Genomic DNA, 57,671 nt, shown 5'->3' on the forward strand with positions numbered 1-57,671 from the left:
CATTAGCTCAGTTGGTAGAGCATCTGACTTTTAATCAGAGGGTCGAAGGTTCGAATCCTTCATGGCTCACCATTTTCGCGGAAGTAGTTCAGTGGTAGAATACAACCTTGCCAAGGTTGGGGTCGCGGGTTCGAATCCCGTCTTCCGCTTTATTACTAAGGGGCCTTAGCTCAGCTGGGAGAGCGCCTGCCTTGCACGCAGGAGGTCAGCGGTTCGATCCCGCTAGGCTCCATCTAAACACAAAAAAGCTTACATCATATGATGTAAGCTTTTTTGTGTTTAAAAAGACAACTTTTATATTTATCGTTTAAAATGAAGAAAACGTAAAAATAAGGGATGGGGGATAATTATGAAAGTTGTTATTGCATCTGATTCATATAAAGAAAGCCTAAAAGCTATAGAAGTATGTGAAGCTATTGAAAGAGGTTTTAGAGCAATTTTTCCTAATGCAAAGTATGTGAAAATACCAATTGGAGATGGAGGAGAAGGGACGGTTGAATCGCTTGTTGATGCTACAGGGGGGAGAATTATATCAATTAGTGTGACAGGACCGCTTAGAGAAAGTGTGCAAGCTTTTTATGGCGTGTCTAAAGATAAAAAGACAGCGTTTATTGAAATGGCAGCAGCATCAGGATTACAGCACGTTCCAGTTGAAAAGCGAAACCCACTTATTACAACGACAAAAGGAACAGGAGAACTTATATTACATGCGCTAAATCAAGGGGCGGAGTACATAATTTTAGGACTTGGAGGAAGTGCTACAAATGATGGTGGGGCAGGCATGTTAGCAGCTTTAGGAGTAAGATTTATAAATGATAAGGGTGAAGTAATAGATCCATCTGGAGGTACGTTACATTCGATTGTTGCTATTGATTTTTCACAAATGGACCCACGCTTAAAGAGGGTAAAGATAGAAGCGGCATGTGATGTGGATAATCCATTAGTCGGAATGCAGGGAGCATCTTTCGTATTTGGGAGACAAAAGGGTGCGAATATAGAGATGATGAAAGAGCTAGATGAGAATTTAAAACATTATGCGAATATCCTTAAAAGATATGTATCTTCTGATGTATCTGAAATACCTGGTGCAGGGGCAGCAGGAGGAATGGGGGCGGCTGTTATTTCAGTGCTAAAGGGAGACTTGCGAAGGGGCATTGAAATTGTATTGGATTATACAAATTTCGATAAACATATAGAAGATGCAGATCTCATTATAACTGGTGAAGGTAGAATAGATGAACAAACTGCATATGGGAAGGCTCCTGTTGGTGTTGCGGGGCGTGCGAAACGTTTTTCTGTGCCTGTAATTGCCATTGGAGGGTCTGTATCATCTGATTATTCAGCCGTGTACGAGAAAGGAATAGATGCGGTATTTAGTATTACAACGAGACCGATGACACTAGAAGAAGCATATAGAGTAGCAGAAGAAAATATTGAAATGACAACGAAGAATATTGCAACAGTATGGAAAATAGCGTCAGAAAAACACTTCTAAATGTAGGGGTGTTTTTTTATTATTATTTAATAATAGTGATTGTGATTGTTTCATTAAGTTAACTTTATACATAGAATAGTCTTGAAATTTGATTTTGAACGTGAATATAAGTGAATAATTTGTATATCCATACAGAAAAATGTCGAGTTGAGTCAGACTATATAAAAGATTTAAAATATTTAGTGAAGGCACAGAAGGGGGATACTATCTATGAAAAAAGAAATCTCAGTTATTGGAGTTCCAATGGATTTAGGGCAGATGCGTCGTGGCGTTGATATGGGACCGAGCGCAATCCGTTATGCAGGGGTAATTGAAAGAATTGAAGAAATTGGATATGACGTTAAAGATATGGGAGATATACGTATAGAGAGAGAAAAAGAGATAGATGAAAATACAAAATTAAGAAACCTTACACAAGTTGCAACTGTATGTAATGAATTAGCAAGTAAGGTGGATCATATTATAGAAGAAGGTCGTTTTCCACTTGTATTAGGTGGTGACCATAGTATTGCTATCGGTACATTAGCTGGTGTAGCAAAACATTATAAAAACTTAGGTGTTATTTGGTATGATGCACACGGTGATTTAAATACAGAGGAAACTTCACCATCTGGAAATATTCACGGTATGTCACTTGCAGCAAGTTTAGGTTATGGACATTCTTCACTTGTAGATTTATATGGAGCATATCCAAAGGTGAAAAAAGAGAATGTCGTAATTATCGGTGCGCGTGCATTGGATGAAGGAGAAAAAGATTTCATTCGCAATGAAGGTATTAAAGTGTTCTCAATGCATGAAATTGATCGTATGGGGATGACGGCTGTTATGGAAGAAACAATCGCATATTTATCTCATACTGATGGTGTACACTTATCATTAGATTTAGATGGTCTTGATCCTCATGATGCACCAGGTGTTGGGACGCCTGTAATTGGTGGTCTATCTTATCGTGAAAGTCACTTGGCGATGGAAATGTTAGCAGAAGCGGATATTATCACATCTGCTGAATTTGTTGAGGTAAATACGATTTTAGATGAGAGAAATAGAACGGCAACAACAGCAGTTGCTTTAATGGGTTCTTTATTCGGTGAAAAACTAAAATAAATGTAAGAAAAGCAACTGAGAAGTTGCTTTTTTTATTTGAAAATAGGCGTATAATAATGATTTATATTATACTGTAAGATAAAAATGTTTGACATCTTACCAATTTGAGCTAAAGGGGGTTGTTTGTAATTGTCGTTTGTTTCATGTATGGTATAATTAACTAGTTGTTGGAAATACATACAGATAGAGCATAAAACAATATTTCAATATATGGATAGAATTGCTCGTAAGTAGGAGGAAGGGATAGCATGCCTTTTGAAGATACGACCATTTTGAAATATCTTAGTACGGCATTAGATATTGCCATTGTATGGTTTATTATATATAAGCTGATTCTCATAATCCGAGGGACGAAAGCTGTTCAACTTTTAAAAGGGATTACAGTTATCATTGTCGTTAAGATGATTAGTATTTTCCTTGAATTGCATACGTTATCTTGGCTAACTGAACAAGTATTAACATGGGGATTTTTAGCCGTTATTATTATCTTTCAGCCAGAATTGCGAAGAGCACTTGAGCAGCTAGGGCGCGGGAGTTTATTTTCGCGTGTTGGACCGCATGAGGATGATGAACCTGAAATGGTTGCAACAGCGATAGCAAAAGCAACCGAATATATGGGGAAACGTAGAATAGGTGCATTAATTACTTTGTCAAAAGAGACCGGTATGGGTGATTATGTGGAAACGGGTATTCCGCTGAATGCAAACGTATCATCGGAATTACTTATTAATATTTTTATTCCAAATACACCTCTTCATGACGGAGCGGTAATTATGCAAGGAAGTACAATTAAAGCAGCAGCATGCTATCTTCCATTATCAGAAAGTCCGTTTATTTCTAAAGAATTAGGAACTAGGCATCGTGCTGCAATGGGAGTTAGTGAAGTTACTGATAGTATTACAGTAGTTGTGTCTGAAGAAACTGGTCAAATTTCTTTAACGAAAAATGGTAAGTTGCATCGTGATTTGAAGACAGAACAGCTGAAGGATATGTTATTAGCTGAATTTAGTGGGAACGAAAAAACGACTTCTTCGTCTTTATGGAATTGGAGGAGAAAGCGTCATGGATAAGTTAATGGAGAATCATTGGTTTTTAAAAGGGATCTCATTACTATTGGCGTGTATGCTTTTTATGTCAGCGACGTTAACTGAGAAAAATACGACATCAGGTATATTACCTTTTGCAAATGATACGAAAGAAACATTAACTAATTATGAGATTAATCTTAAGTATGATGAGGAGAAATATATTGTAAGTGGTATTCCAGCAGAGGGCGTTAAGGTGAAGTTAGAAGGCCCAAAAGCATCAGTTGCTACAGCAAAAGCAAAAAAACAATTTGACATACCAATTGATTTGCGAGATAGTCCAAAAGGAACTTATGAGATTTCTTTAAAAACGAACGGGCTTCCAGACGATGTGAAAGGAACAGTTCAGCCATCAACAATTAAAGTTACTCTTCATGAAAAGGCGAGAAAATATGTTCATGTAGATTTGAAATTATCAAATGAGGATCAAATGCCAGCGGGGGCTACTCTCGAAAAATCAAGCATTAAACCGGATACTGTTGAGGTAGTTGGGACGAAAGAAGAAATTGAAAGCATTTCATCTGCCAAAGCGTATGTTGATTTAAAAGGTGTTAATAAAACTGTTACAAAAACGCCCGAAGTTACATTATACAATAAAGAAGGAAAACGTTTAAATGTAAGAACAAGTCCATCTAAAATTAGTGTAACATTGAATGTGGCAACGCAAACTACAGCCAATAATACTGAAAAAACTGTTCCTGTAACGTATACGAAGAAGGGGAGTTTAGCAGAAGGATTGGCAGTTACAAATATCAGTGTCGAGCCGAGAGAAGTAACAATAGCTGGTCCAAAAGATATTTTGGATAATATACAATCGCTAGAGGGGGTCGAAGTAGATCTTAGTCAATTGACAGAGTCTACAACATTCGATGCCTCTGTTTTATTACCCAAGGGTGTAACCAGTGCAAAACCGAATCAAGTGAAGGTTTCGGTGGGAGTGCAAAAAACAAAACAAACGAAAACAAAAACGATTGATGGCATCCCAATCCAAAAAAATGGACTTTCTAAAGATGTTACGGCTCAGCTAATTTCGCCGCAAGATGGAAAGATAAGTGTTGATATTTCAGGAGAAGCAAGTATAGTAGATAAAATAACAGCTGCCCAAATAACAGCGGTAATTAATTTGCAAAATGTATCTTCAGGGACGAAAGATATTTCTATTCAAGTGAGTGGACCTGGTAATATTTCAATAGAGCCAAAACAAAAAAGTGCTAAAGTTACTATTGTAAAGAAAGAAAAACCAGATAAAGAAGTACAAGGTAACGGTCAACAACCGGATTCAAACACCAATCAAGAAAATCAAAATGAGAAGCCAAAAAATCCTGAATCCAATCAAGAAAAAGAAACGGAACAGGAAAATAATCAAAACCAAAATCAAGATAAAGATAAAGAAACTAGTCAAGAACCAACGGTAGATAACCATAATCAAAAAGAGCAAGAAAAAGGAGCGAATCATAATGGGTAAATATTTTGGTACAGATGGAGTACGTGGAGTTGCAAATAAGGAGTTAACACCTGAATTAGCTTTCAAAATTGGGCGTTTTGGTGGTTATGTATTAACAAAAGATACAGATCGTCCAAAAGTAATTATCGGTCGTGATACACGTGTATCTGGCCATATGTTAGAAGGAGCTTTAGTAGCAGGTCTATTATCAACTGGAGCAGAAGTAATGCGCCTTGGCGTTATTTCTACACCGGGCGTTGCTTATTTAACAAAAGCACTAGATGCACAAGCAGGTGTTATGATTTCTGCATCTCATAATCCAGTACAAGATAATGGTATTAAATTCTTTGGTTCAGACGGCTTTAAATTAACAGATGAGCAAGAAGCTGAGATTGAAGCTTTATTAGACAAAGAAGTTGATGAACTACCACGTCCGACAGGTACTAATCTTGGACAAGTGAGCGATTACTTTGAAGGTGGACAAAAATATTTACAGTACATTAAACAAACTGTTGAAGAAGATTTCTCTGGCCTACATATCGCTTTAGATTGTGCACATGGTGCAACTTCTTCTCTAGCTCCATACTTATTTGCAGACCTAGAAGCTGATATTTCAACAATGGGAACTTCTCCAAACGGTATGAATATTAACGAGGGTGTAGGATCTACACATCCAGAAGGCTTAGCTGAATTGGTAAAAGAAAAAGGTGCGGATATTGGACTTGCTTTTGATGGCGATGGCGACCGTTTAATTGCTGTAGACGAAAAAGGAAACATCGTTGACGGTGATCAAATTATGTTTATTTGTGCGAAGTACATGAAAGAAACTGGTCAATTAAAACATAATACAGTTGTTTCAACTGTTATGAGTAACTTAGGTTTCTACAAAGCACTTGAAGCAAACAATATTACAAGTGATAAAACAGCAGTTGGTGACCGCTATGTAATGGAAGAGATGAAACGCGGTGGTTACAACTTAGGTGGAGAACAATCAGGCCATATTATCTTACTTGATTACATTACAACTGGTGACGGAATGTTAAGTGCACTTCAACTTGTAAACATCATGAAAATGACGAAAAAACCATTATCTGAGCTTGCAGGAGAAATGACGAAATTCCCACAATTGCTAGTAAACGTTCGTGTAACAGATAAAAAATTAGCATTAGAAAATGAAAAAATTAAAGAAATTATTCGTGTTGTAGAGGAAGAAATGAACGGTGATGGCCGTATTCTTGTTCGTCCATCTGGAACAGAGCCACTTATTCGTGTAATGGCAGAAGCACCAACACAAGAAGTTTGTGATGCATATGTACATCGCATTGTAGAAGTTGTGAAAGCCGAAGTTGGCGCTGAGTAATTAGCTGAATTTATATGAAAAAGGAGCACAAAAAGTGCTCCTTTTTCATATGTTTTATAGACGATGAAAAAAATTTCATTGACGGTTTATCCATGTTTGTTATAAGATGGTCTTGTTCTTTTTCTCAAAGGAAATATTGTAAATTATAAAAGCGCCAGAACTACAAATAGTGTAGTTGACGAGGTGGGGTTTATCGAGATTTCGGCGGATGACTCCCGGTTGTTCATCACAACCGCAAACTTTTACTTAAATCATTAAGGTGACTTAGTGGACAAAGGTGAAAGTGTGATGAGAGAAGAGGAACGGATGAAAACTAGCTGTATAAGTATATACGGACTTAAACCCAATCGAGAGGAAGGTGAAAGCCGTTACAAGCTTACAGGGCTAGCAATATGTAATCCGTTTTTTTAGTATAAATAAAAATGGTATCGGACTATGTCGTTACATGTTCGCAGAGCAGTGTAAGCATTTGTAACGGCGACTAAACATGTGTGGAATCGTAGGATTTATTGGAGAGCAAGATGCAAAGGAAATTTTATTAAAAGGTTTAGAAAAGCTAGAATATCGTGGATATGATTCAGCAGGTATTGCAGTACAAGCAGAGAACGGTGTTGTTGTATACAAAGAAAAAGGCCGTATCGCAAAACTTCGTGAAATCGTAGATGAGAACGTAGCAGCAAGCGTAGGTATCGGACACACACGCTGGGCTACACACGGTGTTCCAAGTAAAGTAAACGCGCATCCGCATCAAAGTACATCAAAACGCTTTACACTAGTTCATAACGGTGTAATTGAAAACTATGAATTAGTGAAAAAGGAATATTTACAAGATGTAACGTTCGTAAGTGAAACAGATACAGAGATTATCGTACAGCTTATGGAACAACAAGTGAGCACAGGATTAAGTGTAGAAGAAGCGTTCCGTAATACGCTATCTCTTTTACATGGCTCTTATGCAATCGGATTACTTGATGCTGAAAATCCAAACATGATTTATGTTGCTAAAAACAAAAGCCCGCTATTAGTAGGTGTTGGTGACAACTTTAATGTTGTGGCGAGCGACGCTATGGCGATGTTACAAGTTACAGATCAATTTATTGAGTTAATGGATAAAGAAATCGTAATCGTAACGAAAGAAAGTATTACAATTAAAAATTTACAAGGTGAAACGATTGAACGTGCACCGTTTACAGCGGAATTAGATGCAAGTGATATTGAAAAAGGAACATACCCTCATTTCATGCTTAAAGAAATCGATGAGCAACCACTTGTAATCCGTAATATAATTCAAAAGTATCAAGATGAAAATGGCGAGATTGAATTAAATCAAGACATTCGCAATGCGATTTTAGATAGCGATCGTATTTACATCATTGCATGTGGAACGAGCTATCATGCAGGTCTTGTTGGAAAACAATTTATCGAGAAGTTTGCAAAAATGCCAGTTGAAGTGCATGTAGCAAGTGAATTCTCTTATAACATGCCATTATTAACAGAAAGACCATTCTTCATTTACATTTCACAAAGTGGTGAAACTGCTGATAGCCGTGCAGTACTTGTACAAACAAATGAAATGGGTCATAAAGCATTAACAATTACAAACGTGCCTGGTTCTACTCTTTCTCGTGAAGCTGATTATACACTTCCGTTATATGCTGGACCAGAAATTGCAGTTGCATCAACGAAAGCTTACACAGCACAGCTTGCAGTACTTTCAATTTTAGCAGCTGATATTGCTAAAGCAAAAGGTGAAGTTCTTGATTTCGATTTAACACACGAACTAGGACTTGTAGCAAATGCAATGATAGAACTTTGTGATCAAAAAGAAGAAATGGACGCATTAGCAAAACAATTTTTAGCGACAACGCGTAACTGTTTCTTCATCGGACGTAGCGTAGACTTCTACGTAGGATTAGAAGGTGCGTTAAAACTAAAAGAAATCTCTTACATCCAAGCAGAAGGATTCGCTGGAGGAGAGTTAAAACACGGTACAATCGCTTTAATCGAAAATGGTACACCAGTTATCGCACTTGCTACACAAGAGCACGTAAACCTTGGAATTCGCGGCAACGTGAAAGAGGTAGTAGCACGCGGAGCTAACCCATGTATCATCTCAATGAAAGGCTTAGAAATGGAAGGAGACAGCTTCGTATTACCAGCTGTACACGAAGCACTAGCACCGCTAGTAGCAGTTATTCCATTACAACTTATTTCATACTACGCAGCACTTCACCGCGAGTGTGACGTTGATAAGCCACGTAACTTAGCTAAGTCTGTTACTGTTGAGTAGGAGATTGGTAGGTTAATAAATATAGTTGTAGCTTTAAAATAAATTTACAAATTTGCACCCCTTTAGATATTTTATCTAAAGGGGTGTTTTTGTGTCGAAAAATAACATCTAGAATTGGTAAGTGGATAGAACCCTATAGATTAAAGTTTTACTTTATCGAATTCACTTTTATTTATCTGAATTTTCCGTTATTATTTTAAGTATTCATGAACAATTTCTTTTATTACGACAAAAAGAGACGAGAGATTTATGGACATTTCAGGGGGGATATTGATGAAAACGATTAAAAAAACATATCTAAGTATAGAAGAGATTATTTCATTACCAACCTTATCAAGTACAAACATAAGTGATGATGGTAAAAACGTAGCATTTGTAAAGAAGACGGCTGATTGGAAAGACAATACATATAGGAATCATGTATGGATATATGAAAAAGATAAGAAGCAGAGTTACCCATTATCAAATGGGGATATAGATAGTACACACCCATTATGGTCTCCAGATGCTAAGTGTATCGCATATCTTAGTCCAGTTGGTGATGGGAAAAATCAGATATTTGTTAAGTCGCTAGATGGTTATAGCGAGGTTCAAATTACTGATGAGCAGGAAGGAATTAGTACATTCAAATGGGATCCTGCTGGCAAAGGTTTTTATTATGTTGCACAGTCAAAAGAATGTGAGGAAATAAAGAAACGTAAGGAATTATATGGAGATTTCGATCATGTAAGTAAGGAACACCAGAATAATTGTTTATATTACATTGAAATAGAAAAGGTGATACAAAGTGATACAGATGAACATGAGAACAGAGTTGTTTATCGATTAACTGATGGTAAGGATTTTCATATCCATGAATTTGATATTTCAAATGATGGTAAAAAGGTTGTATTTATGGCGACACCAAGCTCAAATATGGCAGATTATATAAATGGAGATCTATACATACTCCATATTAAACCTGGAGAGCTACAAAAGCTGAATGTGGATAAATTGTTGGGAGGGAGTGTTTGCTTTTCTCCAGAGGGCAGCAAAATTTGTTACTCAGCAAGCATAAGAGAGAGATTACTATAGAAACTATATACAAGATAGTACGTTAGAGATATATGATATTCATAATGGAGAGCTAATTCAACCTTTAACAGATTTTGATAGTACGGTTATGCCATTACAGTGGACAGCTAAAGGGATTTTAATTAGATGGCAGAATAAAACGAATTATCTTATTGGGTTGCTAGCTGAAGATGGAACTGTGGAAATATTAAGCGAAAAAGTAGATGGCTTTATAATGGATGCTTCTATAACAAAGGATGGAAAATATATATCCTACAATAAGGCAATAACAAATGAAGCCTTTGAAATCTATTTAGACGATAAAAAAATAACGGATGAAAATAGCTTTTTCAAAGGGAAACTTAGAAGTAACAGGGAAATCATCTCATGGAAAAGTAGCGATAGTCTTGAAATAGAAGGTGTTTTATCAACGCCAGTAGAGTTTGATACTAATAAAAAATATCCTTTATTAGTAGTAATTCACGGCGGTCCGGCTTGGGCGTCTTTTCCGATATTTTCAGACTGCTTCAATGAGAAATATCCGATTGAACAGTTTATTGAAAAAGGCTTTATCGTTTTAGAACCAAATTACAGAGGAAGTTCAGGTTATGGTAATGAATTTTTAAAAGCTAACTATAGAAAACAGGGGATTGCTGACTACGATGATGTTATATCTGGAGTGGATGAACTAGTAGAAAAAGGGATGGTAGACAAGGATAGAGTAGGAGTTATGGGATGGAGCAACGGTGGATATGTATCAGCTTTCTGTTCTACATTTAGTAGTCGATTTAAAGCTATTTCAGTTGGCGGTGGAATCACTAACTGGAGTACCCATTATGTAAATACAGATATACCTTATTTTATTAGAATGTATTTAGGAAATACTCCATGGAATGATCCAGAGATATATACGAAGACATCACCTATGACGTATATTGAATCAGCTTGTACGCCTACCTTAATTCAGCATGGAGAAAAGGATGCAAGAATTCCAATTACAAATGCATATGATCTATATCAAGGATTAATGGATATGGAAGTGGATACAGAATTAATTATATTTAAAGGAATGGCATATAGTCCTAATCAGCCGGGAATGAATGTAGCTATTATGAAGCAGAATTTGATGTGGTTTTCACACTATATTCTTGGAGAAAGTATGGAGGGTTTTAGAACTTTATAATGGATGTTTGTACAAGACATAAGGCTGAAACGGTCTTCATCTTGAGATGATTTATTATAAAATATATACTTAAACTAATATCTGTACACACATCAGGGAGGACTAATATGACAGGAAATAAAAATGACTTACTAGTAGAAAAACGTCAAGAGTTATTGAAAGTATTGCAAGCTCGTTTTGAGAAAAATATGAACCGCCATGAAGGTCTTGAATGGGCTAAGGTTGAAGCTAAGATAGAAGCTAATGCTGAAAAATTATGGTCACTTAACGAAATGGAAGTAACTGGCGGTGAGCCGGATGTTGTCGGTTATGATGAAGAAAAGGACGAATATACTTTCTATGATTGTTCAAAGGAGAGTCCTAAAGGGCGCAGAAGTCTTTGTTATGATCTTGAAGCGTTAGAATCAAGAAAAAAACATAAACCAGAAAATAATGTTATTGATGTTGCAAATGCTATGGGCATTGAACTATTAACGGAAGAACAATATCGGGAAATGCAACAACTTGGGGATTTTGACATGAAATCATCAAGTTGGGTACAAACACCTTCAGATATTCGAGAACTCGGTGGTGCTCTATTTTGCGATTATCGCTTCGGACATGTTTTCGTGTACCACAATGGAGCAGACTCTTACTATGCTGCCAGAGGTTTTCGTGGCTCGTTAAAAGTTTAAATTAGGATAAATAAGAAAAAGAGCCTATACTCAGGCTCTTTTTCTTATTTATATTTTAAAAGTAAACTGTTACTACGCAGTTTTACTTAATTTATATGTTCCGTGGTTATTTTTACGGAAAAGTTTAGGGAAAACATAGCCATCTAATCCAATACGTCCAGCGTTTTGCCCTGCAACTAAAATGAACATAGTTAAAATAAGCAGATTTGGGTTTACACTAACAGTTCCGCTTAATAAAAATGAAAGATTCATTATGATTCCGAAAAATGCAGCTGTTTTTGTTAATCCGCCTAAAATTAAACCTAGACCTACTAAAATTTCTCCCCATTGAACTAAAAAGCTAAATAGGTCTGCGTTTGGAAGAACAAAATTTTGAAGAAAATCTGCCCACCAACTTTGTACTGCAGGATGGTCACCTGATGCTTGAGCGATAGCGCCCTTTAGAAAACCACTTGCATCAAAAGATTGTCCGAAAACTTTACCTATCCCAGCAGCGAGCCATGCATATCCTATGTAAAATCGTAAAAATAATAATATGAAAGCAGCACGTTTATCAGTTCTTAAAAAATTGATAACCATTGAAATCCCTCCAATATTCTATTTACATGTTTATTATATATCCATTGTGAAAAAATTCACAATGGATAAAGTGTGAACAAAAATGGTGTTTTTATAAAATGAAAAAGGCATATAACAATCATATGTTATATGCCTTTTCTATTATATATTTATTAATTTATTTAGGTAATGTAAATTTAGCTTTTTTACCTTGTGAAATATCTTTAGCTTCTTTATTTCTCATAGGTCCTAACTCAATCTCAAAGCTTTTGTCTTTCCAAATCTTTTCATACTGCTCTTGATCTAAAATATATACTTGTAGTAACTCTCCAGATGTTCCTGTTTTGACTGAAGCATTATAGTCATAATTTAATAGCATACCTTCATTAATCGTATATTGTGTACCATCATTCACTCTCAATGTAGAGCTTATAGGAGACAGTGAAACGTCTTGAGCATCTTTGTTATCAAGCTTGAATTTTACTGTTAACAGAACAAGACCGTTTTTAAAATTTGCAAAGCGTGGAGCTTCGACGGAATTTGGTGTGAATTGAGTGAATTGGTATCCGTCTAATGTAACATTAACAGCGCCTAATTCTTGATTGTTATTAATACTTGATTTCTCTTTTAACATTTTTTTATCGCCCATGTTATTAGCTGTAGCTTTATCTTGGTAGAAAGTATTATCTGTTGCAACTTTTTCAGCACCCTGTTTGTTTAAACTTAATGAAAAGCTTCCAGGATTTCCGATTGGAGCATCAAATTTTCCTTTATTAGCTTGTGCAGTTGGGACTGTGACTGAGACTGTTGAGAGACTTGAAATTTTCGCTAGATCATCTTTTCCGAATGGATAAGCGATATAACCAGAAATAGTTTCTCCTGCTTTTACTAAGTAATCATTCGTTGGAGCAAGTTTAGTTGGGAGCTGATCTTCTTTTGGAATTAAATCTTTATAGTTACTATATGCTTTCTGCGCGCCAGTAAATGACATGTCCAATGCTGGCATATAATAAATATCTTTAGCTGAACTATTTTTTACGCTGTAGTTCACAAGAATAACTCCGCCTTCTGTTTGACGATTAAACGGAATATCGAAGTTTGTATGGAATCCATTTAATTCAACTAATGTGTAACTATTCATTGATACTGAAACATCTTCAGCTTTATAGACTTGTGGTTCTTTATTTTCAAAAAGAACTTTTGTTTTACCACCTGTTTCTTTTTCCATATAGGAAATCAGCTTAGAGTAGTCGCTTGATCCAGTAGCTGTATTTTCAGGCTTTTTATCTTCAGTTTTTTTATCTTCGGATTTTTTTTCAGTAGGTTTACTTTCTTTCGTTGTATCTGTTTTTTCCGTTTTGCTTTCTTTTGTTGCATTCTCTTTTTGTTCTTTATTTGTCGTATCGCTTTGACCACAGCCGGTTATTACAAAAGCTGCTACGATTACTGCAGAAAATAAAGAAAGTAATTTTTTTGACATATTTCTTCCCCCTATTTGTTTAAAACTAAATTCTCACATTAGCCCCACGTTTTATTATAAGAAGGTTAGTTAATATTTACCAGTATTTTCTGATTATTTCCATTATTTATTATATTATAATATAATAAATTCGATATAAGTTTGGAATGGAATATTGGTTTTTATTTTTTTATCATTTGAAATAGTACATCATATTGATATGATAGAAACAGAGATATATGGAAAGGAGACAAGGACTCGATATGTGGATGAACTTGTAATGATTAGAAATTGGATAGATGAATTTTTCTCTCATAAGTGAGGGTTTATTTAGCTATTTGTAAATCATGCAAGGACTGCATAGTTGGCTTGTACATCCCTTTTGTAAGGACAGAGGTCTAGGTGGGGAAATTTATATCTCTTATATAAAATATGCGTCCTTTAAACTTGGAGGAGTATATGATGAACCAATTAAAAAATAAAGTAGCAGTTGTCACAGGCGTAAGTCGTCTAGACGGTATAGGAGCAGCGATTTGTAAAGAATTAGCTGAGGCAGGATACGATATATTTTTTACGTATTGGACGGATTATGATAAAGAGATGCCTTGGGGCGTTGATAAAAATGAACAAATACAATTAAAAGAAGAGCTATTACAAAAAGGTGTTAGAGTATTGAGCATGGAGTTAGATTTAACTCGGAATGATGCACCGAAAGAGCTTTTAAATAAAGTTACTGAACAATTAGGGTACCCTCATATATTAATTAATAATGCAGCATATTCTACGAATAATGATTTCTCTACGTTGACTGCTGAAGAATTAGATAAGCATTATATGGTTAATATTCGTGCGACTACATTGCTCAGTAGTCAATTTGCCCGAGGATTTGATAAGAAATCTGGTGGTAGAATTGTTAATATGACTTCGGGGCAATTTCAAGGTCCTATGGCAGGAGAACTAGCTTATGCGACAACGAAGGGAGCTATTGATGCTCTTACTAGTACGTTGTCAGCAGAAGTAGCTCAATTAGGAATAACAGTGAATGCAATTAATCCAGGACCAACCGATACAGGATGGATGACTGAAGAGATAAAACAAGGGTTAAAGCCGATGTTTCCTTTTGGCAGAATTGGTGAGCCAAAAGATGCAGCTAGACTCATTAAATTTTTAGTAAGTGAAGAAGCTGAGTGGATTACGGGGCAAGTTATTCATTCAGAAGGCGGATTTAAAAGATAAAAAGAAGGTATCTCACCCTGGTGAGATACCTTCTTTTTTAATCTTTCTTCAGTCTTCGTGCAACCCCATTACCTAAAGACTGTAATCCTTGAACGAGGATAATTAGAATAAAGACGGTTGCATACATTACTTCAGGTTCATAGCGTAAATGTCCGAAGCGATATGCTAAGTCCCCTAGCCCGCCAGCACCTACAAGACCAGCCATTGCTGTTGCGCCGATTAAGCCAATCGTTGCAATTGTTAATCCAAGTACAAGGGAGGGACGAGCTTCTTTAACCATGACGTGCCAAATGATTTTTATAGTAGAGACTCCCATCGCTTGATAGGCCTCAATGACACCGCGATCTACTTCTAGTAAAGCTGTCTCCATTAAACGTGCGATATAGGGAGCTGTGAAGACGACAAGTGGTACGATAACACCTTGCACGCCAATGGATGTTCCCATTAGAAACTTTGTAAAAGGTAAGATGAAGAATAATAGAATGATAAATGGAAGAGAGCGAATGATATTAATAACTGTATTAAGAATAGGATAGATGATTTTATTTTCACGCTGCCCACCAGGTCTCGTTAAAACAAGTGTGACGCCAAGTGGCAGTGCAATAAGGATTGAGATGAGTAATGAAATAGATGTCATTTGAAAGGTTTGAATTGTGGCTTCCCATATGACTTTACCCCATTCATCCAAAAAGGACTTGTTTCCCATAATCTGTTCTGCCTCCTTCTACAATGATTCCTTGCTCTTGTAAAAATGATAAAGCACGGTGGATTTCATTTTGTTCTCCTTGCATATGAACGACTAATTTCCCATATGCTTCATGTTTTAACTGCGTAATATTACCGGATAAAATATTCGGATACACTTGGAAACGTTTTGTGGCAACAGCTAAGGCAGGTTCACCTGAAGTAGTGCCAATAAATGAAAGTGTTACAATTTCTCCAGTATTCTGTAGTTCTTTCTGTACCTCTTCTGGAATTTTAGCTGCAAAGGCGCTATTTACAAATTTCTTCGTTGTTACATGTTGTGGGTTTGTGAAAATATCTTTCACAGTCCCGCTTTCGACTACAGATCCATGTTCCATAACGGCAACGCGGTCGCATATACGTTGGATAACGTTCATTTCGTGTGTAATGAGTAAAATCGTAATTCCAATTTCTTCGTTAATCTTTAATAACAAATCAAGAATAGAATCAGTTGTTTCTGGATCTAAAGCGCTCGTTGCTTCGTCACTTAATAACACTTCAGGCTCATGTGATAGTGCACGTGCAATTGCAACGCGCTGTTTTTGACCGCCAGAAAGTTCACTTGGATAAGCATCTTTTCGATTGAAAAGATCGACAATGCGTAAATATTTTTCTACCCTTTTTTTAATTTCCACTTTTGGAATACCAGCAAGGCGTAAAGGTAATGCAATATTTTCATAGATGCTAACAGTTTTAAGTAAATTGAATCCTTGAAAGATCATTCCGATTTTTTGTCTCGCTTTTGCTAGTTCTTTTGTCGATAACGTTGTTAAGTCTTGTTCGTTTACAATGATATTTCCTGTCGTTGGTTTTTCTAATAAATTTACACATCGAATCAATGTGCTTTTACCAGCGCCGCTATACCCAATGATTCCAAATACCTCGCCTTTTTCTACTTTAAGGGAAGTAGGCTTAAGAGCCTCAACAGTCCCTTTTTTTGTTGAAAATACTTTGGATATGTTTTTTAATTCAATCATTATCGTCAGCTCCTACCAAGATGGTAAAACTGAACCATCAAATTTTTTCTCGATAAACTCTTTTACTTCTTTAGATTGATAAGCTTTCTTTAATTTATTTACAACGGCATCATCTTTATTTTCATTACGAACAACGACCCAGTTCACATATGGTGAATCTTTTCCTTCGCGGAAAATAGAATCTTTCGCCGGACTTAATTTTGCCCCTAATGCAAAGTTTGTATTGATTGCGGCTGCTTTCACTTCACTTAGTTGTGTTGGTAATTGAGATGCCTCTAATTCAACAATCTTTAAATTTTTCGGGTTTTCAATTACATCCTTTGCAGTCGCTTTTTCTGTAGCCTTTGGATCAACTTTTAAAACCCCTGCTTTTTCAAATAATTTTAAAGCTCGCAGTTCATTCGTTGGGTCATTGGGTACAGCAATTGCATCGCCCTCTTTTAAGTCTTTTACATCTTTTATATCTTTAGAATATACGCCCATAGGGAATGTTACTGTTGAAAATACTTCAGCTAATTTCATATTGCGTTCAGCTTTAAATACATCTAAATACGATTTTGTTTGGTAGCTATTTACATCAAGGCTTTTTTCATCTAAAGATACGTTTGGCGCTACATAATCATTAAATACTTTTATGTCAATTTCCAGACCATCTTTTGCTGCAACTTCTTTTACCTTTTCAAAAATTTGTTCATGTGGTCCACCTGTTACACCGACAGTAATCTTTTTCTCGTCTAATGCTTTTACCTCTTTATCTGAACTCGCGCTACATGCGCCTAATAATAATACTGCTCCGCTTACAATGCTTAATAATACCTTTTTCATCTATAAATCCCCCTTCATATACGTTCCAAAATAAAAAGCACCTCCCAAAAATAAGAGAGGTGCCGAATAGACGAAATAGATTCCTCTCTTATCTTCCAAAACGAAAACTCGTTTTGCAGGAATTAGCACCTTAGCTTATACTTCATAAGCTCGGTTGCCGGGCATCATCGGGCCAGTCCCTCCGCCACTCTTGATAAGAGTATGTGTATGTAGTTTTGAATATGGTACTAATAGTAAATCGTACAAAAAGAATTGTCAATGGTATTTTCAGAATATATTTTATTTTAAGGTAATCGAAACATTTCCTTTCTTATGGCCCATTTCTACATACGTATGGGCTTCTACAACTTCTTCTAATCGGTAAGTTCTATCAATAACAGGTTTTAGCTTTTCTGTTTCAGCTAGTTGTTTTAGTAGGTTCATATCTTCTTTACTGACCTTTGCCATCATTCCGTTCACAGATACATATTTTCCATTAGGCATTAATGCATCTGTACAAAGAGACTTATTATATTTTCCAACTGCGTCAAATATAATATCGTAGTGGTCGCCCCGCTTAGTAAAATCTTCTTTCATATAATCAATTACGTTGTCTGCCCCTAAAGCTGTTACTAAATCGAAATTCGAACTACTACAAATGGCTGTGACAGTCGCCCCGAAGTATTTAGCAAGCTGTACGGCAGCTGTCCCTACTGACCCAGAGGCGCCGTATATAAGTACTCGTTGCCCTTTTTTTATCTGTCCTTTTCTAAGGAAGTGCAATGCTGAAGTTCCGCCAAAAGGAATAACGGCAGCTTCTTCATATGTCACATTGGTAGGTTTTAATGCTATTAATCCACTTTCATGCACGCATGTGTATTCCGCATAACCACCAAGGTTTAGTTCTGTTAATGCAAAAACTGGATCTCCTTTTTTAAATTGTGTTACATCTGATCCAATGTCTTCGATTTCACCGGATAACTCTACGCCAAGTATAGGTTTTCTCGGTTTTCTGAAACCTAATATGATCCGCATAGGAATCCAAAATAAGAGGGGGCTATTAAAGCCACGTATTCTACAATCTCCAGTCGATACACTTGTTGCATGAATTTTAACTAATACTTCATTTTTCTTAGGTTTAGGCTTTTCTATATTTTGAAGCTGGAGAACATTAGGTGGTCCATACTTTGTGCAAATAATAGCTTTCATAATGACCTCCTGAAATGAGTTGTTATTATTTACATCATATTTAAACTTTTTCTCAAACATGTTGCTATATAGGAAATAAATTTAAAGAAGAATATTACGAATTATATAGATTTCATAGGAAAAGAGATGATATTATTTTTGGGAAGGAGGGGACGTTATGAAAAAATTTATTTTAATTTCAAGTTTAGTACTTGCAGTCGGTCTAGGAGTAGGGTGTAGTAATGAGAAAACAAAAAAGACTGATGAGCCGAAAAAAGAAGCTGTGCAGAAAGAAAAGGAATTAACAGCGAAGGATGTTTTCAATAAAGCGAATGAAGCTTTTAAAAACGAAGAAAATGTAACGATGACATATGATGTGGGAATAAAGGCTGAAGGAACAGAGATGAATGTAATAAAGGCCAAAATGCAATTAGAGCCGAAGCAAAAAAATTCTCGTTCTGAAATGAATGTTTCTGGTACAGAGGTTGTTGTTTATGATGTGGGTGGCAAAATTGCTGGTCAGTTGAAAAATCCTAATACGGGTGAAGTGATGTCTGTACCAGAGGAACAATTAAATGCTAACGGAATGAATGCGACTCAAGGAATGGTAGATAATTTAGAGATTCCATCGGAAATTTTAAATAAAGTGAAGATGGAGAAAAGTGGAGATAATTATAAGCTGAAGTTTGCATTAAAAGGGCAAGAGACAGAGAGTATGTTAGCTAGTATGGATGAAAAGCAGAAACAAATGCTACAAGGCCAAAATGCAAAGATAGAAGAAATAGATGGAGAATATATTATTACAAAAGATTTTAAATATGAATCAGCAAAGATAGATATGGTTATGAGTAGCAATGGTGAGGATAAAGCGCACATTATTACGGATGCGAAGTTTACATCGTATGATAAATTTGATCCAATACAATTGCCAGCAGCAAAGTAATCACTGTCAAGAGAGGTACCTGAAAGAACGGGTATCTCTTTTTGTTGCTAATAAGGAGAGTGTCCTTTGAAAAAAAGAAAGATAGTAGTGGTCATTGTCGCATATACGGTTTTGCTTGCAACGTCTGTACATACGTATAAAAAACAAATTGATCATCCTATTATGAGTGATGTAGGTAAATTGCTTCCGACAAAAATAAAACGTGTTGAAAGTGCTACGGAAGAGCACTCGTTAATAAAATTAGTGCGAGATGCAAAAGTTTCAGGAGAGAAAATTTCCATTGCAGGCATGCAACATAGCCAAGGAGGACAGACATATTATCCGAATGGCACGATGCTCGATATGAAAGGATATAATAAAATATTAGAATTCGATCCAGAGAAGAAGCGTATTACAGTTCAAAGTGGTGTCACGTGGAATGATATTCAGAAGAAAATAAATCCATATGGCCTTGCGGTACAGGTCATGCAGTCCCAAAATATTTTTACTGTTGGTGGTTCATTAAGTGTAAATGTACATGGGCGTGATATTCGTCATGAGGCACTAATTGATACAGTAGATTCATTTAGATTGTTAATGGCAGATGGCACGGTACGTAATGTAAGTAGAGAAGAAAATGCAGAGTTATTTCCATATGTCATTGGGGGTTACGGTTTATTTGGAGTTATTTTAGATGTGACGCTGAAGTTAACAGATGATGAATTATATGAAATGCACACGAGAATGATAGATTATAAAGAATACGCATCTTATTTCAAAGAGAAAGTGAAAAGAGATGAGAATGTTCGTATGCACTTAGCGCGTATTTCTGTTGCTCCAAATTCATTTTTAAAAGAGATGTATGTGACGGATTATACTTTGGCACAAAATCAAAATATGAGAGAAGAGTACAGTGAATTAAAGGAAGAAAATATTATAGCTGCACCTAAATTTTTACTTGGGTTATCACGTTATAGTGATTGGGGAAAGAATACATTTTGGGATATACAAAGAGGTTATTTTGAACGTACAGATGGAAAGTATGAGACGCGTAATAATGTTATGAGATCAGATAGTGCTTTTATGGAATATGAAAATCCAAATAGGACCGAAGTGTTACAAGAATACTTTGTGCCTATAGATGCTTTCACGGAGTATATAGATGATTTACGTAACGCATTAAATGAAGAAGAGTTTAATTTACTCAACATTACGATTCGTTACGTGGAAAAGAATGAAAATGCAGTTTTGTCCTATGCGAAAGATGATATGTTTGCGCTGGTTCTTTTGATTAACCAGGGACGCTCAGAGAGTGAGATAAAGAAAACAGAGGATGTCATTCGGAAGATGATTGATGTTACTTTAAAGCATAACGGTAGTTACTATTTGCCGTACTATTCTTATCCAACGAAAGAGCAGTTAAAAAGGGCATATCCCCGTATTGAAGAATTTCTCAAGAAAAAGAAGGAAGTAGATTCAGAAGAGAGATTTGTTAATTTATTTTATAGGGAGTATACGAAATGACATATAGAAGATTTGTGGCTTCGCAAAGTATTATCATGATGGCAGGAAGTATGGTATTTCCTTTTTATATATTATTACTTCGAAACGTTGGAAATAGCTTCTCGCAATTTGGCTGGGCGTATGGCTTATTTGCTTTAACATCAGCACTTGTATATCCACTAGTGGGAAAGGTATCTGATCAAGTAGGTGATAAAAAATTATTAATCATATACGCTTGGTCCATGGCAATCTTAATGCTTTGCTTTCCGATTGCCACGGAAGTATGGCATGTGTATATTCTTCAAATTGTAATGGGGGTTTTAGGTGCTGTGCAGCGTAATACTGAGAAGACTTCATTAGCACGAAAGGTTGCGCAGGAAAAGGCTGGTTATGAGATTGGAAAATACCATGTGTGGACATCCATTGGCGGAGCAGTAGCGGTTATTGCCACGGGATATTTAGTAGATTTCTTTACGATCGGTACAATTTTTTATATTGCATCTATTCTATATGTAGTGAGCGGGATTGTATTAAGTAGTAAAAAAATATAACTATTCCTATTTTCACCTTAATACCCTTTATTTGTTATACTAAAAGGGAATACAAAAGAAAAGGGGACAGTGCCTTTGATGAAATTTGTAGTTTTAGCTATTCTTACTTTGTTTTTGATTCCATGGACAAGAAGTAGTAGTAAGCTTCGAGCAGTGGATAAGAAGGGAGATAAGAAGGTTGTAAAGGGTAAGAAATCATCTATTTTAGTTATTCCTGTTTTATTTTGGATAGGTATTGCAATCTATGAATACTTTTGGCTAATTGATGATCGAGTAGATTCGATTCTTACTCATTATTCTGTTGCAGTAGCAATTTTAATTGGGCTTGTTTTATTTTCACAAGATCAAATAGGGAAATTAGAAGGTACATTAAAAGGACTTCTAATGTTTATTTTACTCGCAAGTTACGGCTACTTTGGTTATTTGCACGATATAGTAATCTCGCAAAAGAAATATGATTCTGTTGTTAAGATAGAGAAAGATATTTCAGAGCCATTTACTGAAAATGACCAGCCGTTTACAGTGCCGCCAAAGACAGCGGAGAATAAGATGAAAAAAGTATTTGGTGATATTCCGAAAGTAGCTTATTTTGAGCTAGGAGAATTAACGCCACAAATGGTAAACGGCGAAGCTTTATATGTAGCGCCGATTGAAGTTTCAGGATTTTTTAAAGCGCGTAAAGCTGAGACAATTCCAGGGTATGTAACGATGTCAGGTACGAATCCTGATGCGGAAGCGAAATTACACCTCGGTTATAAAATGAAATATGTACCGAGCATGTTTTTTGGTAATAATTTAGAACGTGTGGTAAGGCAAGCAGAACCAAATTTAATCTTTAAAGGGAAACCTAAATTTGAGGTTGATGATAAAGGGAAACCATATTATACAATGACGTATGGTGAATTTATTTCAGGAAGATCTGGATTTGAGGTAGAAGGTGTTGTCGTAGTAGACGCACAAACAGGTGAAGTGAAAAGGTATGATAAAGGAAAGGCACCTAAATTTGTTGATGGTGTATTAAATCATGAGACTGCATCTACGTTAAATACGTACTTTGGTAAATATATTCACGGATTTTGGAATACGAAATTCTCGCAAACTGATATGAAGATTCCGACTGAGTGGGGAACGAAAGAAGGAGTTACACCAATCTTTGGTAAGGATGGAACGTTATATTACTTTACTGATTTCACCTCTCCGAAAGAAGGAGTAGATTCTGCGTTAGGTTACTCGCTTATTGATGCGCGTACAGGTAAGTTATATTACTATAACGGCAAAGAAGTAAAGGGAATTATGGATGGTTCAGCAGCTACAGAAGTAGTGGATAATTCCTTTAAGAGAGAGAAATGGCATGGGACAATGCCTGTCATTTATAACGTATACGGAAAACCAGCTTGGATTATTCCGGTTGTTGATGACGGAGGCCTAGTACGTGCACATACAGTTGTATATGCTGCTAATGCAAAAATATTTGCGACAGGTTCGACGCAGAAAGAAGCGCTTGAGAATTATAAAAACGTAATGAGCGGTAATGGTGATACCTTTAGACCAACCTCAACAGGAAAAGAAGCGCAAAAAGAAGGTATTGTACAACGTGTATATAAAGAGAAATCAGGTGAAAATACAATCGTGTACGTACTTTTAGAGAATGAACAAAAGGTATTTATGATACCAGTGAAGAAATTCCCGTATGCTATGTTTACAGAAGTAGGAGACCCAATTCAAATTACATATTTAGATACAGGAGAGACGATGGCCTCGGTATCTAAATTTGCGAATAGCAATGTGAAAAAGTAAAGCGATAGAATTTCTATCGCTTTTTTTACATTATGAAAGAGGAAAATGCGCTGTACTTGACGTATGTTTATGATGTAACTATAATTGTTACGATTCAGTGTGTATAGGAAAGGGTGAATTGAAAAAGTGAATGAAGTTAATCACGAAATATATAAACCTGTAAAGGCAAACAGGTTATGGATGATTCTTGTATTAGGAACACTTACGGCGATTGGGCCATTATCTATTGATATGTATTTGCCTTCATTACCGAAGTTAACGGATGATTTGCAAACAGGTGCATCCCTAGCGCAGCTTACATTAACAGCTTGTTTGCTTGGGCTGTCAGTAGGGCAATTATTTGTTGGCTCAATTAGCGATATTTACGGAAGACGCAAACCACTTATTATTGCTCTTATTATTTATGTTGCTTCTTCTTTACTTTGTGCTATTGCGCCATCTATTTGGACATTAGTATTATTGCGCTTCCTACAAGGAGCTTCAGGATCAGCCGGGATTGTTATATCACGTGCAATGGTACGTGATATGTACTCAGGTTCTGAAATGACGAAGTTTTTCTCACTGCTTATGTTAGTAAACGGAGCAGCACCTATTTTGGCACCGATTATTGGAGGGCAATTATTACAGTTTACAACGTGGCGCGGTGTTTTCATCGTTCTTGGAGCAATTAGCGTATTCATGTTAATCTCAGCTACTTTTGTATTGCGTGAAACATTACCTCCTGAAGAAAGAGAAACGGGTGGTTTGTCAGGGACTTTGGCGACGTACGGAAAATTGTTAAAGGACCGTCTGTTTATGGGATATGCATTGTCACAAGGATTAGTAACAGCGGCAATGTTTGCATACATTTCGGGCTCACCATTTGTGTTGCAGAACATATACGGAGCATCACCACAGCAATTTAGTTTATTCTTTGCGATTAACGGCATCGGTATTATTATTGCTAGTCAGGTAACGGGTCGTTTAGCGGGGAAAGTGAATGAGAAGACATTATTTGTTGCTGGTATTATTATCGCAGCTGTTGGTGGCCTATCTTTACTACTGACAATCGTACTAGGAATAGGTTTAATCGGTGTTTTATGTTCGTTATTCCTTGTTGTATCAAGTGTCGGGGTTGTATCAACAACTGGGTTCTCATTAGCGATGAGAAATCAGAAGCAAGCTGCAGGAACAGCGTCAGCTTTATTAGGCTTATTACAGTTCATTTCAGGAGCGCTTGTCGCTCCGCTAGTAGGTATTGGTGGGAGTAATACAGCGTTACCGATGGGTGTTGTTATTGCGCTTTGTGAAGTAGGAGCAGTATTATGTTATCTATTTATGGCCAGAAGAAGTGAGAAGCAGTTTGAACTGCAACAAAGACAAAATTTAGAGGCTTAACAAAAAAGAACTGATTCAAAGGGAATGTTTGAATCAGTTCTTTTTTTCATTTCTTTGAAATATCTCATACATATTATTCATGATCGTATCATATAAAACAGCAAGTTTATCCCACACCCAGCGATTACTATCGACTTCTTTTTCCCCACAGTCGATAATATCGGTATGGTCAGTAATTTTATACGCTTTTTTAACGATAATAGGAGCAATCTTCGGTATACGTGGGATTTCCTTTAAGGTATCTGCAAAGTTTCCAATGTAGACATGACCGATGATTTCGATTGTTAATGATTTATCCGATATATTTAGCGCGGTATGAAATTGATTTGTATGTTGTTGTTTTAAATATTGAGCTAACTTAAATGGAGCATGCTTCTTCTTTAATACGCGGCGAAGGCTCTCTGTATTTTCGATATGAAGTGATTTTTCGCGAATAAGGACACGAATATCTTCTCCCATAAAAGGCATTGTGTTGTACATAGATGATTCTCCTTAAAACCTTACATATGTTTGCGTTATGCATATGTAAGTCTAGCATGGTTTGTTCTTTATGTGTGCTTACAGTTTTGTAAGGTGATGTAGTAAAGCATTGCAAAAGTTATTTGTATAAAGTGACGATACTGTGACAAACATGTTGGTATATATATTACGATGTCGTCTTAAGTGTAAAAAGTAGGGCGTTCTCGGTATAATAACAAGTGGAGATAAAAGAAACTATAATGAGTAATAGCTGTAGATAAAAGGAGAAGAAGAGATGAAGAAGGTTTTGGGTATTGCTGTAATGGGAAGTATGATCCTTCTAGCAGGATGTAATGGAAATAAAGATACGAAAGAACCGAAAGAAAAGGTAGAGCAATCTACTGAACAAACAGAAGAGATGAAAGAATACCTTGCAGTACATGAAAAATACGATATAAAAATGAATAAAGAAATTAATAAAGCACTGCAGTTATTTGAAGTGGCAAAAGAAAAGGGCGGTAAGGAAATAACGAATGCTACATATAAAGAAGACGTGCAAAAGGTAACAACGAGCATGTTAGAAGATATTGATCATATACGTAAAGAAATTCGTGTTCCGAAGTCGAAAGAGCAAGAACATGAGGTATATATTGGTTTCTTGAATGAATCAGAACAAGCGATGAAAAAATTACAGAAGTTAGCTAAAGAAGAAGATTCATCGTTGATTCGTGATATAGAAATTAATTTTGCAACAGCATCGACATACTATAAACGTTTTCAAGCAGAAACGAAAAAATAACCTTGCCTGTGCAGGGTTATTTTTTCTTCTTGCCATCTCCGTCTTCATCCTCAGATACTAATATTTTCTGTTCTTCGTGAAATTCGGAAATAGTTTGCCCGGTAATATTATCGAAAGGAGTATAAAAAGAAGTAATACGTTTCTTTTTAATAAAGCGTTTATAGGAGCCGATGATGACAAGTATAACGATTGTTAAGGTTAATCCTATAGTAGCAAGAAGTAAGGGGTCCATCTTATAACCCCTTTAACATCATTTCTTTTTATTATAAGCCGAAAACTGTAATTTCGATAAATGAATTAAAAACTGATTTTTCTAAATTTATCCAATCTGATTGACTTTTCAATTTTTCAGAATTATAATTCGAAATATACAATTTGAACCAAATAATAATATAGCAATTTACTTATCCAGAGAGGTAGAGGGACTGGCCCTATGACACCTCAGCAGCGGGTTCTGTAATAGGAACACCGTGCTAATTCCAGCAAGCAAGTCTTGAAAGATAAGTGATGGGCCTTTGTTTGTTAAGCCTTGATCTTATTTTTTAAGATCAAGGCTTTTTGTATTCTAAAAAGAGAAAAGGGAGTAATGGAAAAAGTACGTTCATAAAACAAAGTAAATCCATGTGTTTAGGGGGTTATTGAAGTGTATGTAATTAAAAAATTATCGGTTATGGTGTTCACACTATGGGTTATTACGACAGTGACATTTCTAATTATGCATATTATTCCGGGAGATCCATTTTCATCAGATGCAAAAATCTTTCCTGAAGAAGTGATCCAAAACATGAGAGCGAAGTATCACCTTGATGAACCGTTATGGAATCAATATGTTGCTTATTTAGACGGTGTAGTTCATTTTGATTTTGGTGAATCTGTTCAATCAACCGGGCAAGGTGTATCAGAAATTATAACAACTGGCTTTGGTCCATCAGCAATTATTGGTCTACAAGCACTTGTTATTTCATTGTTAGTAGGAATTGCGGCAGGGACATTTGCTGCTCTCTATCATGGGAGAGTAATTGACTATAGTGTGAGTTTGCTCGCAATTTTAGGTATTTCTATTCCAAGTTTTATTTTAGCGCCACTATTTATACAAGTATTCGCTATCCAATTTGAGTTTTTACCAGTAGCCTCTTGGGGAACATTCGAACATACGGTATTGCCATCCTTTGCATTAGCGTTAGGGCCAATCGCAGTTATTACAAGGTTTGTTCGTTCTAATATGATCGAAGTACTGCAGAGTGATTATATTAAGCTAGCAAGAGCAAAAGGTATACCAATTAAGAAGATTATTATAAGACACGCTCTTCGAAATGCGATTGTTCCAGTACTTACATTTGTTGGACCGTTAATGGCTGGACTCTTAACAGGGACTTTCGTTATTGAAAAAATCTTTTCAATTCCTGGCCTAGGAAAATATTTTGTAGATAGTATTTTTAACCGAGACTATCCGGTGATTATGGGAACAACGATTTTCTATAGTGCATTATTAATTGCTTGTATTTTCATTACAGATATTATTCATCGCATTGTTGATCCGCGTATTCGTTCTATTACATAAGGAGGGGGGATATTTAAATGGGAGCTTATGAGATTAATGAACAGTTATTAACGAAAGAAGAGAAAAAAGAATTAACGATAAATAAAAATCAGCAAACAATTAGCAGAAAGAAAGAAGTGTTTCGTAAGTTTATATCGAATCCAATCGCAGTTTTAGGAACAGTGACGTTATTGCTAATTATTGTTTTCTCGCTTATTGGCGAAAGTTTAACTTCATTTACTGCGAGTGAACAAGTAAAAGAGGCAACAAATTTACCGCCGAGTAGTGAACATTGGTTTGGAACAGATGATCTAGGGAGAGATATTTGGGCACGTACTTGGGCTGGTGGGAAGATTTCACTAACAGTTGGATTAGTAGCAGCTGCCCTCGATATAGGACTTGGTGTACTGATTGGTGGATTTAGTGGATATGTGAGAGGGCGTAATCGCCTTGGAACGTTAATTGATGAGTGGATTATAAGAGGAATTGAAGTATTATACGGCATCCCATATTTATTAATTGTTATTTTGCTATTAATTGTTATGAAACCAGGTCTTTTCACCATTATTATCGCCCTTGCATTAACGGGATGGATTGGAATGGCTCGTCTCATTCGAGCACAAGTATTGTCTTTAAAACAACGAGAGTTTGTTATTGCAGCAGAGCGATTAGGTACATCACATATGAAAATTATATATGGGCATTTAATTCCGAATTTAACAGGGGTTATTATCGTGAATTTATCATTTACAATTCCAGCAGCTATTTTTTCAGAATCATTTTTAAGCTTTATAGGACTTGGAGTACAATCACCAGCGGCAAGTTGGGGGACGATGACGAATGATGCACTCGGGACATTATTGAGCGGAGAATGGTGGCAGCTATTTTTCCCGGCAATCATGATTGCACTCATTATGTTCGCATTTAATGCAATTGGTGATGGTTTGCAAGATGCGATTGATCCAAAAATCGTCAAACGGAATCGAAAGGAGAAAAAACATGGCACAAATCTTATCTTTAGAAAACGTAACGTTAGCCGTTGAAAAAGAGAATATTAAGCAAGCGATTGTGAAACATGTTTCCTTTTCTATTAACGAAGGTGAAATAGTTGCACTTGTAGGAGAAAGTGGTTCAGGAAAAAGTGTCACAGCACAATCCATTATCGGCTTGAATCAAGAATCAATTCATATCGATGATGGGAATATAGCTTTCCAAGCAAAGGAATTAACGAATTTACAAGAGTCAGAATGGAATCAAATTCGCGGAAAAGATATTTCCTTTATATTTCAAGATCCGCTTTCATCTTTAAACCCAACGATGAAGGTAGGCAAACAAATTACAGAAGTAGTTTTGCAACATGGGAAAAAATCGAAAAGAGAAGCAAAGGAAATTGCGATTAACTTGTTAACAGATTTAGGGATACATGAAGCAGAGAAACGCTTTGAACAGTACCCACATCAATTAAGCGGAGGTATGAGGCAGCGTATTTGTTTAGCAATTGCGTTTGCTTGTCACCCAAAGCTTGTAATTGCAGACGAGCCGACAACAGCGTTAGATGTAACGATTCAGAAACAAATTATGGGGCTATTAAAAGAAAGAAAAGAAAAACAAAATACGAGTATTTTATTAATTACACATGATTTGGCACTTGTACGTGAAGTAGCTGATCGAGTAGTTGTTATGTATGGGGGACGTGTCGTTGAAAAAGGAACGATACAGGAGGTAATAGGTTCTCCTAAACATCCATATACGAAAAGTTTATTACAAGCAATTCCGAATATGGATGATTCCGAAAAGGTATTACGTGCTATAGAAGGAACGACACCTTCCATTGAAACATTAAATAGCTTTGGTTGTCCTTTTGTAAATCGTTGTCCAGTAGCGATAAAAGAATGTATTCATCGTTTTCCAGAGAGAACCACATATTCTAAGGAGCATAGTTCACATTGTTGGCAACATGTTCTAGAGCATAATAAAGCGAAATCAAAAGAGAAGGTGAATGCCTCATGACGACAGATTTAATTACTATAAAGCAAGTAACGAAAACGTATGGAAGTAAAAGTAAAGAAATCACAGCGTTAAAAGACATATCACTTTCTATTCCGAAAGGAACAACACTTGGCATTATTGGTGAAAGTGGTTCAGGAAAAACAACACTTGGAAAGCTCATAGCAGGGATTGAGAGTCCAACGTCTGGTGAAATTGATTATAACGGTCAAGTCGTTCACAAGCTGAAATCAGCTCATAGGCGAGATTTTTTACAGAAAGTACAGTTCATTTTTCAAGATTCCACAGCAGCATTAAATCCGCGCTGGAAAGTACGCGATAGCGTAACGGAAGGTTATATTTCATTCGGTTTAGGTGATAAAGGATTAAAGGATAAAGTAGCAGGTGATGCGCTAGAACGTGTGGGATTAGATAGACGATATATCGATCGCTATCCGCACGAATTTAGCGGAGGACAACGTCAACGAATTGCTATTGCAAGAGCGTTATTGTGTGAGCCAGAAGTATTGATTCTTGATGAACCAATTTCAGCATTAGATGTTTCATTGCAAATTCAAATTGTACATCTGCTGCAAAAAATTCAAAAGGAACAAGGCTATACATATTTATTTATCGCACATGATTTGCCGATGGTTCACTATTTATGTGAAAAAGTGGCTGTCTTATATAAAGGAGAACTTGTTGAATTTGGAAGTACGGACGAAGTGTTCCGTAATCCACAACATTCTTATACAAAAACATTGTTAGCATCAACACCAAAAATTTCGGGTTAAAGGAGAATGTAGGATGAAGAAGTTTTTACTGTTTATCATTATGACTGTTTTAGCGATTACTTCGGTCGCTTGCGGTAAGAAAGAGACGCAAAAGGCGAGTGCTGGTAAGGGAGAAGGCGATCGATTAGTAACGAATATTAGTAGTGATCCATACACACTTGATTCTGCTATTGCAACAGATAGCACGTCAGGTTATATAATTGGGCAGTTGTTTTCAAGTTTATATACGCAAGATAGTGATGGGAAATATCAAAATGAATTAGCAGAGAAAGAAGAAGTAAATGCTGATGGAACTGAATATACAATCCATTTGAAGAAAGATATTAAATGGTCAGATGGTTCTCCGATTACGGCAAATGATTTTGAATTTGCATGGAAGCGATTATTAAATCCGAAAACGGGTTCTATGAATGCGACAGAAATGTATTTCATTAAAGGGGCAGAGGCATATAATACTGGAAAAGGTGAAGAGGGACAAGTTGGTATTCAAGTCGTTGATCCTCAAACATTAAAGGTAACTCTTGAACATCCAGTTGCTTCTATTAAACAGAAATTAGCAAGCTCATTATTTATTCCATTAGCTAAAAAGTCGATTGATGATAATAATAAATTAAAAACAGATCCAAAAGAGTTAATTACGAATGGACCATTCAAGTTAAAAGAGTGGAAGCATAACCAGGCTATTACAGTACAAAAAAATAAAGAATACTACGATAAAAAGGTAACATTAAAAGAAATTGAGTTTCGTATTATTCCAGACTCTAAAACAGCGTATCAATTATTTAAATCAAAAGAATTAGATTTACTAAGTGGTTTACCACAAGAGATGATTGAAAAAGAAAAAGGAAATAAAGAATATAAGCGTGTTGCAGGATTCTCATCTTATATTTATTCGTTTAACGTAGAAAAAGAGCCATTCACAAATGCGAAGGTACGTAAAGCATTTTCATTAGCGGTTGATCGTAAATTTATCGTTGAAAAACTGTATAAAAATAATGCGCAAGAAGCATATGCATTCGTTCCAGAAGGAGCAAAAACACAAAGTGGTCGTGATTTCCGTAAAGAAAAAGGTGATTACGTTAAATTTGATCCAGCAGAAGCGAAAAAATTATTAGAAGAAGGTATGAAAGAACAAGGGTGGTCTACATTACCTGAAGTAACATTAAAATTCACTACAGATACACAACATAAAAAAGTAGCAGAAGCAATGCAAGAAATGTTTAAGAAAAATCTTGGCGTAGATATTAAATTAGAAAATAAAGAGTGGAAGAGTTACATCGACACATACAAGCAAAGTGATTTCCAATTAGCTTATATGGGATGGGGCGGCTCTTTATTAGATCCAATTACTAAACTAGATTTATATGCAGGTGATGGTCCGAATAACTATGCAAAATGGCATAATAAAGAATTTGACGCTTTAGTAAAAGAAGCAAAAGTTGAACAAAACGAAGATAAGCGTTTTGACTTATTGCATAAAGCGGAAGATATTATGTTTACAGATTCACCATTAATCCCAATTATTTTCCCAAGTGCTTCATATTTACAAAAACCATCAGTATCTGGTGTCCAATTCATTATCGGTTCTAGTCCAGAACTAAGATACGCAAAAATTAAAAAATAAAGAAGTAGGCAATCGCCTACTTCTTTATTTTATTTCTCTTTTGTATTCTTTTTTCGTTCCATCAGAGAAGACAACTTCTAAATCAAATTTTTGATAGTCTTTATCAAGTTTGAACACGTTCACTACTTGATCGATTACTTCTTGGTCAGCAGTATCTTTATCAAATTTTAACTCTTGTAGAAGTGGGCTTAATTTTGTAATAGCCTCGTCTCCTGTTAATTTTACATCTGCTTTATGATCTTCAATTTTTGCTTCCATTTTCTTATCAGCTGCTACATTTTTATAGTCTGCTTCGTAGTCTTTCTTTGTATCTTGGTAGTCTGCCTTTAAATCGAATTCATTGAAGTTTAGTTTTAAATCTGCAGGAGCCTCATTTTTTGCTTCTTCAGTCGTCTTTTTATTAGAAGTTGTGTCTTCTTTTGCAGGAGCTTTACATCCTGTTAATGCAGGTACTAGCATAAGAGCTAATAAAACTGATAGTAGAATTCTCATTATAAATTCCTCCTTATGTAAATTCGTTCTATACAAGTTTTTCCCAAAAACATGTAATTATGTATGTGTTGAAAATAAATTATTATCCTGTAGTCACAAGGGCTCATCCGCAATTTAAATAAAAAATGATTTGTATGTATATGGTAAATTGAAGTTGTGAGGAGGTACTGAAATGCTTTCTAAAACGTATCAAACGATCGGTCAATTATTTCAAGCAACATATGCAGCAAATGGCTATTATACAATAATATTCGGAGGAGTTAGTTTAGAGAGAAATATTATTTCATTATTAGTTATTGTATTGGTTACACAATTAGTAGCAGTGACGACTTTAGCTATAAAAGGAATGGTAAAGGGAAGAGGAAGCTCTGTAGTTAAAGTTGTATAAAAGTAAAAAGGTATCCTTCGTAGGATACCTTTTTACTTTTGTTATTTTGCAACTTCTGTCCACCTGTAGTTAAATTCACCGCCGAAGTCAGTCGTTACAAGTCCTTTAATGAAAGAGCGTTGTAAGTAAGAACGACCTTGTTGGTATAAAGGAGCGACAGCGCCGTCTTGTAATAGAATTTTTTCAGCTTGCTTCATTGCTTCAAAGCGTGCTTTTTCATCGCCAGCTAAATCTGTTTTCACTTTATGAATGAGCTCATCGTACTCTTTGTTAGAGTACTTATCGAAGTTATAAGCACTATCTGTTGTAAATAAATCTAAGAATGTAATTGGATCAGCGAAGTCAGGGCCCCAGCCGTCAATACCAATTTCATAGTCACCACTTAATAGTAGTTTCAACTGTTGTTTACGTGGTTGCGGTTTTAAATTCACTGTTAATCCATCTAAGTTCTTTTCTAACTCACCTTTTAAATATTCACCAGTCTTTTTAGCTAAAGCATTGTCACTTGTTAATAGTTCGATTGTTACTTTGTCAGTACCAAGTTCTTGTTTTGCTTTTTTCCAGTTTTCTTTCGCTGTTTTCACATCATCCTTGACTAGATTTCCATTTTCTTTACGGAAGTCATTGCCTTCTGGACTCTTTGCAAATTTCGCAGGAACCATTCCTTCAGCTGGAATAGCACCGTTATTTAAAATTGTTTCTACGTAAGCCTTTTTATTCATTGCGCCGTTAATAGCAAGGCGTGCATGTTGATTTTTTAATGTTTCATTTTTCTGATTTAGTCGTAAGAATTGAATGCCGACTTCAGCGCGTTCCTTGAAGTTTGGATCGCTCTTATATTTATCAACAAACTCTGCAGTTAAAGCAACGCGATCAATTTGTCCTGAATCATATAAGTTCACTTCTGTAGACTTATCTTTAACGACATTGAAGTTGATTTCTTCTAATTTTACCGTTTTAGCATCCCAATAGTTAGGATTTTTCTTCAATTGGAAACTTTGTTCGTGTTTCCAGTTATCTAATGTGAAAGCACCGTTGTAAATTAAATGATTTGTTTCTAAACCGTATTTATCGCCCTGAGACTTTAAGTACTCTTCATTAATTGGCAAGAATGTTGAGAATGTCGTTAAGCTTAAGAAGTAAGGAACAGGACGGTCTAGTTGTACTTCTAACGTTTTGTCATCAACAGCTTTGACCCCTAGTTGATCAATTGGTAATTGTTTTTGGTTTATTTGTTTCGCATTCTGTACATCGAAGAATAAGAATGCGTATTCAGCTGCTGTATCAGGATTTACGGCACGTTGCCAAGCAAAGACGAAGTCCTTTGCTGTAACAGGAGTACCGTTTGACCATTTTGAATCACGCAGATGGAATGTATATTTTGTTTTATCGGGACTAATGTCAACCGACTCAGCAACACCAGGAATCGGTTTATTATCTTCTCCCATTGCATATAAACCTTCAAAAACATTGCGCATTACATTCATGGATTCCCCATCCGTTGCTTTTGCAACATCCATTGTTGGAATTTCTGAAGCGAATGATAAGTTAATTGCTTGTTTATCAGGTACTTTATCGTTTGCTTTCGCTCCGCCTGCATTATCTTTATTTCCCCCGCAAGCAGTTAGTAATAGACTTGCCCCTAAAACAGATGCAACAACAGGTACAACTTTTTTCTTCATTGTTCGTTCCTCCCTAAATGTGTTGTTCGTAACGTCATAATGTCCATGTCTTGAAGTAGCTATAGAAGGAGATAGAACCTATTATAAATATTTGTTTATAGGTAATCAGGTGTTCTATATGTATATACATGTCGAGCTATAATCTATCGTTATATGTTTCAACTTAGTAGACATTATATTTTGATGGTGAAATATTTTGTTTCTTTGATTATTTAGAATATTAACACTGGAAAGAACTATATGTCAATAATAAAAATAGAATGTTAATTTCTTGGAATAATATATTAAAAAAGTAGATTCTCTTGTGTGAGAGAACCTGCTTTTAATATATTTTGCTAAAAAAACAATTGGTGTGGGCTAATAATAAGTGGGGATGAAGAACCCCCACTTATTACGGTTTTACTTTATTTTTCAATTTTTGCCCACTTGAAGTTTAATTGACCCGCAAAGTCTACTTGCACAATTCCTTTCACATAAGAACGTTCTAAATAAGATTCGCCTTTTTGGTAAAGAGGAGCGATAACAGAGTCTTTAAATAATATTTTCTCGGATTCTAGTAATGCTTCCCAGCGAGCTTTTTCATCACCAGCTAAAGTTGTTTTCACTTTTGCTATTGTTTCATCGAATTCCTTATTAGAGTAATGATCTAAGTTATAAGGGTTATTCGTTGTAAATAGCTCAAGGAATGTAATTGGATCCGCAAAGTCAGGGCTCCAGCCGTCAATTCCGATTTCGTAGTCACCTTTTAATAAAAGCGAAACTTGTTGCTTACGCGGTTGCGGTTTTATATTTACTGTTAATCCATCTAGATTCTTTTCTAGTTGCCCTTTTAAGAATTCACCAGTTTTCTTATCAAGGTCAGCATCACTCGTTAATAATTCTAATGTTATCTTTTCAGAACCAAGCTCTTGTTTAGCTTTTTTCCATAATTCTTGTGCAGATTTTGTATCAACTTTTGTTAAATCGCCGTTTACAGTACGGAAGTCTTTTCCTTCAGGTCCTTTTGCAAAGTTTTTTGGAACGAGACCAAATGTTGGTGTAGAGCCATCATTTAATAACGTATTTACAAAGGATTTTCTATCAATTGTTTGATCGATTGCTTGGCGTGCAGAAACGTTTTGAAGTACTTTGTTGTGTTGATTCATGCGTAAAAATTGTACGCCTACATTTGGACGTTCTTTAAAGTTAGCATCTTTTTTATATTTATCAACGAAGTCAGATGTTAGTTTTATACGATCTAATTGTTTTGACTCGAATAAATTTACTTCTGTTGATTTTTCTTTTACGACGTTAAAATTGATTTCTTCTAGTTTGACAGTATCTTTATCCCAATAAGTAGGGTTCTTCTTAAATTTAAAGCTTTGTTCGTGCTTCCAATCGCTTAGTGTAAAAGCTCCATTGTACAAGATTGTATTATCTTCTAAAGCGTACTTATCACCTTGTGCTTTAAAGAATTCCTCGTTAATTGGTAGAAATGTTGGGAACGCTGTTAAGCTAATAAAATACGGAACAGGACGCTCCAATTCTACCTCAAACGTATGGTCATCAACTGCTTTTACACCAAGTTGGTCGGCTGGAAGTTCTTTGTTGTTAATTTTTGTTGCATTTTTAATATCAAAGAATAGAAATGCATATTCAGAGGCTGTTGCTGGATCTACGGCACGTTGCCAAGCGAACACAAAATCTTTCGCTGTAACAGGAGTGCCGTTTGACCATTTTGAATCTCGCAAATGGAATGTGTATTTCGTTTTATCGCCACTTACTTCATGAGATTTTGCAACACCAGGAACAGGTTTGTTACCTTCACCAAGATTATACAAACCTTCAAATACGTTTCTCATTACTTGACCAGAATCAGTATCTGTAGCACGAGCCGTATCCATTGTTCGTATTTCAGTAGGTGAAGATAAGTTTAAAACCTGTTTACTAGGTGCCTCGTCTTTTGCATTTGCTCCGCTTGCTTCGTTTTTATAACTACCGCAACCAGTTAATAAAATACTTACTCCTACAACTGATGCAATACCGGGTACAAACTTCTTTTTCATTTGATTTTCCTCCTAAATAATTAAGTTTGGATGATGATGAGGGAAATGAAAAATAAAAAATCCCTCTTTTCATATTGAGAAAGAGGGATTTTTACGTACAAGTTATGCACCCGTATATAAACGAAGTCCCTCATTCTATCTTTCAAGCATAAAGCTTGCAGGAAGTGGCACAGTATTCAAAATGAACCTGCTGCCGAGGTTTCAAAGGGCCAGTCCCTCCACCTCTCTTGATACAATGAGTAAACGAATAAATTTTATTAATTTTTGTGTTTCTTTGATAATTCAAAATCTTACACCTTGAATAATGAAGTGTCAACCAAATGGAATATAGTTTAAATTTTCAGTTTTCTTAAACAGAAAAACCACTGCATATGGCAGTGGTTTTTCTACTAGAAGTTAAAGTTATCTGGATCTGGACCAACGCGACGATCTTCATTTAAAGCTTGAATTGCTTTCATATCATCAGCACTTAATTCAAAGTCGAAGATGTTTGCATTTTCAATAATGCGATGTTCTTTAATTGATTTAGGGATTGTTACAACTTCGTTTTGTAAATCCCAGCGTAAAATAATTTGCGCAGTTGATTTATTATATTTTGTCGCAATTTCTTGTAACGTTGGATTATCTAGTAGTTGTCCTTGCATTAATGGTGACCAAGCTTCAAGCTGGATAGTATGTTCTTTACAGAATGCATGTAGCTCTTCTTGTGCTAAACGTGGGTGGTATTCCACTTGGTTGACCATTGGCTTAATTTCAGCAATTTCAAATACGTCTTGTAAGTGGTGAATGTGGAAATTACTCACGCCGATAGCGCGAACACGGCCATCTTTATAAAGTTTTTCTAATGCTTTCCATGATTCAGTATATTTCCCTTTTACAGGCCAATGTACTAAATATAAATCTAAATATTCTAGACCTAATTTCTCTAATGTAGTTTCAAATGCTTGAAGTGTTGTTTCATATCCTTGATCGCTATTCCATACTTTTGAGGTAATAAATAATTCTTCACGTGAAACACCGGATTCACGAATCGCTTGTCCAACGCCTTCTTCATTTTGATAGATTGCTGCAGTATCGATGCTGCGGTAGCCATTTTTAATTGCTGCTTTTACAGAATCAATTACTTCTGAACCATCTTCTACTTTAAAAACACCTAAACCAAACCAAGGCATTTTTACACCGTTATGTAATGTTGTATAGTCTTTTAAACTTGTTAAAATCATATTATTTCCCCCTAGCTTTTTTGTTTGTTGCTTCTACTGCTTTTTGAATTGCCTCTGAAAAATTATATTCGTATAAAGTTTTGAGACCCTCAGCTGTGGAACCACCTGGCGTTGTTACTTGTTCGCGGAGGTTAGCTGGATTTTGCGTTTGCTCGAGCATAGAAGCAGAGCCAGAAATCATTTGAATGACAAGATGTTTTGCGGTTTCTTCATCGACTCCATAACTTTTTGTTGCTTCAATTAAGCTTTCAGCAAAGTAATAAAGGAAGGCTGGTGCACTTCCAGTAACTGCAGTAAGCTGATGAACTTCTTCCTCAGTACAAAGTTGCGAAGTACCAATACCTCTTAAAAGCAGTTGCAGGGTTTCTTGATGCATCTCGGTTACTGATTGTCCCGTTGTATATAAGGAGATAGACTTTCCAATTTCAGCAGCTGTATTAGGCATAATCCAAGCAACAGGTGTGCCTTTTGGGAGTCTAGCTTCTAAATAAGATGGTCCAATGCCAGCTGCTACTGTTACGACAAGTTGATTTGATATTAACGGAGATAGCTCAGCTAATAATTCTTCATGAGCAGAAGGTGGCATTGCTAAAACAACCGTATCAACAGATGTAATATGCTGCTTCCAATCCGTTGTAATAGACACATTATATCGCCTTTGTAATTGTTCTAACTTTTCTACGTTGCTTCGGTTAGAGATGATAATTTCTTCGATGTACTCTTTGCTTGTTTTAAGTAATCCGGAAAATATAGCTTCTGCCATACGACCAGCACCAATAAATAAAATTCGATGTTTGTTAGGCATATCCTTTATTCCTTTCTAGTAGAGATATGTTATAAAAACGATATCATCTTTAAGAGAATTTTGTAAAAAGAAAAGACTTACCGTAGATGGAATAGATAATGAGAAGGTGGAAATTCGTGGTAAAGGAAAGGGCTATTCCTTATACTGGTGATAGGGAATTTATTACACATCTGGGGAGAGATAAATATGGTTAGAAGTCCACTTTTTTTACTTGTTTCTAGTATTATTTGTGTATTAGTTGGATTGTATATTCAATCGAGTTATATTGAAATTTTCGCATCAATTATGGGGATCATTAATGTTTGGTTATTAGCGAGAGAAAAAGTATCCAACTTTTTATTTGGCATGATTACTGTTGCGGTATTTTTATACATTTTTATTACACAAGGTTTATATGCAATGGCAGTATTAGCCGCTTTTCAATTTATATTTAATGTATATGGTTGGTATTATTGGATTGCACGAAGTGGGGAGGGAGAGGTAAAAGCAACAGTTCGTTTAGATTTGAAAGGGTGGACTTTTTATATAAGTTTTATTTTAGTTGCTTGGATTGGTTGGGGTTATTATCAAGTCCGTTATTTAGAGTCAACAAGTCCATATTTAGACGCTTTAAATGCCGTATTGGGACTAGTGGCTCAATTTATGTTAAGTCGAAAAATATTAGAAAACTGGCATTTATGGATTTTATATAACGTAGTTAGCATTGTAATTTATATTTCTACTGGTTTATACGTCATGCTAATATTAGCTATTATTAATCTCTTTATATGTGTAGCTGGTTTGCTAGAGTGGAAGAGCAATTATAAGGGGCAAGAACATACAAATAATTATATCTAGAAAATAATTAGAATTAAAAAACCCCTGAAGCACATATGCTTCAGGGGTTTACTAATAGAATATAAGATTATGCTTTTGTCATACCAAGTAATACAGCGCCGCCTATAATTAAAACACTACCTAGTGCAATAAAGATCAATTGACGTTTTGTTTTCTTTTCACCTAAGAATACAATCGCACCGAATGTTGAGATAACGATTCCAGTTTGAGATAATGGGAAGCTTGTTGCTACTCCAACACGTGGTAATGAAAGAAGTAAGAATAAGTTTCCAGTTCCCCATAGTAAACCAGATAAAGCATTACGGATTGCATATTTGTTAAATGGTTTATGTTTAGATGTCAGTACAACCGCACCAACAAACATACCAACTGCTTGTGGTAAAATAGCAGACCAACCATCGATATTATACCAACGAATAATAATTACATATACAAGATAGCCGAAAGTAGAAACAATTAAAGTAAGAAGTCCTTTTTTCAATTGTCCTGGTGGCTGAGCATTTTCTTTATCATCTAGTGATGTGAATACAACACCAACTACGATTAATAGGATTGCAATCGTTCCCAGAATAATCGTTGTAGTAGTAGTCCACTCACGGAAAGCGATAACCCCAAAGATAGAAGTTGCAACAAGTTGCATACCAGTAGAAATTGTTACGGTAGTTGAAACACCTAGTTTTTCAACTGTTTTTAATTGGTTTACTTGTCCTAAAGCCCAGAATAAACCTGAAATAAACCCAACAATTAAGACTGTCATTGTTAAAGCTGGTTGAGTAAATACATACATAATTGTTGCGAAGAATAGAGCACCGATTGTCATACCTACCGTTTGGCTATATGCACCACCGCCCATTTTTACGCTTACTAATAAGATGTTTCCCCATGCAATTGCAGGAAGAAGCGCTAATAAAATGTCCATTACAAGACTCCCTTCGGTTTGCTATACCAATATAGTTACATATCGTTCTAACGATCGGTAATGCCCCACTAATAGAGTAGAAGATTACCGATCGCTAAAACAGGATGAAGAATTCACGATATAAATGCGTTTTCATTTCTTCATTTTTTGAAACACCTCCATATAATAACAGGAAATTGCCTATTTTAGAAAGTGAATTCAAATAAAATGTATATTTAAATAAGAGGTAAAATTCAGTTATTTCCCGGTGGTATATTTTATTTCCTAAGAAATAAAGAAGCAGCTTCCAAAAAAGCTGCTTTAAGGGTTAGTAATTCTTTTGTTAATAAGCTGAATACATAGCAGAAATAGGAGTGACATACTAATAGTGATAACCACAAGTGTCCAGGCGAGTTGCATATTACTTGCGTCAATGGCCATGTAAATTGCAGTCGGGATTGTCTGTGTTTTACCAGGGATATTCCCGGCAAACATGAGTGTAGCACCAAACTCACCGAGCGCGCGGACAAAGCTCAAAATCATCCCGCTTAGTAATGCAGGAAATGCGAGCGGAAGTGTAACGTGCAGAAAAACTTGATATTCACTTGCGCCAAGGTCACGAGCACTTTCTTCAATTTGTACATTTGCGATAGAAAATCCCGTTTTCGCTGATTGGTACATAAGCGGAAATGCAACAACTGTAGAAGCGATGATCGCAGCGGTAGATGTGAACATAATAGACTGCTGAAATAATGATTCAACCCACCTTCCGATCGGGCTGTTGTTTCCAAAGATGATAATGAGAAAGAAGCCGATAACAGTTGGTGGAAGTACCATTGGTAATAAAAATATGGTTTCTAATAGTACTTTATATCGCCATGAGGAGCGAGCTAGTGCTCGCCCGACAATCGTCCCTAAAATTGTAACGAGAATAGTGGCACACGCAGCTACTCTTAAAGATAGAAAGACAGGCGATATAATAGCATCAATGCTCATAGTAATTACGACAGGACTGTAAATCCATATTTCTTAAAGATAGATTGTGCATTTTTTGACTGCAAATATTCATAAAATGAAGTCGCCTCTTTCTTATGTTTAGATTCCTTTATAACACCTAAAGGATAGTGGATTGGCTCATGAGAAGTAGCTGCTGCTGTTTCACCAATCTTTACTTTATCTGAAATGAGAGCATCTGTTTTGTATACGATACCAGCATCGATATTCCCTGTTTCTACATATGTTAACACTTGGCGAACATCTTTTGTAAATACGACTTTATTTTGAACATCATTCCAAAGGTTTTCGTGTGTTAGAGAAGCTTTTGCATATTTTCCAGCAGGTACAGATTCAGGTGTACCAAGTGCAATTTTTTTGATTTTCTCATCTTTTAAATCTTGAAATTTTGTAAGAGAACTATCTTTAGGGATGACTAGAACTAGTTCATTTCCAAGAAGATTTTTCCCTTCTTTTTCATTAATGAATCCTTTTTTTACAAGGGTTTGGAATTTATCTTCTGCTGCAGAGAAGAATAAATCAGCAGGTGCACCTTGTTCAATTTGTTGTTGAAGTGCTCCAGAAGCACCGAAGTTAAAAGAAAGTTTAATATTGGGTTCTTTTTCTTTATATTGTTTTTCAATTTCTTTTAATGCATCTTGTAAGCTTGCAGCAGCTGAGATAGTAAGTTCAACTGCTTTTCCTTCTTTAGCAGTTGATTTCTCTTTCTTATCTCCGTTTGTACATGCAACACTAAATATAAGAAGAAAAGAAAGTATAAGTGCCCCAATCGAACGTAATGTAAATTTATTCATAAAAAAATCCCCTTTCGTTTTGACACATCTAATTATAACTAAATATAACTAAATATAACTAGTTATAATTGAATATAATTTGAACATATATCTATTTTTAAAAAATAGGAGAAATATTCTTTTCTTTGTTACAATGAAAGAAGAAAGTGAGGAATCGTCTATGGATCATCATTCCTACACAACGGAAGAAGTAGCAAAGCGATTAAAAGTATCAAAATTAACTGTATACGACTTAATTAAAAAAGGAGAACTTCCTTCTTATAGAGTTGGTAGACAGATGCGCATTGATGCAGCAGATTTAGATCAATATATAAAACAAATGAAAACAGGAAAGGTACAAGTTACTCCTGTAAAAAACGATGGTAGTAGTATCTTGAACACGTGTATTATTAGTGGTCAAGAACTAACGTTAGATATGTTAGCTAAACGTATAGAAAATCGTTTGCCAAGTTCTAATGTTTTAAGGGCGTATCAAGGTAGCTTAACAAGTTTAGTGAAAATGTATCAAGGAGAAGGAAGTATCGTTAGTTTGCATTTGTTTGATGGTGAAACGGGTACATATAATGTTCCTTATGTAAAACGCATTTTAGTAGGCCAGCCATGTATTATGATTAATTTATTGTCCAGAAATGTAGGATTTTATGTCCAAAAAGGAAATCCGAAGAAAATAAAGACATGGGCCGACATATCCAGATCCACTATAAAGCTTATAAATCGAGAAAAGGGTTCTGGTATTAGAGTGTTAGTGGATGAACAATTACGAATCCAAAAATTAAATAAAGCTGATATTAGTGGATATGAATGGGAAGAATCGAATCATCTGGGTGTTGCCACGCAAGTTGCAAATGGAAAAGCTGATGTAGGAGTAGGTTCAGAAAAGTTTTCGCAAATTGTAAATGTGGACTTTATTCCAATCATGAAAGAACAGTATGATTTAGTAATTTTGAAGAATAAAGAAAATGAAGAGCTGATTGAAGTCGTGAAAGACATTCTGCAATCGGAAGAATTTCATAATGAATTAAATGCGATTGGCGGATATGATATTACGAAAACAGGTCAAATTATATATGAAACAAACTAAAAAGCTGCTTGTCTATAAGACGAGCAGCTTTTTCTATATAAAGGGGTTTGGGGATACAAAGTGTTAAACAAGACCTTGAGCAAGTGTGTAAATGAAAGCCGTAAGAAGAGTAGCTCCACTTGCAAGTCCGATGAAGTCTGATTTGTTGAAAGTAATGTTGTTCATTATAATCTCTCCTTATTTGTTTAATGTAGTTGCAACAGCTTTTGCATCGACAAGTGCGGATAGCACCATGCCCATTGTATTTAATAATTTATTTGATTTCATATTGTTCATCATGCGTATCCGCTCCTTTTCGAATTGTTGTTGCCCTGCTTATGTCTTAATTATAGGAAATATGTTCACTTGCAACTATCGAATTAGCTTACGAAAGACTTACACTTTTGTAAGAAAAAAAGACATTCATGTAAGAATGTCTTTCACAGCATATTAATATGATGATGCTCTTCAATTGTTTTTAAAAAGCTACGCATTGAATTCGTCATATAGCTATCTTTACGGCGTATGAAAACCGTTGAAATACTGCCGTATTTTTCAGGGATTGGATGACAATGTACCTTACCTGCTTTAGAAAGATGATGGACAGCAGACTGTGGTACGAGTGTAATTCCGAGGCCGAGTGCAACACTGTTTAATATTGTCTCTAATATATTGAATTCCATAATTCTTTTTGGTAGCAAACCTTCATCTTTCAGCCATCGTTCTAGTTTGGAGCGGTATCCACATCCTTGGTTAAAAACGAGTAGAGGCGTTGTTGTAAATTCTTCTATATGAAAGGCTTTATTTTGTGTTACAAGCATTAATTTCTCTGTACTAACATCGTATTGTTCGATTAGTGGATGTTTAATAGGACCTGATATAAAGGCGCCATCTAATTGATGATCAAGTACTTCTCTAATTAATTCTTCTGTTAGACCCGCTTGTAATGATAAATCGACATTCGGATAGCTTTTATAGTAAGAAGATAAAATGGTAGGCAGTGTACTTACTGTTTCGACTGTACCGATTTTTAATATACCGGAGGGTGTTTCGCTATCTAAAAATATTTGTTTTAGTTCGTCGACATCTTGCAAAATTTTACTAACATAAACGAGCATTTTTCTTCCTTCAGCTGTTAAAGTCATTCCTCGTTTATGGCGGTAGAAGAGTGGGGTTTTTAATTCGTTTTCTAGTTGTTTAATACGTGCAGTTACATTTGATTGTACATAATTTAATTCCTTTGCTGCGCTACTTACACTACCCTGGTCGGCAACGCTTTTAAAGATTTGTAAGTCTCGTAATTCCATTTTGTAATCCCCCTTGATGTTAACTATCATTATAAATGATAGTTAACATCATTTTGAATCATTTTACGTGATATATTTTTTCTTTTACAATTCTCTTTGTGCAAATAGAAAGAAACGGGGGATTGCGGTGAGAAGAGGTCAAATGATAATAGGGGCTTTAGCGTGTTTAATTGCGAGTATGTCATGGGGAGCGATGTTTCCAGTTGCTGATCATGCGCTAGAATACATAGATCCATTTTATTTTTCGCTTATTCGTTATGGAGCAGTGGCGATAATGCTGATTGTATTGTTGTTAATGAAAGAAGGAAAACAGGCATTTCGTTTAGAGGGAAGAGGAAAGTTACTCGTCTTTTTTGGAACGATGGCATTTACAGTATATAATGTCCTCATATTTTTAGGGCAAATGTTAATGGGTAAGTCGGGTGTAATGGTAGCTTCCATTATGGAATCACTTATGCCGATGATTTCTATTTGTATTTTATGGGGATATAAGCATATAAAACCGAAGAGGTATATGATAACGAGTATGGTTATTGCTTTTGTAGGAGCTGTGTTTGTTATTACAAAAGGTGACATGAGTTTCTTTGTAACATTGAAAGATAATATGTTCTCATTAGCATTTATATTTATTGGTGTTGTAGGCTGGGTTATTTATACGATGGGTGGTCAAACGTGTAGTGATTGGTCAACATTACGTTATTCTACGTTGACGTGTGTATTCGGTACGACTGTTACAGGAATTATAACGGTAATTATTACGTCCCTTGGATATGTTTCAGTTCCTAGTATGGGAACGATTTCTATTGTGAAGTATGATTTGTTATTTATGATGACATTGCCAGGTATTGTAGCGCTACTTGCTTGGAACTATGGTGTGAAAATTTTATCATCTATTAATGGGATTTTATTTATTAATTTTGTACCAATTACGACTTTAGTTATTATGATGATGCAAGGGTATCAGATCACAATGTTTGATATTATAGGGACTGTACTTGTTATTGCAGCACTTATTCGCAATAACGTTTGCCAGAGAAAAGAAGAAAATATAAATAAGAGAGTTTTACAAGAAGAACAATTACGTCAAGCTGTTTAATAGGCAAATGGAGGATTTCACATGTTAGAAAGTTTATTGTTTTTCTTCGCCGTCGGAGTTGCCTGTGAGCTTGCAGCAATTAATCGAAATGGTCGTAAAAAGATAAAACAACAAGCTGAGCTGATACAGCTTTTAAAAGAGTTGAAAGAAAGAAAAAATTAAAAAGACGACCGGGCATAGACGGTCGTCTTTTTCTATATAAAGGGGAAAGGGGACACAAAGTTATACAAGCGTAGCAGCGTAAATGAAAGCAGTAAGAAGAAGAGAGCCGCTAGCTAATCCTAAAAAATCTAATTTGTTAAAAGTAATGTTATTCATAATACATTCTCCTTACTTGTTTAATGCAGAAGCAACAGCTTTTGCATCGAAAAGAGCCGATAATACCATGCCCATTGTATTTAAGAAATTGTTCGTTTTCATTTTGTTCATCATATTGATCCACTCCTTTTCGAATAATTGTTGCCCTGTTTCTGACTTAATTGTATGAAATATAGTAAGAAGTAACTATCGAATTAGCTTACAAGAAAATTACACTTTTGTAAGAATTGAAATTTAACAATTCATCCTTAATTTTATTACCAACTCCTAAAACTTAGTGTTATAATTATTGTAAGAATATGATTATACTTCGGATGTTTAGAAAGGAACGAAATAAATGTATAAACCAATTACATTTTTGTTGAAATATATATTTAAAACAGCTGGGAAAGTAGAAGTACAAGGAAGAGAAAAGCTACCAGAAGGTGGACCGTATGTTGTTGCATGTACACATACAAGTTTTATGGATGTATTAATGTTAGCTACAGGGATGTATCCAACTCAAATTCATTACATGGCCAAAAAAGAATTATTTGAAGGGAAATTCAAAAATTGGTTCTTTAAAAATGTAAATGCATTCCCTGTAGATCGTGCGAATCCAGGACCAAGTACACTTAAAATTCCATCACGTTTATTAAAAGAAGGAAAGGTAGTAGGGATTTTTCCGAGTGGAACAAGATCAGCGGAAGATGTTTCATTAAAAGCGGGTGCTGTGACAATTGCGATGCGTTCTAATGTTCCGTTAGTACCAGCAGCTTATGTTGGTCCATCAAGTGTAAAAGAATTAATAAAGGGGAAAAAGGCACAATTGATTTTTGGAGATCCAATTCAAATTGAGGCTGGAGAACAAATAGATCGAAAAACCGCTATGAAAATGATGACAGATCAATTAAATGAGAAGTTTGAGGAGTTAAAAGAAGCTTTGCAATCAAATCAAAAATAAGAAAAGACGACCGGGCATAGACGGTCGTCTTTTCTATTACTATTTATAATAAAGGGGAAAGGGGACACAAAGTTATACAAGCGTAGCGGCGTAAATAAAAGCAGTAAGAAGAAGCGAGCCACTAGCTAGTCCTAAAAAATCTAATTTGTTAAAAGTGATGTTATTCATAATATATTCTCCTTACTTGTTTAATGTAGAAGCAACAGCTTTTGCGTCGATAAGAGCGGAAAATACCATGCCCATTGTATTTAAGAAATTGTTCGTTTTCATTTTGTTCAGCATATTAATCCGCTCCTTTTCGAATAGTTGTTACCCTGTTTCTGACTCAATTGTATGAAATGTTGCGGAAAGTAACTATCGAATTAGCTTACAGAAAAATTACACTTTTGTAAGAGAAACGAATGAAGGTGTAATGATAAGAAGATTTGACATATGTTCATGAGATTCATTAAGTTAAAGGTAGAGGTGAGTGTATGGCTAATATTAAAGATATTGCAAAGATGGCGGGAGTTTCAGTTACGACTGTTTCGAGAGTGTTGAATGATCACCCATATGTAAGTGAAGAAAAAAGGAAAGCGGTTATAGAGATAGTTGAGAAATTGAATTACTCGCAAAACGCAAATGCTGTTCATTTATCAAAAGGAAAAACGAATATTGTTGGTGTGATTTTACCGTATATTAATCATCCGTGTTTTGATGCGATGGTGAGCGGAATGATGGAGACTGCGTTAGCGCATAATTACAGGGTGCTACTTTGCCAAACGAATTATAATAAAAAAGAAGAAATGAAAAGTTTACATATGTTAAAAACAAAACAATTGGATGGTCTTATTATTTGTTCACGTGCAAATGATTGGGAAACGATAGAACCATATGCTTCTTACGGCGCAATAATTGCTTGTGAAGACAATGATATTTCAAACATCTCAAGTGTATATACGAATCATTCAGCGGCCTTTCAATTAGGAATGGATTATTTGATTGAGAAAGGTTATAAAAAAATTGGTTATTGCACGGGAAGGAAATTAGGGCCAAGTAGCCAAAAACGTTTTGATGTTTATAAACAGCAATTGCAATCTATAGACGAAGAGGTTAATGAAGAATGGATTTTTACAGAATGTTTTACACTAGAAGATGGTGTAAAAGTGGCTCATAAGTTAAAAGAGATGCAGGATCTTCCTGAAGCATTAATAGTAGCAGGTGATGAAGTTGCGATTGGGGTTATGACAGAAGTTGAAAAATTAGGGATTCAAGTTCCTGAGGATTTAGCGATTATTGGCTTTGATAATCAACCTATCTCGCAAGTGTTACAATTGACAACTATTGATCAAAATTTAAAGGAGATAGGGAAAACTGCTTTTGAAATGTTGCATAGAAAAGTGAATGACGAGAGTTCTGAACAAGAAAAGCTGGAAATTCCATACGAACTTGTGGAACGCTCTACAGTTTAATCGTAATCCGTTATGTGTATAATCGCATAACGGATTATTTTTTTGAAATATCTTTGACAGGAAACGCGTTTCATACTTTATAAAGGAGTTAAACCGGTCTGTAATAATCCATGGATTCTTTTCAAGTGTTAATGCAGTGAATAGAATTTGGAGGAATATGCATGAATGAACTTTTATCGAGTATGAAAAAGTATGTAGATGATGATGAAAAGATTCTGGCTTTTGTGGTAGGGATATTTGAGAAGGATAATTTTATATTATCGTATCAACATGGGGTTTTTGTTGCCACTACTAGACGTCTCCTTTTTTACGGGAAATTTCCGTACTATTCTTCAACATTTAAAGAGTATTCATATTTGCATATAGATAGCATAGATTTTCATCCGTATTTTGAATTTACTTGTAGTCATGAAACCATTCGCGCTAAGTATATTCAGAAAGGGAATGTGGAGCGATTTGTCCGTGCAGTTAGAGCAAATATGAATAATTAATCAACCCTCTGTTTAAACATAATATTTCAATTTTTAAGAGGGAAAATGCGGAATAAAAACCACTTCTAAACCTCTAGGAGATAGTGATACAATGTCAAATGGGGGGAGGGTATGAACTATGGTTAATCAACGTATAAAGGAAATAACACTAATTACAATTGGTTCATTATTATTCGCAATTGGTATTAATTACTTTGCAATTCCAAACCGTTTATCGGAAGGTGGAATTATTGGTTTAACGGTTGTTACGTACTACTTATTTGATTGGTCACCAGGAATTGTGAACTTTGCTATAAATGCAATTTTACTAGCTGTTGGTTATAAATTTTTTGATAAGAAAACAATGATTTATACAATTTTAGGGATTGTAGAAACATCTTTGTTCTTATACGTTACAGAACATATTGAGTATCATGTAAATAGTGATACATTATTAGCAGCTTTATTTGCTGGTTTATTTGTGGGTATTGGATTAGGCTGTATGTTCAAAGCCGGAGGTACATCGGGAGGATCAGCAATTTTAGCTCAGTTAGCAAATCAATATTTAGGTTGGAGTGTAGGGAAAGGCGTACTAATTATTGATATTGTTGTAATTGCTGGTTCTGTATTTATAATAGGGCAAGAAAAGGCGATGTATACACTTGTGGCTGTGTTCATTGGAGCGAAGGTGATTGATTTCATTGTAGAAGGAATGGACACAAAAACGGCTGTTACGATTATTTCGAATCAACCAGATTTAATTCGTGAAGCTATTACGAAAAATATGACACGCGGTGTTACTGTATTAGAAGGGCGCGGCGGATATACTGGTAAAAATAAAGAAGTTTTATATGTTGTTATTAATAAACAAGAGCTTGTTAAGTTAAAACAAGTTATTAGCCGGGTAGATGAAGATGCTTTCGTTGTTATACATGATGTACGTGATGTACTTGGCGGTGGCTTTAAAGCAAGCTAAAAGGTGAACGAGTAAATTCGTTCACCTTTTTTAATTCTTACAAAAATGTAAGTGTAATGTAATGAGATTCAATAGTAGATTTTATTCCCCCTTTTTAAAATGGATGTATATATATCCTGCAGAGGAGGAATGTTTATTATGAAGAAAAAATTGATCACTACTATAATAGCGATGATAGTGATAGTAGTAATGTTACTGCCTACGAAACTTGGACCGGTTATCGATAAATATAATCCACTGTATAAGACGAAAGAATACTATACGGTTGTGAATACAATTGGTCAGCATATCGGTGATGAGTGGTATGAATATGAATTTATTGCATTCGATGAACGTGGTAGAGAGCAGAAAATAAAGAAAACGGTTAAGCATATGTTAAAGAGAGATGAAGCATTAAAGGTTTTTGCAAAAGGGCGTTACGGTGAGTCCATTGAAGAGATTGAGGTTGCAAATATTCCTATAAATGCGAAGAGTAAACTTTTAACGGTGAGATAGCGAAATATACCCCCAGCTATTTTTTGTCGAAAATAAAAATACTGGGTAAGGGTATTTTTAAGGTTAACAAAAAAGCCTTAGTCCATATAGACTAAGGCTTTTTTGTTATATAAAGGGGAAGGGGGTACATTGTAGTAGCATGGGTGAAAGCTATAAGAAGAGTAGCTACTAGCAATGTAATTTGGTTATGTGATTGTTCTTCTTATTTGGCTTACTTTCTAACTTTATTGTACGAAATATAAGTAAGGAGAACTATCGAATTACATTACACATAACTTACAAACATGTAAGCCTTCTGTAATGTAATTCGATAGTTAAAAGATAGTAATTTTCATATAGTGTAACTAGAAAGTCTCAATGTATTACTTTCTGTTTGTAATGAAGAATGAAAAACCAACTAATTTTTAATAATGCTCATCTGAATAAAGATGGGGATCTTTTTTAAACCTTACAACATTGTAAGGTTTACGTAAGTTAATTCGATAGTAAATTTGTCATATTTTTTGCATAATAGATACAGATAGAAAAATAATTAGGGATCTAGTAAGAAGGGAGAAAAATGGGATGCGTAAAGAAGAAGTAGTGAAGTTACCAATTAAAGATTTCTGTAGCTACTTTACTGTTGCCGTAGTGTGTATTGGATTATTTGATATCATAACAAACTTAATTGTTAAATAATATAGATGCTAAAACAAGAAAGGAAGTCCTTTCTTGTTTTTTTTATGGGGGCATAAAGATGAAATGGATTGATAGTCATATACATGTTGATCAATATAAGGATGAAGAGAAGAGCAGATTACTGAAAGAGGTGGAAAATAGTAATGAAATAAAGGGGCTTATTGCGGTATCTATGAATTATCAATCTTGTAAGGAAACGTTATCTTTAGCGAAGAAGTATCCCTTTATATATCCAGCGATAGGATTTCATCCAGAGCAACAGATTCATAAAGAAGAGTGTGAACAGATTTATCAACTTATTGAACAGAACGCAGAGGAAATTGTTGCGATTGGTGAAGTAGGTTTGCCCTATTATTTGAGAAAAGAAGATGAAAGAATTGCTGCAGATCCATACATAGCTGTATTGAAAAAATTTATAGAACTAGCTAGTAAGTATAATTTGCCGATTGTATTACATGCAGTTTATGAAGATGCTGACATTGTATGTGATTTGCTAGAGAAATATAAAGTTTCACGTGCACACTTCCATTGGTTTAAAGGAAGCGATGAAACAATGAAACGGATGATGAGAAATGGTTATTATATTTCGATTACACCGGATGTTTTACATAAGGAGAAGATTAGAAAAATCGTTTCGTATTATCCGCTTGAATATATGATGGTAGAAACAGATGGACCGTGGGAATTTCAAGAGGGTGTTATAACGCATCCAAGAATGATTCGAGAGGTATTAAAGAAAATTAGTTCTATAAAAAACATATCCATTGATAAGGTTGCAGAAACAATATATGAAAATACAAGTCGATTTTATTTGAAAGGATAGGAGAATTATAGTTTTAATCATGTAACGGAAAAAGTAAAAATTGAATGTATTTAATAAAATGCCACGGTTTGATATAGGACAAAAAACCACCAAGCGTTCCGCTCGATGGTTTTGTATTAGGATTCTAATTTTTTCGCGCGTTTTAATAATAAAAGAAAGACAATAATAACGAATCCTAGTATAAGGAAGAAGCCATATTGCTTTATATAATCAATTATGTCATTTGCACTTGTTGGTTTTTTAACGTGAATGCCGTCTTTATTCGTAGTAATATGAATATCTTTCATTTTTACTTCATTCTTTTCCTTTTGTAAATCAATCCATTCTATATTTGGAATACTCTCTAGATCCTTTAACACTTCTTTTAATGGTTTCACACCTAAGTAAGGATGATAGAATGCTCCAATAATCCCATCGGATAATTTAGCAACAGATAAAGCATTTGCTTTCATTTTAGCAATAGCTTGTGGCTTATCTTCTTCAATAAAACCGACTGTTTCAGGCGTTAATTTCATTCCATGTAGAAATGATGGTGTACTTCTATATGCTGGAGAGTGCATGGATTTCCAAGTTGTATCACTTAACTGTAGTTGTCCTACATAAGTTGAAAAGTATCTTGATAATATTTCATACCCTTTTTGAGACATTGTGTAATGAGGTGCTTCAAAGGCGACAGGATATAGTTTAGCATCTACAAGTTCTTGAATCCCCTTTTCGATGTGATCTGTCGTATATTTTTCCTCAAACTCTTCCCCTTTTTTTACATATTGATTATATGACTCTATATTTGGAAATTCATCTTTTGACTTCGGTTTTTCATGTTTCGGTTGGCGAATTGGTTGATCCGTCTTTACGTCCCAAAATTCAAAACCTTCCCCAGTTTCACTATCATAAAATTGGTGAGTGTAACCATGCATAATAATCGCTGCGCCATCATCTTGCATAGAGCGTAAAAGATCGACTAGTTTGGGTTTATCTTTTAAATGTAGTGTTTTACCTGTATCTGGATCTGTATATACAGGAATAACAGTGATCATGTAAGGAATCTTCTTCTCTTTTAGTAATTCAGCAATTTCTTTCAATTGATTTATATCTGCTGCTGGGTGAACATCCTCAAGACGTAAATAAGCTAATTTTTTATTGGTTTCGGGTTTTTGCCGAAAATAAGAAAATAGGCTTTCGCCAATATAATAAGATATCCAATCAAAGAGGTTAGAAGTTGCTACATAATAAGAATTATTTTGCTGTACAATTAATGGATAAGTATTATTTCCTCTTAAAGCATGTGCGAGAATTGTTCCGTTTGTATCAAGTTGTTTAATTGATCTTTCTTCTTCTAATATATTCTTTAGTTTACGTGTTGGATATTCAATTGTATCAGAGTTTATATCTTCATTTTTAAGTGTGATAAATGAAAAACGAGTAGATAACTGTTCTATATTTTGACCTAAAACTAGTAATGGTCCTGGGAAGCCTTCTAGAAATTCCTTTGCTTCAGTAGAAAGTTCTTCTTGTTTTTCACCCATGTAAATAACATGTGTATACGAAGATTTATCAGTTATTTCAGCTAACTGTTTTATGTTTTTAATTGTTATATTATTAGTGAAATGCCCTACTTGTGTATTAAGTATTTGGATATCGCTTGTAATTTGATCATCGTTTGAACTGTATAAAATAAGGGTTTTTGGTTGTTCAGTTTTTTGTGCAGAAATAGGGACAGGAATTAATAGTAGTAAACTAAATAAGAGTAACAGCCATTTTTTCATATTATTATTCTCCTAGTTTATATTTAGAATTCAATTTACAATTATATACAATGGATGCGTTATAGTCTATGAAAGTTACATTTTTGTACGTATTTACCAGCTTTTTTTCACAAAATCGGTCTAAAGCATGATGATAATATGTATAGTTATTTGCTATGATAAAAGAGTAGTAGAATGTAGGTAATTGTAAAGGGAAGGCTGAAAGGGGACAAATTTCAGCGGAGAAAGAGGTAGAGGTAGTGAAGAAATTCTTTGTAGGATTTTTAGTTGTTCTTGGGGTATATTTATATTTCCAAGGAAAGTCTGAAGGAATGGATAAGCTAGTGAATGGAACAAGCTATGTTGATTCAGAAGAAGCAAAACAGATGAAACAAATCATTATAGAGGAAGCTAAGAAAGTAAATCTTCCGGAATGGATACCTCTTGCAATTGCTGAGCATGAAAGTCGATTAAATCCAAGAAGTGTTGGAGATAATGGAACTTCATTCGGATTGTTTCAACTACACCGCGGCGGCGGGCTTGCACCAGAACATTTAACTGATGATGAGCTGAAAGATCCACGTACAAATGCACAAATTGCAATGCCGCATTTGATGAAAGGATATAAGCGCGGGGTGCAAAAAGGTTTAACTGATTTTGCATTACTGAAATATATAGCGAATACATCTGGGTGGCCAGGGAATTTAGGGCCAGAGTGGACGGATAATAACATGAAGTATAACATCGGATTAGAAGATGTGTACTATCGAAATAAAGGTGTAATTAAAGAGTAGGTTTTGATACCTACTCTGTTTTTTTATGAATAATTTCATCCTTCTCTTTCGTAAAATACTGCGTGAGTTGTATTTTCACCTCTTCTAGTTTTGTAGAAACTTGAGGTATTTTATATCCTACATACAGCGGTGAAACGACAAACCTAGGAACAACTTTACAAATAATTTTTCTATTTAAGTAATAGAAGAATAAGTTATAACTACTGCATCCTTTATGGAAATCTGTCAGTATGTAACGTACAGTTTGCTGAATGTAATTTGCCATATCATCTATATATGAAATATTATCAATGATTATATTGAATTCAGTGAAGCCAATAATGGGACGCTCTGAAATATTAAGCTCAATGCGTTCGTTTTTTTGAACAATTACCCCTTGGAAATTTTCTTCTTCAATATTTTCAAGATAATCTACATATTTCATTCCGATAATTTGCATGTGTGCATGATGCAAACTTCCACCTGAAAATGGACCGTGATTTTTGTATAAAATCACAGATGCGAACTCTTCTTTCTTCTGTAAGTGTAACCAATGTTGAATAGAAAATTGCATTAATTTCCGCATATGTTCTTCTGTATATGTTGCGATATGATCTTCGCAATTACCGGTTTCGATTAACACTGTTTGAAATGTATCTTGTAATGTAGGAAATTTATTTTTTAACCAAATAATAGAACCATCAGTTGCTAAAATATCCGTTAAATGTTCTTTATCGCAAAATGGACATGCAGCGCTTCTATTCCGAATACTTTCTGGTTTTTGTTTACCAATATCGTTTAAAAAATATAGTTGTTGTGTATCCATTTGTATATATGCCCCTTTAAAATATGTGTAAAAATCCCGCTTAATACATTCGGGAAAAGGAGAAGGAAATCCTCTAAAGGCAATATGGAAAAAATAAAAGACAAGATATCCTTATTACGATAGGGTACCTTGTCTTTTATTTTTTCTCTAATAGTGTGTATGGATAATATAGAACATTTTCAGTATTTTTCTTTTTTCTATTTTTTATTGTGTATAAAGTAATTGCTGTGCTTGCAATTATAATAATGGCTTTCTTCATATTCATATACCCCTTTTTATTGTTGGTTTAATTCTTGGCTAACTGCTTTTGCATCGACTAAAGCGTGTAAAATCATTTTCACCATGTTCATCATATTTCTTCACTCCTTTTTATAGTTCATTTAGTTCTTTTACAACTGCTTGTCCGTTCACTAATACCTCAAAGATTGCTTTTACGATTTCTTTCATCATGTTTGTTTCCTCCTTTTGTTTGTCTCTCTTGTTTACATCTTTATTGTATAGGGAGGCATCTTTTCGTACTATCGCTTTCCATTACGTGAACATAACAGTTTTGTAAGATTTGATGTCACTTATTGAAATGTTTAGTCTATCTTCATTATTTTCAGAAAAATGACTATTCAAACATGAAATTGGAAAGTATAATAAAGAAGTAAGTATTAAATTCCGTACGAAAGGGGTGAATGAGATGAAACGTTCTTTAGCTGCACGTGCCAAATTTTTAGATTTTATCTATTTTTGTCGTGCGATTTTTCATGATGTAGTTGTTAACGGGATACGTATGCCCTTTTTTAACAATTGCATAGTGACTATTGAACGATAGAAATCTCTTCACCCATTTTTAATAAACGTGTGAAAAGGGAGCTATTTGGCTTCCTTTTTCTATGCCGAAAACCATGGGGAATGTTTCTTTCTCATGGTTTTTTATATTGAAAGGAGTACGGAAAATGACTATTTGTAGTGTAAATAATGTAACGAAATCTTTTGGTGGAAACACCATATTTGAAAATATATCGCTTGAAATAAAGAATGGTGAACGTGTTGGATTAGTTGGTCGTAACGGTAGTGGGAAGACAACAATCTTTGGGCTTCTAACGGGAAGGGAGAGTTTGGATGCAGGAGCCATTCATATGAAGAAAGGTACACGTATTGGTCATGTCGCACAAATTCCGAAGTTTGATGAGGCTATGACTGTATATGATGTATTGAGTTCTGCTTTTAAAGTAGAAAAGGAATTAGAAAAAGAAATGCATGCTCTAGAAACAAATATGGCGGAGGAGCAGGAACAATCTTCTTTGCAAAAGCTAATGGAGAGGTACGGAGTCATTCAAGAAAAATTTGCGTTTCTCGGTGGTTATGAAATCGAGGCAAATATAATGAAGGTAGCAAATGGCTTACAAGTGACAGACTTATTTTCAAGAGTATTTACAGAATTAAGTGGAGGAGAACAGACGAAAGTAAGCCTTGCATATATGCTATTGCAGAAACCAGATTTACTTCTATTAGATGAACCAACAAATCATTTAGATTTATTTGCAGTTGAATGGTTAGAGCAATTTTTAAAAGAATACACTGGAACAGTTATGGTTATTTCACATGATCGCTATTTCCTTGATGAAGTTGTAACGAAAATTTTTGATCTGGAAGATGGAGAGATTCACGTGTACCATACGAATTATTCTCAGTTCGTTGAGGAGAAGGAAGAAAGATTACTTCAAGAGTTTCAAGCTTATCAGGAGCAACAAAAGAAAATAAAGAAAATGAAAGAAGCAATTAAGCGTCTACGTGAATGGGCAAATCAAGCGAACCCTCCGAATGAAGGATTGCATAAAAGAGCGAGAAATATGGAACGTGCGTTAGAACGTATAGAGAAATTAAAGAGGCCAATTTTAGAACGAAAACAGATGGGTCTTCAGTTTGAAGGGCAAGAGAGAAGCGGGAAAGATGTTGTTGTAATGAAAGAAGTGAGTAAAGGTTTTGCTGGACGACCTTTATTTGAACAAGCGAATTTACATGTTCGTTTTCAAGAGCGTGCGGCTATCGTTGGTCGTAATGGTACAGGAAAGACTACATTATTAAAACTACTATTAGAAGAAATAAATCCAGACGTTGGTGAAATTCGAATTGGTAGTAGTGTCAAAATTGGTTATTTATCACAGCATACGTATGGAAATGTGAAGAGTAATGTATTAGAAGCGTTTAGAGAGTATGTAGCTGTAACCGAAGGAGAAGCAAGACATATATTGGCTAAGTTTTTATTTTATGGTCCAGCAGTATTTAAGAAAGTAATGCAACTGAGCGGTGGAGAAAAAATGAGGTTAAGACTTGCGCAACTTATGTATCAAGACATCAATTTTCTAATTTTAGATGAGCCGACAAACCATCTTGATATTGAATCAAGGGAAGTTTTAGAGGAAGCCCTTGAGCAATATAATGGAACAATCCTAGCTGTTTCACATGATCGTTATTTTTTAAATAAGTTATTTGAAAAGACGTACTGGATTGATGAATGTAAATTATTTGAGTTTG

Annotated in this window: 56 protein-coding genes, 2 tRNA genes, 2 pseudogenes and 3 riboswitches (1 of these 63 running past the window's edge); of the genes and pseudogenes, 37 read left to right on the forward strand and 23 right to left on the reverse strand. The window is 35.2% G+C overall.

Annotated elements, in window-relative coordinates:
- Positions 1-77: 77 nt before the first annotated feature.
- The 11 genes and pseudogenes from AC1Q8L_RS27685 to AC1Q8L_RS27735 all read left to right on the forward strand — a co-directional run bounded on the left by AC1Q8L_RS27685 (position 78) and on the right by AC1Q8L_RS27735 (position 11,688).
- Positions 78-149 (forward strand) — tRNA-Gly (locus AC1Q8L_RS27685).
- 10 nt (positions 150-159) lie between these two features.
- A tRNA-Ala gene (locus tag AC1Q8L_RS27690) sits at positions 160-232 on the forward strand.
- A gap of 117 nt (positions 233-349) precedes the next feature.
- On the forward strand, positions 350-1,495 hold the full coding sequence (locus tag AC1Q8L_RS27695; protein WP_000869578.1) for a glycerate kinase: 1,146 nt from the start codon (positions 350-352) through the stop codon (positions 1,493-1,495).
- 210 nt (positions 1,496-1,705) lie between these two features.
- On the forward strand, positions 1,706-2,599 hold the full coding sequence (rocF, locus tag AC1Q8L_RS27700; protein WP_000711574.1) for an arginase: 894 nt from the start codon (positions 1,706-1,708) through the stop codon (positions 2,597-2,599).
- 248 nt (positions 2,600-2,847) lie between these two features.
- Positions 2,848-3,669, forward strand: coding sequence for a diadenylate cyclase CdaA (gene cdaA, locus AC1Q8L_RS27705; RefSeq protein WP_001115694.1), 822 nt, complete (start codon positions 2,848-2,850; stop codon positions 3,667-3,669).
- Positions 3,662-5,149 carry a CdaR family protein gene (locus AC1Q8L_RS27710; protein WP_000359607.1) on the forward strand — a complete coding sequence of 496 codons (1,488 nt, stop codon included), beginning with the start codon at positions 3,662-3,664 and terminating at the stop codon, positions 5,147-5,149. The genes cdaA and AC1Q8L_RS27710 overlap by 8 nt, the downstream gene beginning before the upstream one ends.
- Positions 5,142-6,488, forward strand: a complete 1,347-nt coding sequence (gene glmM / locus AC1Q8L_RS27715) for a phosphoglucosamine mutase (RefSeq protein ID WP_000521476.1) — start codon at positions 5,142-5,144, stop codon at positions 6,486-6,488. Before AC1Q8L_RS27710 ends, glmM begins: the two co-directional genes overlap by 8 nt.
- A gap of 288 nt (positions 6,489-6,776) precedes the next feature.
- Positions 6,777-6,963, forward strand: a pseudogene (locus AC1Q8L_RS27720) (hypothetical protein).
- A 12-nt stretch (positions 6,964-6,975) separates the two neighbouring features.
- On the forward strand, positions 6,976-8,778 hold the full coding sequence (glmS, locus tag AC1Q8L_RS27725) for a glutamine--fructose-6-phosphate transaminase (isomerizing) (RefSeq protein ID WP_000334155.1): 1,803 nt from the start codon (positions 6,976-6,978) through the stop codon (positions 8,776-8,778).
- Between the two features lie 273 nt (positions 8,779-9,051).
- Positions 9,052-11,014, forward strand: a pseudogene (locus AC1Q8L_RS27730) (S9 family peptidase).
- Between the two features lie 107 nt (positions 11,015-11,121).
- A complete protein-coding gene (locus tag AC1Q8L_RS27735) occupies positions 11,122-11,688 on the forward strand; it encodes a DUF4256 domain-containing protein (protein ID WP_098311640.1) in 567 nt (188 codons plus the stop codon).
- A gap of 72 nt (positions 11,689-11,760) precedes the next feature.
- Here AC1Q8L_RS27735 and AC1Q8L_RS27740 read toward each other — a convergent pair whose 3' ends face one another.
- Together AC1Q8L_RS27740 and AC1Q8L_RS27745 are read right to left on the reverse strand one after the other, a co-directional pair.
- On the reverse strand, positions 11,761-12,267 hold the full coding sequence (locus AC1Q8L_RS27740; RefSeq protein ID WP_000236337.1) for a DoxX family membrane protein: 507 nt from the start codon (positions 12,265-12,267) through the stop codon (positions 11,761-11,763).
- Between the two features lie 157 nt (positions 12,268-12,424).
- Complete coding sequence (locus AC1Q8L_RS27745) at positions 12,425-13,726, reverse strand: DUF5068 domain-containing protein (protein ID WP_000038602.1); 1,302 nt, start codon at positions 13,724-13,726, stop codon at positions 12,425-12,427.
- A gap of 438 nt (positions 13,727-14,164) precedes the next feature.
- On the opposite strand from AC1Q8L_RS27745, the gene AC1Q8L_RS27750 reads away from it, so the two are divergent.
- Positions 14,165-14,941: an SDR family oxidoreductase gene (locus AC1Q8L_RS27750; protein ID WP_002094237.1), complete on the forward strand. Its 777-nt coding sequence runs from the start codon at positions 14,165-14,167 to the stop codon at positions 14,939-14,941.
- A gap of 37 nt (positions 14,942-14,978) precedes the next feature.
- Here the strand turns inward: AC1Q8L_RS27750 and AC1Q8L_RS27755 are convergent, their stop codons facing one another.
- The 4 genes from AC1Q8L_RS27755 to AC1Q8L_RS27770 all read right to left on the reverse strand — a co-directional run bounded on the left by AC1Q8L_RS27755 (position 14,979) and on the right by AC1Q8L_RS27770 (position 18,675).
- Complete coding sequence (locus AC1Q8L_RS27755; RefSeq protein WP_000527153.1) at positions 14,979-15,647, reverse strand: methionine ABC transporter permease; 669 nt, start codon at positions 15,645-15,647, stop codon at positions 14,979-14,981.
- Positions 15,622-16,662 (reverse strand): methionine ABC transporter ATP-binding protein, encoded by a 1,041-nt coding sequence (locus AC1Q8L_RS27760; protein WP_000571302.1) that lies wholly within the window; start codon positions 16,660-16,662, stop codon positions 15,622-15,624. The genes AC1Q8L_RS27755 and AC1Q8L_RS27760 overlap by 26 nt, the downstream gene beginning before the upstream one ends.
- A 12-nt stretch (positions 16,663-16,674) precedes the next feature.
- Entirely contained in the window at positions 16,675-17,487 is an 813-nt protein-coding gene (locus AC1Q8L_RS27765; RefSeq protein WP_000756982.1) for a MetQ/NlpA family ABC transporter substrate-binding protein, read from the reverse strand.
- An 85-nt stretch (positions 17,488-17,572) separates the two neighbouring features.
- A riboswitch (SAM riboswitch) is annotated at positions 17,573-17,687 on the reverse strand.
- Positions 17,688-17,766: 79 nt separating this feature from the next.
- On the reverse strand, positions 17,767-18,675 hold the full coding sequence (locus AC1Q8L_RS27770; RefSeq protein ID WP_000643855.1) for an NAD(P)-dependent alcohol dehydrogenase: 909 nt from the start codon (positions 18,673-18,675) through the stop codon (positions 17,767-17,769).
- A gap of 157 nt (positions 18,676-18,832) precedes the next feature.
- On the opposite strand from AC1Q8L_RS27770, the gene AC1Q8L_RS27775 reads away from it, so the two are divergent.
- From AC1Q8L_RS27775 to AC1Q8L_RS27795, 5 genes are all read left to right on the forward strand, one after another.
- Complete coding sequence (locus tag AC1Q8L_RS27775) at positions 18,833-19,597, forward strand: DUF6612 family protein (protein WP_000713524.1); 765 nt, start codon at positions 18,833-18,835, stop codon at positions 19,595-19,597.
- A gap of 66 nt (positions 19,598-19,663) precedes the next feature.
- The gene (locus AC1Q8L_RS27780) at positions 19,664-21,100 is read left to right on the forward strand and encodes an FAD-binding oxidoreductase (RefSeq protein WP_000746313.1); all 1,437 of its coding nucleotides are present in this window, start codon (positions 19,664-19,666) and stop codon (positions 21,098-21,100) included.
- Positions 21,097-21,630: an MFS transporter gene (locus AC1Q8L_RS27785; RefSeq protein ID WP_000222367.1), complete on the forward strand. Its 534-nt coding sequence runs from the start codon at positions 21,097-21,099 to the stop codon at positions 21,628-21,630. Before AC1Q8L_RS27780 ends, AC1Q8L_RS27785 begins: the two co-directional genes overlap by 4 nt.
- A 78-nt stretch (positions 21,631-21,708) precedes the next feature.
- On the forward strand, positions 21,709-23,427 hold the full coding sequence (locus AC1Q8L_RS27790) for a DUF3981 domain-containing protein (RefSeq protein ID WP_000674039.1): 1,719 nt from the start codon (positions 21,709-21,711) through the stop codon (positions 23,425-23,427).
- A 117-nt stretch (positions 23,428-23,544) separates the two neighbouring features.
- On the forward strand, positions 23,545-24,804 hold the full coding sequence (locus AC1Q8L_RS27795; RefSeq protein WP_229190176.1) for a multidrug effflux MFS transporter: 1,260 nt from the start codon (positions 23,545-23,547) through the stop codon (positions 24,802-24,804).
- 33 nt (positions 24,805-24,837) lie between these two features.
- Here AC1Q8L_RS27795 and AC1Q8L_RS27800 read toward each other — a convergent pair whose 3' ends face one another.
- A complete protein-coding gene (locus AC1Q8L_RS27800; protein ID WP_000282865.1) occupies positions 24,838-25,284 on the reverse strand; it encodes a hypothetical protein in 447 nt (148 codons plus the stop codon).
- Between the two features lie 274 nt (positions 25,285-25,558).
- On the opposite strand from AC1Q8L_RS27800, the gene AC1Q8L_RS27805 reads away from it, so the two are divergent.
- The gene (locus AC1Q8L_RS27805) at positions 25,559-26,062 is read left to right on the forward strand and encodes a hypothetical protein (RefSeq protein ID WP_000756522.1); all 504 of its coding nucleotides are present in this window, start codon (positions 25,559-25,561) and stop codon (positions 26,060-26,062) included.
- 16 nt (positions 26,063-26,078) lie between these two features.
- Here AC1Q8L_RS27805 and AC1Q8L_RS27810 read toward each other — a convergent pair whose 3' ends face one another.
- Entirely contained in the window at positions 26,079-26,294 is a 216-nt protein-coding gene (locus tag AC1Q8L_RS27810; RefSeq protein ID WP_000371402.1) for a DUF3951 domain-containing protein, read from the reverse strand.
- Between the two features lie 169 nt (positions 26,295-26,463).
- Positions 26,464-26,569, forward strand: a riboswitch (SAM riboswitch).
- Between the two features lie 136 nt (positions 26,570-26,705).
- Between AC1Q8L_RS27810 and AC1Q8L_RS27815 the strand changes: the two genes are divergently transcribed.
- From AC1Q8L_RS27815 to AC1Q8L_RS27835, 5 genes are read left to right on the forward strand one after another with little or no spacing between them, the layout of a single operon-like run.
- Positions 26,706-27,623, forward strand: a complete 918-nt coding sequence (locus AC1Q8L_RS27815) for an ABC transporter permease (RefSeq protein ID WP_000289326.1) — start codon at positions 26,706-26,708, stop codon at positions 27,621-27,623.
- Positions 27,624-27,640: 17 nt separating this feature from the next.
- Complete coding sequence (locus AC1Q8L_RS27820; RefSeq protein ID WP_000501539.1) at positions 27,641-28,645, forward strand: ABC transporter permease; 1,005 nt, start codon at positions 27,641-27,643, stop codon at positions 28,643-28,645.
- Positions 28,602-29,612 carry an ABC transporter ATP-binding protein gene (locus AC1Q8L_RS27825; RefSeq protein WP_000057269.1) on the forward strand — a complete coding sequence of 337 codons (1,011 nt, stop codon included), beginning with the start codon at positions 28,602-28,604 and terminating at the stop codon, positions 29,610-29,612. Before AC1Q8L_RS27820 ends, AC1Q8L_RS27825 begins: the two co-directional genes overlap by 44 nt.
- Positions 29,609-30,382, forward strand: a complete 774-nt coding sequence (locus AC1Q8L_RS27830) for an ABC transporter ATP-binding protein (RefSeq protein WP_000205649.1) — start codon at positions 29,609-29,611, stop codon at positions 30,380-30,382. Before AC1Q8L_RS27825 ends, AC1Q8L_RS27830 begins: the two co-directional genes overlap by 4 nt.
- Before the next feature lie 13 nt (positions 30,383-30,395).
- Complete coding sequence (locus tag AC1Q8L_RS27835) at positions 30,396-32,006, forward strand: peptide ABC transporter substrate-binding protein (protein WP_000714087.1); 1,611 nt, start codon at positions 30,396-30,398, stop codon at positions 32,004-32,006.
- Between the two features lie 24 nt (positions 32,007-32,030).
- On the opposite strand, the gene AC1Q8L_RS27840 is transcribed toward AC1Q8L_RS27835, so the two are convergent.
- Positions 32,031-32,498, reverse strand: coding sequence for a YusW family protein (locus AC1Q8L_RS27840; RefSeq protein WP_001221551.1), 468 nt, complete (start codon positions 32,496-32,498; stop codon positions 32,031-32,033).
- 172 nt (positions 32,499-32,670) lie between these two features.
- On the opposite strand from AC1Q8L_RS27840, the gene AC1Q8L_RS27845 reads away from it, so the two are divergent.
- Positions 32,671-32,886 carry a hypothetical protein gene (locus AC1Q8L_RS27845; protein WP_000949590.1) on the forward strand — a complete coding sequence of 72 codons (216 nt, stop codon included), beginning with the start codon at positions 32,671-32,673 and terminating at the stop codon, positions 32,884-32,886.
- Positions 32,887-32,927: 41 nt separating this feature from the next.
- On the opposite strand, the gene AC1Q8L_RS27850 is transcribed toward AC1Q8L_RS27845, so the two are convergent.
- The 4 genes from AC1Q8L_RS27850 to proC form a co-directional block, all read right to left on the reverse strand.
- Positions 32,928-34,568, reverse strand: coding sequence for a peptide ABC transporter substrate-binding protein (locus tag AC1Q8L_RS27850; RefSeq protein ID WP_000731064.1), 1,641 nt, complete (start codon positions 34,566-34,568; stop codon positions 32,928-32,930).
- A 404-nt stretch (positions 34,569-34,972) separates the two neighbouring features.
- Positions 34,973-36,613 (reverse strand): peptide ABC transporter substrate-binding protein, encoded by a 1,641-nt coding sequence (locus AC1Q8L_RS27855; protein WP_000726467.1) that lies wholly within the window; start codon positions 36,611-36,613, stop codon positions 34,973-34,975.
- 132 nt (positions 36,614-36,745) lie between these two features.
- Positions 36,746-36,850: riboswitch (SAM riboswitch) on the reverse strand.
- 152 nt (positions 36,851-37,002) lie between these two features.
- Positions 37,003-37,836 carry an aldo/keto reductase gene (locus tag AC1Q8L_RS27860; protein ID WP_000604200.1) on the reverse strand — a complete coding sequence of 278 codons (834 nt, stop codon included), beginning with the start codon at positions 37,834-37,836 and terminating at the stop codon, positions 37,003-37,005.
- Between the two features lies 1 nt (position 37,837).
- Complete coding sequence (gene proC / locus AC1Q8L_RS27865; protein WP_001133010.1) at positions 37,838-38,641, reverse strand: pyrroline-5-carboxylate reductase; 804 nt, start codon at positions 38,639-38,641, stop codon at positions 37,838-37,840.
- Positions 38,642-38,827: 186 nt separating this feature from the next.
- On the opposite strand from proC, the gene pnuC reads away from it, so the two are divergent.
- Complete coding sequence (gene pnuC, locus AC1Q8L_RS27870; RefSeq protein ID WP_000252484.1) at positions 38,828-39,478, forward strand: nicotinamide riboside transporter PnuC; 651 nt, start codon at positions 38,828-38,830, stop codon at positions 39,476-39,478.
- 67 nt (positions 39,479-39,545) lie between these two features.
- On the opposite strand, the gene AC1Q8L_RS27875 is transcribed toward pnuC, so the two are convergent.
- The 3 genes from AC1Q8L_RS27875 to modA all read right to left on the reverse strand — a co-directional run bounded on the left by AC1Q8L_RS27875 (position 39,546) and on the right by modA (position 42,184).
- A complete protein-coding gene (locus tag AC1Q8L_RS27875; RefSeq protein ID WP_000353546.1) occupies positions 39,546-40,397 on the reverse strand; it encodes a GRP family sugar transporter in 852 nt (283 codons plus the stop codon).
- Positions 40,398-40,697: 300 nt separating this feature from the next.
- Entirely contained in the window at positions 40,698-41,372 is a 675-nt protein-coding gene (gene modB / locus AC1Q8L_RS27880; protein WP_002152004.1) for a molybdate ABC transporter permease subunit, read from the reverse strand.
- Between the two features lie 5 nt (positions 41,373-41,377).
- Positions 41,378-42,184 (reverse strand): molybdate ABC transporter substrate-binding protein, encoded by an 807-nt coding sequence (modA, locus tag AC1Q8L_RS27885; protein WP_001032242.1) that lies wholly within the window; start codon positions 42,182-42,184, stop codon positions 41,378-41,380.
- 160 nt (positions 42,185-42,344) lie between these two features.
- Between modA and AC1Q8L_RS27890 the strand changes: the two genes are divergently transcribed.
- On the forward strand, positions 42,345-43,265 hold the full coding sequence (locus tag AC1Q8L_RS27890) for a substrate-binding domain-containing protein (RefSeq protein ID WP_002152003.1): 921 nt from the start codon (positions 42,345-42,347) through the stop codon (positions 43,263-43,265).
- A 63-nt stretch (positions 43,266-43,328) separates the two neighbouring features.
- Here AC1Q8L_RS27890 and AC1Q8L_RS27895 read toward each other — a convergent pair whose 3' ends face one another.
- Positions 43,329-43,430: a DUF3948 family protein gene (locus tag AC1Q8L_RS27895; RefSeq protein ID WP_001060018.1), complete on the reverse strand. Its 102-nt coding sequence runs from the start codon at positions 43,428-43,430 to the stop codon at positions 43,329-43,331.
- 254 nt (positions 43,431-43,684) lie between these two features.
- On the reverse strand, positions 43,685-44,551 hold the full coding sequence (locus AC1Q8L_RS27900) for a LysR family transcriptional regulator (protein ID WP_000423028.1): 867 nt from the start codon (positions 44,549-44,551) through the stop codon (positions 43,685-43,687).
- Positions 44,552-44,678: 127 nt separating this feature from the next.
- Between AC1Q8L_RS27900 and AC1Q8L_RS27905 the strand changes: the two genes are divergently transcribed.
- Together AC1Q8L_RS27905 and AC1Q8L_RS27910 are read left to right on the forward strand one after the other, a co-directional pair.
- On the forward strand, positions 44,679-45,647 hold the full coding sequence (locus AC1Q8L_RS27905) for a DMT family transporter (protein WP_002152002.1): 969 nt from the start codon (positions 44,679-44,681) through the stop codon (positions 45,645-45,647).
- 21 nt (positions 45,648-45,668) lie between these two features.
- Positions 45,669-45,809, forward strand: coding sequence for a YrzO family protein (locus AC1Q8L_RS27910; RefSeq protein WP_000894065.1), 141 nt, complete (start codon positions 45,669-45,671; stop codon positions 45,807-45,809).
- A gap of 60 nt (positions 45,810-45,869) precedes the next feature.
- On the opposite strand, the gene AC1Q8L_RS27915 is transcribed toward AC1Q8L_RS27910, so the two are convergent.
- Positions 45,870-45,965, reverse strand: a complete 96-nt coding sequence (locus AC1Q8L_RS27915) for a DUF3948 family protein (RefSeq protein WP_001060007.1) — start codon at positions 45,963-45,965, stop codon at positions 45,870-45,872.
- A gap of 337 nt (positions 45,966-46,302) precedes the next feature.
- On the opposite strand from AC1Q8L_RS27915, the gene AC1Q8L_RS27920 reads away from it, so the two are divergent.
- Entirely contained in the window at positions 46,303-46,908 is a 606-nt protein-coding gene (locus AC1Q8L_RS27920; RefSeq protein ID WP_000277778.1) for a lysophospholipid acyltransferase family protein, read from the forward strand.
- A 72-nt stretch (positions 46,909-46,980) separates the two neighbouring features.
- Here the strand turns inward: AC1Q8L_RS27920 and AC1Q8L_RS27925 are convergent, their stop codons facing one another.
- Complete coding sequence (locus AC1Q8L_RS27925) at positions 46,981-47,076, reverse strand: DUF3948 family protein (RefSeq protein ID WP_001060007.1); 96 nt, start codon at positions 47,074-47,076, stop codon at positions 46,981-46,983.
- Positions 47,077-47,381: 305 nt separating this feature from the next.
- On the opposite strand from AC1Q8L_RS27925, the gene AC1Q8L_RS27930 reads away from it, so the two are divergent.
- From AC1Q8L_RS27930 to AC1Q8L_RS27950, 5 genes are all read left to right on the forward strand, one after another.
- Complete coding sequence (locus tag AC1Q8L_RS27930; RefSeq protein WP_001273903.1) at positions 47,382-48,359, forward strand: LacI family DNA-binding transcriptional regulator; 978 nt, start codon at positions 47,382-47,384, stop codon at positions 48,357-48,359.
- A gap of 161 nt (positions 48,360-48,520) precedes the next feature.
- Positions 48,521-48,850, forward strand: coding sequence for a PH domain-containing protein (locus AC1Q8L_RS27935; protein ID WP_001004245.1), 330 nt, complete (start codon positions 48,521-48,523; stop codon positions 48,848-48,850).
- A gap of 118 nt (positions 48,851-48,968) precedes the next feature.
- Complete coding sequence (locus tag AC1Q8L_RS27940) at positions 48,969-49,805, forward strand: YitT family protein (protein ID WP_000248045.1); 837 nt, start codon at positions 48,969-48,971, stop codon at positions 49,803-49,805.
- 138 nt (positions 49,806-49,943) lie between these two features.
- Positions 49,944-50,300, forward strand: a complete 357-nt coding sequence (locus AC1Q8L_RS27945) for a YxeA family protein (RefSeq protein ID WP_000727877.1) — start codon at positions 49,944-49,946, stop codon at positions 50,298-50,300.
- A gap of 736 nt (positions 50,301-51,036) precedes the next feature.
- Positions 51,037-51,801 carry a TatD family hydrolase gene (locus AC1Q8L_RS27950; RefSeq protein WP_000871108.1) on the forward strand — a complete coding sequence of 255 codons (765 nt, stop codon included), beginning with the start codon at positions 51,037-51,039 and terminating at the stop codon, positions 51,799-51,801.
- A gap of 116 nt (positions 51,802-51,917) precedes the next feature.
- On the opposite strand, the gene AC1Q8L_RS27955 is transcribed toward AC1Q8L_RS27950, so the two are convergent.
- A complete protein-coding gene (locus AC1Q8L_RS27955) occupies positions 51,918-53,567 on the reverse strand; it encodes a DUF2334 domain-containing protein (RefSeq protein ID WP_000759036.1) in 1,650 nt (549 codons plus the stop codon).
- Positions 53,568-53,806: 239 nt separating this feature from the next.
- Here AC1Q8L_RS27955 and AC1Q8L_RS27960 point away from each other — a divergent pair, with 239 nt between their 5' ends.
- A complete protein-coding gene (locus AC1Q8L_RS27960) occupies positions 53,807-54,340 on the forward strand; it encodes a transglycosylase SLT domain-containing protein (RefSeq protein ID WP_000713249.1) in 534 nt (177 codons plus the stop codon).
- Positions 54,341-54,350: 10 nt separating this feature from the next.
- Here AC1Q8L_RS27960 and AC1Q8L_RS27965 read toward each other — a convergent pair whose 3' ends face one another.
- Together AC1Q8L_RS27965 and AC1Q8L_RS27970 are read right to left on the reverse strand one after the other, a co-directional pair.
- Positions 54,351-55,145 carry a DUF4931 domain-containing protein gene (locus AC1Q8L_RS27965; RefSeq protein WP_002094233.1) on the reverse strand — a complete coding sequence of 265 codons (795 nt, stop codon included), beginning with the start codon at positions 55,143-55,145 and terminating at the stop codon, positions 54,351-54,353.
- Positions 55,146-55,281: 136 nt separating this feature from the next.
- Positions 55,282-55,410 carry a hypothetical protein gene (locus AC1Q8L_RS27970; RefSeq protein ID WP_002083998.1) on the reverse strand — a complete coding sequence of 43 codons (129 nt, stop codon included), beginning with the start codon at positions 55,408-55,410 and terminating at the stop codon, positions 55,282-55,284.
- 420 nt (positions 55,411-55,830) lie between these two features.
- Here AC1Q8L_RS27970 and AC1Q8L_RS27975 point away from each other — a divergent pair, with 420 nt between their 5' ends.
- Together AC1Q8L_RS27975 and abc-f are read left to right on the forward strand one after the other, a co-directional pair.
- A complete protein-coding gene (locus AC1Q8L_RS27975; protein ID WP_000830643.1) occupies positions 55,831-55,965 on the forward strand; it encodes an RAxF-45 family protein in 135 nt (44 codons plus the stop codon).
- Between the two features lie 73 nt (positions 55,966-56,038).
- Positions 56,039-57,671, forward strand: partial view of a ribosomal protection-like ABC-F family protein gene (gene abc-f, locus AC1Q8L_RS27980; protein WP_492339543.1) — the 5' portion only. 299 nt of this gene lie beyond the right edge of the window; 1,633 of the gene's 1,932 nt are visible here — the first part of the coding sequence; it begins with the start codon at positions 56,039-56,041; its stop codon lies beyond the right edge, outside the window.

This window comes from Bacillus sp. GW823-FHT06A11 (genome assembly GCF_058795355.1).

Coding starts and splice junctions, on each gene's coding strand:
- modB (WP_002152004.1), bottom strand. CDS start 41,372: ATGAGCATTGATGCTATTATATCGCCTGTCTTTCTATCTTTAAGAGTA.
- AC1Q8L_RS27770 (WP_000643855.1), bottom strand. CDS start 18,675: ATGAAAGCTATTATTTGCACAAAGTATGGACCACCTAATGTTCTCCAG.
- AC1Q8L_RS27910 (WP_000894065.1), top strand. CDS start 45,669: ATGTTAGAAAGTTTATTGTTTTTCTTCGCCGTCGGAGTTGCCTGTGAG.
- rocF (WP_000711574.1), top strand. CDS start 1,706: ATGAAAAAAGAAATCTCAGTTATTGGAGTTCCAATGGATTTAGGGCAG.
- AC1Q8L_RS27935 (WP_001004245.1), top strand. CDS start 48,521: ATGAATGAACTTTTATCGAGTATGAAAAAGTATGTAGATGATGATGAA.
- AC1Q8L_RS27835 (WP_000714087.1), top strand. CDS start 30,396: ATGAAGAAGTTTTTACTGTTTATCATTATGACTGTTTTAGCGATTACT.
- AC1Q8L_RS27930 (WP_001273903.1), top strand. CDS start 47,382: ATGGCTAATATTAAAGATATTGCAAAGATGGCGGGAGTTTCAGTTACG.
- AC1Q8L_RS27875 (WP_000353546.1), bottom strand. CDS start 40,397: ATGGACATTTTATTAGCGCTTCTTCCTGCAATTGCATGGGGAAACATC.
- AC1Q8L_RS27900 (WP_000423028.1), bottom strand. CDS start 44,551: ATGGAATTACGAGACTTACAAATCTTTAAAAGCGTTGCCGACCAGGGT.
- AC1Q8L_RS27760 (WP_000571302.1), bottom strand. CDS start 16,662: ATGATTGAATTAAAAAACATATCCAAAGTATTTTCAACAAAAAAAGGG.
- AC1Q8L_RS27765 (WP_000756982.1), bottom strand. CDS start 17,487: ATGAAAAAGGTATTATTAAGCATTGTAAGCGGAGCAGTATTATTATTA.
- AC1Q8L_RS27805 (WP_000756522.1), top strand. CDS start 25,559: ATGAAGAAGGTTTTGGGTATTGCTGTAATGGGAAGTATGATCCTTCTA.
- AC1Q8L_RS27840 (WP_001221551.1), bottom strand. CDS start 32,498: ATGAGAATTCTACTATCAGTTTTATTAGCTCTTATGCTAGTACCTGCA.
- AC1Q8L_RS27740 (WP_000236337.1), bottom strand. CDS start 12,267: ATGGTTATCAATTTTTTAAGAACTGATAAACGTGCTGCTTTCATATTA.
- AC1Q8L_RS27785 (WP_000222367.1), top strand. CDS start 21,097: ATGACATATAGAAGATTTGTGGCTTCGCAAAGTATTATCATGATGGCA.
- AC1Q8L_RS27860 (WP_000604200.1), bottom strand. CDS start 37,836: ATGATTTTAACAAGTTTAAAAGACTATACAACATTACATAACGGTGTA.
- AC1Q8L_RS27750 (WP_002094237.1), top strand. CDS start 14,165: ATGATGAACCAATTAAAAAATAAAGTAGCAGTTGTCACAGGCGTAAGT.
- AC1Q8L_RS27965 (WP_002094233.1), bottom strand. CDS start 55,145: ATGGATACACAACAACTATATTTTTTAAACGATATTGGTAAACAAAAA.
- cdaA (WP_001115694.1), top strand. CDS start 2,848: ATGCCTTTTGAAGATACGACCATTTTGAAATATCTTAGTACGGCATTA.
- glmM (WP_000521476.1), top strand. CDS start 5,142: ATGGGTAAATATTTTGGTACAGATGGAGTACGTGGAGTTGCAAATAAG.
- AC1Q8L_RS27695 (WP_000869578.1), top strand. CDS start 350: ATGAAAGTTGTTATTGCATCTGATTCATATAAAGAAAGCCTAAAAGCT.
- AC1Q8L_RS27710 (WP_000359607.1), top strand. CDS start 3,662: ATGGATAAGTTAATGGAGAATCATTGGTTTTTAAAAGGGATCTCATTA.
- AC1Q8L_RS27855 (WP_000726467.1), bottom strand. CDS start 36,613: ATGAAAAAGAAGTTTGTACCCGGTATTGCATCAGTTGTAGGAGTAAGT.
- pnuC (WP_000252484.1), top strand. CDS start 38,828: ATGGTTAGAAGTCCACTTTTTTTACTTGTTTCTAGTATTATTTGTGTA.
- AC1Q8L_RS27735 (WP_098311640.1), top strand. CDS start 11,122: ATGACAGGAAATAAAAATGACTTACTAGTAGAAAAACGTCAAGAGTTA.
- AC1Q8L_RS27940 (WP_000248045.1), top strand. CDS start 48,969: ATGGTTAATCAACGTATAAAGGAAATAACACTAATTACAATTGGTTCA.
- AC1Q8L_RS27970 (WP_002083998.1), bottom strand. CDS start 55,410: ATGAATATGAAGAAAGCCATTATTATAATTGCAAGCACAGCAATTACT.
- AC1Q8L_RS27945 (WP_000727877.1), top strand. CDS start 49,944: ATGAAGAAAAAATTGATCACTACTATAATAGCGATGATAGTGATAGTA.
- AC1Q8L_RS27775 (WP_000713524.1), top strand. CDS start 18,833: ATGAAAAAATTTATTTTAATTTCAAGTTTAGTACTTGCAGTCGGTCTA.
- AC1Q8L_RS27850 (WP_000731064.1), bottom strand. CDS start 34,568: ATGAAGAAAAAAGTTGTACCTGTTGTTGCATCTGTTTTAGGGGCAAGT.
- AC1Q8L_RS27745 (WP_000038602.1), bottom strand. CDS start 13,726: ATGTCAAAAAAATTACTTTCTTTATTTTCTGCAGTAATCGTAGCAGCT.
- proC (WP_001133010.1), bottom strand. CDS start 38,641: ATGCCTAACAAACATCGAATTTTATTTATTGGTGCTGGTCGTATGGCA.
- AC1Q8L_RS27845 (WP_000949590.1), top strand. CDS start 32,671: ATGCTTTCTAAAACGTATCAAACGATCGGTCAATTATTTCAAGCAACA.
- AC1Q8L_RS27830 (WP_000205649.1), top strand. CDS start 29,609: ATGACGACAGATTTAATTACTATAAAGCAAGTAACGAAAACGTATGGA.
- AC1Q8L_RS27915 (WP_001060007.1), bottom strand. CDS start 45,965: ATGAATAACATTACTTTTAACAAATTAGATTTTTTAGGATTAGCTAGC.
- AC1Q8L_RS27950 (WP_000871108.1), top strand. CDS start 51,037: ATGAAATGGATTGATAGTCATATACATGTTGATCAATATAAGGATGAA.
- AC1Q8L_RS27825 (WP_000057269.1), top strand. CDS start 28,602: ATGGCACAAATCTTATCTTTAGAAAACGTAACGTTAGCCGTTGAAAAA.
- AC1Q8L_RS27800 (WP_000282865.1), bottom strand. CDS start 25,284: ATGTACAACACAATGCCTTTTATGGGAGAAGATATTCGTGTCCTTATT.
- AC1Q8L_RS27820 (WP_000501539.1), top strand. CDS start 27,641: ATGGGAGCTTATGAGATTAATGAACAGTTATTAACGAAAGAAGAGAAA.
- AC1Q8L_RS27895 (WP_001060018.1), bottom strand. CDS start 43,430: ATGAACAACATTACTTTCAACAAATCAGACTTCATCGGACTTGCAAGT.
- AC1Q8L_RS27755 (WP_000527153.1), bottom strand. CDS start 15,647: ATGGGAAACAAGTCCTTTTTGGATGAATGGGGTAAAGTCATATGGGAA.
- modA (WP_001032242.1), bottom strand. CDS start 42,184: ATGAATAAATTTACATTACGTTCGATTGGGGCACTTATACTTTCTTTT.
- AC1Q8L_RS27920 (WP_000277778.1), top strand. CDS start 46,303: ATGTATAAACCAATTACATTTTTGTTGAAATATATATTTAAAACAGCT.
- AC1Q8L_RS27790 (WP_000674039.1), top strand. CDS start 21,709: ATGAAATTTGTAGTTTTAGCTATTCTTACTTTGTTTTTGATTCCATGG.
- AC1Q8L_RS27925 (WP_001060007.1), bottom strand. CDS start 47,076: ATGAATAACATCACTTTTAACAAATTAGATTTTTTAGGACTAGCTAGT.
- AC1Q8L_RS27810 (WP_000371402.1), bottom strand. CDS start 26,294: ATGGACCCCTTACTTCTTGCTACTATAGGATTAACCTTAACAATCGTT.
- AC1Q8L_RS27975 (WP_000830643.1), top strand. CDS start 55,831: ATGAAACGTTCTTTAGCTGCACGTGCCAAATTTTTAGATTTTATCTAT.
- AC1Q8L_RS27890 (WP_002152003.1), top strand. CDS start 42,345: ATGGATCATCATTCCTACACAACGGAAGAAGTAGCAAAGCGATTAAAA.
- AC1Q8L_RS27955 (WP_000759036.1), bottom strand. CDS start 53,567: ATGAAAAAATGGCTGTTACTCTTATTTAGTTTACTACTATTAATTCCT.
- glmS (WP_000334155.1), top strand. CDS start 6,976: ATGTGTGGAATCGTAGGATTTATTGGAGAGCAAGATGCAAAGGAAATT.